This window comes from Pedobacter glucosidilyticus DSM 23534 (assembly GCF_000425145.1).
Classification (GTDB): domain Bacteria; phylum Bacteroidota; class Bacteroidia; order Sphingobacteriales; family Sphingobacteriaceae; genus Pseudopedobacter; species Pseudopedobacter glucosidilyticus.
Genome location: NZ_AULF01000003.1, coordinates 1 through 57,671, shown reverse-complemented (window position 1 = coordinate 57,671; position 57,671 = coordinate 1). Strand labels below are relative to the sequence as shown.

General features: G+C 35.0%; 57 protein-coding genes (1 of these 57 running past the window's edge). 27 read left to right on the top strand and 30 right to left on the bottom strand.

From position 1 onward, the window contains the following. The 7 genes from hisF to hisG all read right to left on the bottom strand — a co-directional run. Nucleotides 1–14, bottom strand: partial view of an imidazole glycerol phosphate synthase subunit HisF gene (hisF, locus tag H510_RS0100280; protein ID WP_026902470.1) — the start only. The gene continues 742 nt to the left of window position 1, outside the view; 14 of the gene's 756 nt are visible here — the first part of the coding sequence; its start codon is at nucleotides 12–14; the stop codon falls past the left edge of the window. A gap of 12 nt (nucleotides 15–26) precedes the next feature. Then, complete coding sequence (locus H510_RS0100275; RefSeq protein WP_026902469.1) at nucleotides 27–776, bottom strand: 1-(5-phosphoribosyl)-5-[(5-phosphoribosylamino)methylideneamino]imidazole-4-carboxamide isomerase; 750 nt, start codon at nucleotides 774–776, stop codon at nucleotides 27–29. 9 nt (nucleotides 777–785) lie between these two features. Beyond that, nucleotides 786–1,376, bottom strand: a complete 591-nt coding sequence (hisH, locus tag H510_RS0100270) for an imidazole glycerol phosphate synthase subunit HisH (protein WP_026902468.1) — start codon at nucleotides 1,374–1,376, stop codon at nucleotides 786–788. A 260-nt stretch (nucleotides 1,377–1,636) separates the two neighbouring features. Further along, nucleotides 1,637–2,773, bottom strand: coding sequence for a bifunctional histidinol-phosphatase/imidazoleglycerol-phosphate dehydratase HisB (gene hisB / locus H510_RS0100265; RefSeq protein ID WP_026902467.1), 1,137 nt, complete (start codon nucleotides 2,771–2,773; stop codon nucleotides 1,637–1,639). Continuing rightward, nucleotides 2,770–3,819, bottom strand: coding sequence for a histidinol-phosphate transaminase (gene hisC / locus H510_RS0100260; RefSeq protein WP_036691432.1), 1,050 nt, complete (start codon nucleotides 3,817–3,819; stop codon nucleotides 2,770–2,772). Before hisC ends, hisB begins: the two co-directional genes overlap by 4 nt. A 71-nt stretch (nucleotides 3,820–3,890) precedes the next feature. Next, nucleotides 3,891–5,195 (bottom strand): histidinol dehydrogenase, encoded by a 1,305-nt coding sequence (hisD, locus tag H510_RS0100255; protein WP_245584765.1) that lies wholly within the window; start codon nucleotides 5,193–5,195, stop codon nucleotides 3,891–3,893. Between the two features lie 78 nt (nucleotides 5,196–5,273). After that, nucleotides 5,274–6,125, bottom strand: coding sequence for an ATP phosphoribosyltransferase (hisG, locus tag H510_RS0100250; protein WP_026902464.1), 852 nt, complete (start codon nucleotides 6,123–6,125; stop codon nucleotides 5,274–5,276). A 331-nt stretch (nucleotides 6,126–6,456) separates the two neighbouring features. Here hisG and H510_RS0100245 point away from each other — a divergent pair, with 331 nt between their 5' ends. Next, complete coding sequence (locus H510_RS0100245; protein WP_245584764.1) at nucleotides 6,457–7,959, top strand: L,D-transpeptidase family protein; 1,503 nt, start codon at nucleotides 6,457–6,459, stop codon at nucleotides 7,957–7,959. Nucleotides 7,960–8,050: 91 nt separating this feature from the next. Here the strand turns inward: H510_RS0100245 and H510_RS0100240 are convergent, their stop codons facing one another. The 3 genes from H510_RS0100240 to queA form a co-directional block, all read right to left on the bottom strand. Then, the gene (locus tag H510_RS0100240; protein ID WP_026902462.1) at nucleotides 8,051–8,413 is read right to left on the bottom strand and encodes a hypothetical protein; all 363 of its coding nucleotides are present in this window, start codon (nucleotides 8,411–8,413) and stop codon (nucleotides 8,051–8,053) included. Beyond that, nucleotides 8,406–9,095, bottom strand: a complete 690-nt coding sequence (locus H510_RS0100235) for a 2-C-methyl-D-erythritol 4-phosphate cytidylyltransferase (protein WP_026902461.1) — start codon at nucleotides 9,093–9,095, stop codon at nucleotides 8,406–8,408. Before H510_RS0100235 ends, H510_RS0100240 begins: the two co-directional genes overlap by 8 nt. Nucleotides 9,096–9,181: 86 nt before the next feature. Continuing rightward, nucleotides 9,182–10,231, bottom strand: coding sequence for a tRNA preQ1(34) S-adenosylmethionine ribosyltransferase-isomerase QueA (gene queA / locus H510_RS0100230; protein ID WP_026902460.1), 1,050 nt, complete (start codon nucleotides 10,229–10,231; stop codon nucleotides 9,182–9,184). A gap of 137 nt (nucleotides 10,232–10,368) precedes the next feature. Here queA and H510_RS0100225 point away from each other — a divergent pair, with 137 nt between their 5' ends. The 3 genes from H510_RS0100225 (at nucleotide 10,369) to H510_RS20625 (ending at nucleotide 13,525) form a co-directional block, all read left to right on the top strand. Then, nucleotides 10,369–11,616, top strand: coding sequence for an ABC transporter permease (locus H510_RS0100225; protein WP_026902459.1), 1,248 nt, complete (start codon nucleotides 10,369–10,371; stop codon nucleotides 11,614–11,616). A 965-nt stretch (nucleotides 11,617–12,581) separates the two neighbouring features. After that, the gene (locus tag H510_RS0100220) at nucleotides 12,582–13,121 is read left to right on the top strand and encodes a hypothetical protein (RefSeq protein WP_026902458.1); all 540 of its coding nucleotides are present in this window, start codon (nucleotides 12,582–12,584) and stop codon (nucleotides 13,119–13,121) included. 77 nt (nucleotides 13,122–13,198) lie between these two features. Then, nucleotides 13,199–13,525, top strand: coding sequence for a DUF1016 N-terminal domain-containing protein (locus H510_RS20625; RefSeq protein ID WP_081659150.1), 327 nt, complete (start codon nucleotides 13,199–13,201; stop codon nucleotides 13,523–13,525). Between the two features lie 350 nt (nucleotides 13,526–13,875). On the opposite strand, the gene H510_RS0100215 is transcribed toward H510_RS20625, so the two are convergent. From H510_RS0100215 to H510_RS0100195, 5 genes are all read right to left on the bottom strand, one after another. Next, the gene (locus tag H510_RS0100215; RefSeq protein WP_026902457.1) at nucleotides 13,876–14,763 is read right to left on the bottom strand and encodes a 3-hydroxyacyl-CoA dehydrogenase family protein; all 888 of its coding nucleotides are present in this window, start codon (nucleotides 14,761–14,763) and stop codon (nucleotides 13,876–13,878) included. 13 nt (nucleotides 14,764–14,776) lie between these two features. Next, entirely contained in the window at nucleotides 14,777–15,385 is a 609-nt protein-coding gene (bioD, locus tag H510_RS0100210; protein ID WP_026902456.1) for a dethiobiotin synthase, read from the bottom strand. A 1-nt stretch (nucleotide 15,386) separates the two neighbouring features. Next, nucleotides 15,387–16,493: an aminotransferase class I/II-fold pyridoxal phosphate-dependent enzyme gene (locus H510_RS0100205; protein ID WP_026902455.1), complete on the bottom strand. Its 1,107-nt coding sequence runs from the start codon at nucleotides 16,491–16,493 to the stop codon at nucleotides 15,387–15,389. A gap of 505 nt (nucleotides 16,494–16,998) precedes the next feature. Next, nucleotides 16,999–17,820: a toll/interleukin-1 receptor domain-containing protein gene (locus H510_RS19395; RefSeq protein ID WP_051290979.1), complete on the bottom strand. Its 822-nt coding sequence runs from the start codon at nucleotides 17,818–17,820 to the stop codon at nucleotides 16,999–17,001. A gap of 147 nt (nucleotides 17,821–17,967) precedes the next feature. Then, nucleotides 17,968–18,750, bottom strand: a complete 783-nt coding sequence (locus H510_RS0100195) for an XRE family transcriptional regulator (RefSeq protein ID WP_026902454.1) — start codon at nucleotides 18,748–18,750, stop codon at nucleotides 17,968–17,970. Between the two features lie 111 nt (nucleotides 18,751–18,861). Here H510_RS0100195 and H510_RS0100190 point away from each other — a divergent pair, with 111 nt between their 5' ends. Next, nucleotides 18,862–19,203, top strand: a complete 342-nt coding sequence (locus H510_RS0100190; protein WP_026902453.1) for a GIY-YIG nuclease family protein — start codon at nucleotides 18,862–18,864, stop codon at nucleotides 19,201–19,203. A 1-nt stretch (nucleotide 19,204) separates the two neighbouring features. On the opposite strand, the gene msrB is transcribed toward H510_RS0100190, so the two are convergent. From msrB to H510_RS0100165, 5 genes are all read right to left on the bottom strand, one after another. Next, nucleotides 19,205–19,702 (bottom strand): peptide-methionine (R)-S-oxide reductase MsrB, encoded by a 498-nt coding sequence (gene msrB / locus H510_RS0100185; RefSeq protein ID WP_026902452.1) that lies wholly within the window; start codon nucleotides 19,700–19,702, stop codon nucleotides 19,205–19,207. Nucleotides 19,703–19,744: 42 nt separating this feature from the next. Beyond that, nucleotides 19,745–22,897 carry a peptidase MA family metallohydrolase gene (locus H510_RS0100180; RefSeq protein WP_051290978.1) on the bottom strand — a complete coding sequence of 1,051 codons (3,153 nt, stop codon included), beginning with the start codon at nucleotides 22,895–22,897 and terminating at the stop codon, nucleotides 19,745–19,747. A gap of 39 nt (nucleotides 22,898–22,936) precedes the next feature. Beyond that, on the bottom strand, nucleotides 22,937–25,393 hold the full coding sequence (locus H510_RS0100175; RefSeq protein WP_026902450.1) for a transglycosylase domain-containing protein: 2,457 nt from the start codon (nucleotides 25,391–25,393) through the stop codon (nucleotides 22,937–22,939). A 113-nt stretch (nucleotides 25,394–25,506) separates the two neighbouring features. Then, complete coding sequence (locus H510_RS0100170) at nucleotides 25,507–26,283, bottom strand: amidohydrolase (RefSeq protein WP_026902449.1); 777 nt, start codon at nucleotides 26,281–26,283, stop codon at nucleotides 25,507–25,509. Nucleotides 26,284–26,286: 3 nt separating this feature from the next. Then, nucleotides 26,287–27,432, bottom strand: a complete 1,146-nt coding sequence (locus tag H510_RS0100165; RefSeq protein WP_026902448.1) for a methionine aminotransferase — start codon at nucleotides 27,430–27,432, stop codon at nucleotides 26,287–26,289. 89 nt (nucleotides 27,433–27,521) lie between these two features. On the opposite strand from H510_RS0100165, the gene H510_RS0100160 reads away from it, so the two are divergent. Together H510_RS0100160 and H510_RS0100155 are read left to right on the top strand one after the other, a co-directional pair. Beyond that, the gene (locus tag H510_RS0100160; RefSeq protein ID WP_026902447.1) at nucleotides 27,522–28,301 is read left to right on the top strand and encodes a queuosine precursor transporter; all 780 of its coding nucleotides are present in this window, start codon (nucleotides 27,522–27,524) and stop codon (nucleotides 28,299–28,301) included. A gap of 18 nt (nucleotides 28,302–28,319) precedes the next feature. Then, nucleotides 28,320–29,003: a phosphatase PAP2 family protein gene (locus H510_RS0100155; protein WP_026902446.1), complete on the top strand. Its 684-nt coding sequence runs from the start codon at nucleotides 28,320–28,322 to the stop codon at nucleotides 29,001–29,003. A 94-nt stretch (nucleotides 29,004–29,097) separates the two neighbouring features. Here H510_RS0100155 and H510_RS0100150 read toward each other — a convergent pair whose 3' ends face one another. Genes H510_RS0100150 through H510_RS0100135 form a run of 4 tightly spaced genes read right to left on the bottom strand, consistent with a single transcriptional unit; the run spans nucleotide 29,098 to nucleotide 31,499 of the window. Next, nucleotides 29,098–29,721 carry an NADPH-dependent FMN reductase gene (locus H510_RS0100150; RefSeq protein ID WP_026902445.1) on the bottom strand — a complete coding sequence of 208 codons (624 nt, stop codon included), beginning with the start codon at nucleotides 29,719–29,721 and terminating at the stop codon, nucleotides 29,098–29,100. Between the two features lie 5 nt (nucleotides 29,722–29,726). Beyond that, nucleotides 29,727–30,218: a VOC family protein gene (locus H510_RS0100145; protein ID WP_026902444.1), complete on the bottom strand. Its 492-nt coding sequence runs from the start codon at nucleotides 30,216–30,218 to the stop codon at nucleotides 29,727–29,729. Beyond that, on the bottom strand, nucleotides 30,215–30,610 hold the full coding sequence (locus tag H510_RS0100140; protein WP_026902443.1) for an OsmC family protein: 396 nt from the start codon (nucleotides 30,608–30,610) through the stop codon (nucleotides 30,215–30,217). The genes H510_RS0100145 and H510_RS0100140 overlap by 4 nt, the downstream gene beginning before the upstream one ends. Nucleotides 30,611–30,614: 4 nt before the next feature. Continuing rightward, nucleotides 30,615–31,499 (bottom strand): pirin family protein, encoded by an 885-nt coding sequence (locus tag H510_RS0100135; protein WP_026902442.1) that lies wholly within the window; start codon nucleotides 31,497–31,499, stop codon nucleotides 30,615–30,617. A 681-nt stretch (nucleotides 31,500–32,180) separates the two neighbouring features. Here H510_RS0100135 and H510_RS0100130 point away from each other — a divergent pair. From H510_RS0100130 to H510_RS0100120, 4 genes are all read left to right on the top strand, one after another. Further along, nucleotides 32,181–33,206: a PDDEXK nuclease domain-containing protein gene (locus H510_RS0100130; protein ID WP_026902441.1), complete on the top strand. Its 1,026-nt coding sequence runs from the start codon at nucleotides 32,181–32,183 to the stop codon at nucleotides 33,204–33,206. A 16-nt stretch (nucleotides 33,207–33,222) separates the two neighbouring features. Further along, entirely contained in the window at nucleotides 33,223–33,354 is a 132-nt protein-coding gene (locus H510_RS20525) for a single stranded DNA-binding domain-containing protein (protein ID WP_281168234.1), read from the top strand. Between the two features lie 85 nt (nucleotides 33,355–33,439). Next, nucleotides 33,440–34,063 carry a hypothetical protein gene (locus tag H510_RS0100125; protein WP_026902440.1) on the top strand — a complete coding sequence of 208 codons (624 nt, stop codon included), beginning with the start codon at nucleotides 33,440–33,442 and terminating at the stop codon, nucleotides 34,061–34,063. A 22-nt stretch (nucleotides 34,064–34,085) separates the two neighbouring features. Continuing rightward, on the top strand, nucleotides 34,086–34,640 hold the full coding sequence (locus H510_RS0100120; RefSeq protein ID WP_245584763.1) for an SIMPL domain-containing protein: 555 nt from the start codon (nucleotides 34,086–34,088) through the stop codon (nucleotides 34,638–34,640). A 425-nt stretch (nucleotides 34,641–35,065) separates the two neighbouring features. Here H510_RS0100120 and H510_RS0100115 read toward each other — a convergent pair whose 3' ends face one another. Further along, nucleotides 35,066–35,968, bottom strand: coding sequence for a hypothetical protein (locus H510_RS0100115; protein ID WP_026902438.1), 903 nt, complete (start codon nucleotides 35,966–35,968; stop codon nucleotides 35,066–35,068). Nucleotides 35,969–36,314: 346 nt separating this feature from the next. Between H510_RS0100115 and H510_RS20035 the strand changes: the two genes are divergently transcribed. The 12 genes from H510_RS20035 (at nucleotide 36,315) to H510_RS0100050 (ending at nucleotide 46,558) form a co-directional block, all read left to right on the top strand. Beyond that, on the top strand, nucleotides 36,315–36,467 hold the full coding sequence (locus H510_RS20035; RefSeq protein WP_155977753.1) for a hypothetical protein: 153 nt from the start codon (nucleotides 36,315–36,317) through the stop codon (nucleotides 36,465–36,467). Nucleotides 36,468–36,595: 128 nt separating this feature from the next. After that, nucleotides 36,596–38,260: a tetratricopeptide repeat-containing sensor histidine kinase gene (locus H510_RS0100105; RefSeq protein WP_051290976.1), complete on the top strand. Its 1,665-nt coding sequence runs from the start codon at nucleotides 36,596–36,598 to the stop codon at nucleotides 38,258–38,260. Between the two features lie 9 nt (nucleotides 38,261–38,269). After that, on the top strand, nucleotides 38,270–38,935 hold the full coding sequence (locus tag H510_RS0100100; RefSeq protein ID WP_026902436.1) for a response regulator: 666 nt from the start codon (nucleotides 38,270–38,272) through the stop codon (nucleotides 38,933–38,935). Nucleotides 38,936–39,197: 262 nt separating this feature from the next. Then, complete coding sequence (locus H510_RS19775) at nucleotides 39,198–39,398, top strand: hypothetical protein (RefSeq protein WP_026902435.1); 201 nt, start codon at nucleotides 39,198–39,200, stop codon at nucleotides 39,396–39,398. 153 nt (nucleotides 39,399–39,551) lie between these two features. Next, on the top strand, nucleotides 39,552–40,709 hold the full coding sequence (locus H510_RS0100090) for a DUF4236 domain-containing protein (protein WP_026902434.1): 1,158 nt from the start codon (nucleotides 39,552–39,554) through the stop codon (nucleotides 40,707–40,709). A 729-nt stretch (nucleotides 40,710–41,438) separates the two neighbouring features. Further along, nucleotides 41,439–42,506, top strand: a complete 1,068-nt coding sequence (locus H510_RS0100085; protein WP_026902433.1) for a type I restriction endonuclease — start codon at nucleotides 41,439–41,441, stop codon at nucleotides 42,504–42,506. A 39-nt stretch (nucleotides 42,507–42,545) separates the two neighbouring features. Beyond that, nucleotides 42,546–42,935 carry an HNH endonuclease gene (locus H510_RS17930; protein ID WP_026902432.1) on the top strand — a complete coding sequence of 130 codons (390 nt, stop codon included), beginning with the start codon at nucleotides 42,546–42,548 and terminating at the stop codon, nucleotides 42,933–42,935. Nucleotides 42,936–42,946: 11 nt separating this feature from the next. Further along, nucleotides 42,947–43,519 carry a hypothetical protein gene (locus H510_RS0100075; protein ID WP_026902431.1) on the top strand — a complete coding sequence of 191 codons (573 nt, stop codon included), beginning with the start codon at nucleotides 42,947–42,949 and terminating at the stop codon, nucleotides 43,517–43,519. Nucleotides 43,520–43,528: 9 nt separating this feature from the next. Beyond that, nucleotides 43,529–44,533: a DUF4407 domain-containing protein gene (locus tag H510_RS0100070; protein ID WP_026902430.1), complete on the top strand. Its 1,005-nt coding sequence runs from the start codon at nucleotides 43,529–43,531 to the stop codon at nucleotides 44,531–44,533. 242 nt (nucleotides 44,534–44,775) lie between these two features. Beyond that, complete coding sequence (locus tag H510_RS0100060; protein WP_211226528.1) at nucleotides 44,776–45,012, top strand: hypothetical protein; 237 nt, start codon at nucleotides 44,776–44,778, stop codon at nucleotides 45,010–45,012. 122 nt (nucleotides 45,013–45,134) lie between these two features. Beyond that, complete coding sequence (locus H510_RS0100055; RefSeq protein WP_026902428.1) at nucleotides 45,135–45,455, top strand: type II toxin-antitoxin system RelE/ParE family toxin; 321 nt, start codon at nucleotides 45,135–45,137, stop codon at nucleotides 45,453–45,455. A gap of 14 nt (nucleotides 45,456–45,469) precedes the next feature. Continuing rightward, nucleotides 45,470–46,558: a HigA family addiction module antitoxin gene (locus H510_RS0100050; protein ID WP_026902427.1), complete on the top strand. Its 1,089-nt coding sequence runs from the start codon at nucleotides 45,470–45,472 to the stop codon at nucleotides 46,556–46,558. A 307-nt stretch (nucleotides 46,559–46,865) separates the two neighbouring features. Here H510_RS0100050 and H510_RS0100045 read toward each other — a convergent pair whose 3' ends face one another. The 3 genes from H510_RS0100045 to H510_RS0100035 all read right to left on the bottom strand — a co-directional run bounded on the left by H510_RS0100045 (nucleotide 46,866) and on the right by H510_RS0100035 (nucleotide 49,142). After that, nucleotides 46,866–47,699: a DUF3037 domain-containing protein gene (locus H510_RS0100045; protein WP_026902426.1), complete on the bottom strand. Its 834-nt coding sequence runs from the start codon at nucleotides 47,697–47,699 to the stop codon at nucleotides 46,866–46,868. Then, complete coding sequence (locus H510_RS0100040; protein WP_026902425.1) at nucleotides 47,696–48,514, bottom strand: HipA family kinase; 819 nt, start codon at nucleotides 48,512–48,514, stop codon at nucleotides 47,696–47,698. The genes H510_RS0100045 and H510_RS0100040 overlap by 4 nt, the downstream gene beginning before the upstream one ends. 283 nt (nucleotides 48,515–48,797) lie before the next feature. Then, complete coding sequence (locus tag H510_RS0100035) at nucleotides 48,798–49,142, bottom strand: hypothetical protein (RefSeq protein ID WP_026902424.1); 345 nt, start codon at nucleotides 49,140–49,142, stop codon at nucleotides 48,798–48,800. Nucleotides 49,143–49,748: 606 nt separating this feature from the next. On the opposite strand from H510_RS0100035, the gene H510_RS0100030 reads away from it, so the two are divergent. Genes H510_RS0100030 through H510_RS0100020 form a run of 3 tightly spaced genes read left to right on the top strand, consistent with a single transcriptional unit; the run spans nucleotide 49,749 to nucleotide 55,750 of the window. Then, nucleotides 49,749–51,122, top strand: coding sequence for a TlpA family protein disulfide reductase (locus H510_RS0100030; RefSeq protein WP_026902423.1), 1,374 nt, complete (start codon nucleotides 49,749–49,751; stop codon nucleotides 51,120–51,122). A 21-nt stretch (nucleotides 51,123–51,143) separates the two neighbouring features. Next, nucleotides 51,144–54,335: a SusC/RagA family TonB-linked outer membrane protein gene (locus H510_RS0100025; protein WP_026902422.1), complete on the top strand. Its 3,192-nt coding sequence runs from the start codon at nucleotides 51,144–51,146 to the stop codon at nucleotides 54,333–54,335. A 38-nt stretch (nucleotides 54,336–54,373) separates the two neighbouring features. Next, nucleotides 54,374–55,750 carry a RagB/SusD family nutrient uptake outer membrane protein gene (locus H510_RS0100020; protein ID WP_026902421.1) on the top strand — a complete coding sequence of 459 codons (1,377 nt, stop codon included), beginning with the start codon at nucleotides 54,374–54,376 and terminating at the stop codon, nucleotides 55,748–55,750. 410 nt (nucleotides 55,751–56,160) lie between these two features. Here the strand turns inward: H510_RS0100020 and H510_RS0100015 are convergent, their stop codons facing one another. Beyond that, nucleotides 56,161–56,487 carry a hypothetical protein gene (locus H510_RS0100015; RefSeq protein WP_026902420.1) on the bottom strand — a complete coding sequence of 109 codons (327 nt, stop codon included), beginning with the start codon at nucleotides 56,485–56,487 and terminating at the stop codon, nucleotides 56,161–56,163. A gap of 80 nt (nucleotides 56,488–56,567) precedes the next feature. Further along, nucleotides 56,568–57,038 (bottom strand): MauE/DoxX family redox-associated membrane protein, encoded by a 471-nt coding sequence (locus H510_RS0100010; RefSeq protein ID WP_155977751.1) that lies wholly within the window; start codon nucleotides 57,036–57,038, stop codon nucleotides 56,568–56,570. 411 nt (nucleotides 57,039–57,449) lie between these two features. On the opposite strand from H510_RS0100010, the gene H510_RS20335 reads away from it, so the two are divergent. Continuing rightward, a partial coding sequence (locus tag H510_RS20335) for a hypothetical protein (RefSeq protein WP_036691424.1) occupies nucleotides 57,450–57,671 on the top strand: 222 nt, incomplete at its 3' end.

Genomic DNA, 57,671 nt, shown 5'->3' with positions numbered 1-57,671 from the left:
CTTTTACTTAACACTATATTTTAGGCTTAAAGCGAAGTAAGCATTTGTAAATTCCAGTTTTTAATTTCTTCTATAGAAATTCTTCCTTCATAAATAGCTTTACCTACAACGCAAGACTCAATCTTAAATTCATTTAATTCTTCAATATCAGCCATAGAGCTAATACCGCCAGAAGCAATTAATTTAATGAAGGGAGAGTGGGCTAATAGTTTTTTGTATAAATCTACTCCGGCGCCACCTAGTTTTCCGTCTTTATTAATATCGGTACATAAAAATCTAAAGAAACCTAGTTGTAAGCATCTGTCCACATAATCCATTAGTTTAATAGGCGAGCTTTCCATCCAACCAGAGTATTTAATAACTTCATCCAATACATCTATAGCAACCACCACTTGATCAGAACATTTGGTTTTATTACAAACTTCTTTGCTTAATTCTTCTAAAAAAGTTGGGTTGGTAATGGCTTGTGTACCTACAATAACACGATGAATACCAGAGTCTATTAATTCTTTTACCTTATCGATACTTCTAACACCACCGCCGTATTGTACCTTCATATCGGTTTTTTTGATGATATCAAAGAGGTATTGCTGATTAGAGAAATCGCCTTTTGCACCATTTAAATCTATGATATGAACAAACTCGGTACCGTTAGATTGGTATGTTTCTATTTGTTCTTCTAAGGATACTTCATACTGAGTTACCTGGTTATAATCGCCTTCGCGAAGTCTAACTACTTTCTGATTTAAAACATCTACTGCAGGAATGATATACATCTCTTGAAATTATAAGTTAGCAAAATTTTTAAGCAGTTGTTCGCCAGCTTCTCCAGATTTTTCTGGATGAAACTGTACTGCATAAAAGTTATCTTTTTGAATACCCGCAGAAAATTTAATTCCGTAATTGCAGGTAGCAGCGGTAAATTTAGGATTAAATTCTATAAAATAAGAGTGAACAAAATAAAAGTAGGTTCCTGGGGCAATTTTAGAGAAAATAGGACTGTCATTTTCTGGATAAATTTGGTTCCAGCCCATGTGTGGGACTTTGTGCGATATTTCTTCCTTAAACCTGAGTGTTTTTAAAGGAATTATATCTAATAAATTAGAATCTCCTTCTTCGGAATAAGAGGTTATTAATTGCATCCCTACACAAATACCTAAAACTGGTTTTTTTAGGGCTTTTATTGCAGGAACCAAACCAGATTCGGTAAGTTTTTGCATAGCAGCACCGGCATGGCCAACTCCAGGAATGATAATTTTTTCGTATAAATCGAAATCACTTTCTTGGTTAATCATTCCGTATTGGATGTTTAACCTTTCTAAAGCAGAGGTTAGAGAAAATATGTTTCCGGCACCGTAATTAACTATTCCAATCATGGTTTGATTATTTGATGTTGAAGGATGAAGGAATAAGGAGAAAGGATTAAGGACTAAGGAACATGGAGAAAGGATTAAGGAACAAGGAGTAAGACTAATGCCTGTCCTCATTCTTTGCTCTTTATTCTTTAATTCAATTCTTTACTCTTTGTTCTTTGCTCTTTATTCTTTAATTCAATTCTTTACTCTTTGTTCTTTGCTCCTTATTCTTTAATCCAATTCTATACTCTTTATTCTTTACTCTTTATTCTTTAATCTAATTATAATAAGCCCTTTGTACTTGGCAAACGCATGTTATTTACATCTCTTTTAATGGCCATTTTAATAGCTTTTGCGAAGGCTTTAAAAATAGCTTCAATTTTATGATGCTCATTATCACCTTCGGCTTTGATATTTAAATTTGATTTTGAAGCATCAGAGAATGATTTAAAGAAGTGGAAGAACATTTCTGTAGGCATATCGCCAACTTTTTCTCTTTTAAAATCAGCATCCCAAACAATCCAGTTTCTACCACCAAAATCTATGGCTACTTGTGCTAAACAATCATCCATAGGTAAGCAAAAGCCATACCTTTCAATACCTTTTTTATCTGCCAAAGCTTCTAAAAAGGCTTCGCCTAGTGCAATTCCGGTATCTTCAATGGTGTGGTGCTCGTCAATATGTAAATCGCCTTTAGTAATCACAGTTAAATCAAAACCACCATGTCTACCAATTTGGTCAAGCATATGGTCGAAGAAATGTAATCCGGTTGAGATGTTGGTATCACCTTTACCATCCAAATTCAATTTAATTTGGATATCTGTTTCTTTGGTTTTTCTTACATGAGAAACTTCGCGTTTGCCAACTTTTAAGAACTCGTAAATCTTATTCCAGTCGCTGGTTTCTAAAGCAATAATTTCTTGAGCATTATCAATTTTATTTTGAGCTTCTGAGGCTCCTAAATCCGGATTATTATTTAACCAAATAGCTTTAGCCCCTAAGTTTTTAGCTAAAACAACATCGTTTAACCTATCGCCAATTACAAAAGATTCTTTTAGGTTGTATTCCTCTGCATTAAAATAATGCTGCAACAAAGCAGTACCCGGTTTACGAGTAGGAGCATTGTCTTTAGCAAAAGTTTTATCAATCACAACCTCAGAAAAAGAAATACCCTCGTTTTCTAAAGTTTTGATAATGAAATTGTGTACCGGCCAAAAATTTTCTTCAGGGTGTGATGCTGTGCCTAAACCATCTTGATTAGTAACCATCACCAAATCATAATCTAATTCTTTTACAATTTTAGCAAGGTTAGTGATAGCCCCAGGATAGAACACTAATTTTTCAAAAGAATCTATCTGTTCGTCGGCTGGCTCCAGAATTAAAGTTCCGTCGCGGTCTAAAAAAAGTATTTTTTTCATCCTTTATAGGATTTTAAAGTTTCTATTAATGTTTGATTTTCTTGTGGTGTACCAATGGTAATTCTTAAGCAACCCTCGCAAAGTTCAACTTTATTTCTATTTCTGATGATGATGCCATTTTCTACTAAAAAATTATAAATAGCATCAGCAGCAGTGGTTTTTACTAAAATGAAATTCGCATCAGACGGATAAATATCTAATACAAAGTCTAAATTTTTAAGATTGATAACCAATTGGTCTCTTTCTTTAAGCGTTTCTTTTATCCAATCGTTAACCTGATTGGTATTTTGTAAAGCTTCTAAAGCCAATTGTTGCGATGCTTCATTGATGTTGTAAGGAGGCTTAACTTTATTAAATACCTCAATAATTTCTTCGCTAGCAAAGGCCATCCCAACACGTAAAGCAGCTAATCCCCAAGCTTTAGATAAGGTTTGTAAAACTACCAGATTAGCATATTCTGTAAGTTCTTGAATAAAGGATTTTTGACGCGAGAAGTTGATATAGGCTTCATCTATCACCACAATGCCATTGAAATTGGCTAATAAGGTTTCAATATCTTCTCTGTGAATGCTGTTTCCTGTTGGGTTATTGGGCGAGCAAACGAAAATCAGTTTGGTATTTTTGTCAATAACCTCTGCTATTCCCTCTAGGTTAAGTTGATAATCTGCCGTAAGGTTAACTCTTTTAAGCTCCACATCGTTAATGTTGGCAGAAACTTCATACATCCCATAAGTAGGAGGAACGATAATCACATTATCTACACCTGGGTTGCAAAAGCTTCTAAATAGGATATCAATAGCTTCATCACTACCATTTCCTAAAAATATATTTTTAGGAGGAACACCTTTTATTTCGCTTAAACGAGTTTTTACAGCATAAGCCATAGGGTCTGGATAACGGTTATAGGGTGTTGCTAAAGGAGAGCCAAAAGCATTCTCATTAGCATCTAAGTAAACAGAAGCCTCGCCCTTAAACTCGTCTCTTGCAGAAGAATATGGTTTAAGGTTTTTGATATTGGTTCTGATGATATTGTTGATATCAAACATGATTTTAATTAATTTACAAGGAACGATTTATGATTTTAGATTAGCAATTCGTAAATCTAAAATTGTCATTCTTAAATATTTTCTAATCTCACAGTTACCGCATTTTTGTGCGCATGCAAGCCTTCAATTTCTGCTAAAATTTCTACTGTAGGGCCTAAGTTTTTTATGCCGCTTTCGCTGATGTGCTGAAACGTAATTTTCTTAACAAAAGAATCTAAAGAAACACCAGAATAAGAGCGAGCATAAGCGCTTGTAGGCAAAGTATGGTTGGTACCACTAGCATAATCGCCTGCACTTTCTGGAGTAAGATTACCCAAGAAAACAGAACCTGCATTCGTGATTTTATCGGTTATCAGTTGCCAGTTATCAGTTGCTAGTATCAAATGTTCTGGGGCGTATTCATTACTAAAATCCATTGCCTCTTCCAAATCATCAACCAAAACTGTATAAGAGTTTGTGAGTGCTTTAGCAGCAACTTCTTTTCTTGGTAAAACAGCTAATTGCTTATTAACTTCTTCTAAAGATTTTTCAATCAAGCTAGCCGATGTACTTACTAAAACCGCCTGACTATCTGGTCCGTGTTCTGCTTGCGCTAATAAATCAGCAGCTACAAAAACCGGATTTGCCGTTTCATCAGCAATTACCAATACTTCTGATGGTCCGGCAGGCATATCAATAGCGGTATTGGTAGTAGATTGTACAATGGTTTTAGCCATGGTTACAAACTGATTTCCTGGGCCAAAAATTTTATCCACTTTAGGGATGCTTGCTGTACCATAAGCCATAGCAGCAACAGCTTGTGCGCCACCAGCTAAATATATTTTTTCTATCCCGAGTAGTTGAGCTACAAAGGCTATATAACCATTAACAGAACCATTTTTTTGAGGCGGAGAGCATACTACAATTTCTTTACAGCCAGCAATTTTTGCAGGAACACCCAACATTAAAAAAGTACTTGGTAAAACGGCAGAACCGCCTGGTATGTATAATCCCACACGTTCTATAGCTCTAGATTCTCTCCAGCATTTTACACCAACACTAGTTTCTATAACTTGTTTGCTTGACGTTTGGCTTTCGTGAAATTTCTTGATATTTTGATAAGCGATAGTAATAGCATCTTTAACCTGTTGCGGAATTTCATTAGCCAGTTTTTTTAATGCCTCTTTACCGATGTATAGTTGCTTTAAATCTACCTGATCAAATTTTTGAGCAAAGTTTTTTAAAGCATCATCGCCATGAGTTTTTACTTCTTCAATAATGTTTAGTACACTTTCTCTAATCGCATTACCACTATCAGTATTACGTAAAATAAGTTGATTTACATCCGCTTTGCTTAAAGCTTTAAAATTGTATTGCCTCATTATCGTATCCTTCATTTCTTAATCAAATATTTATACTGCTAAGTCTAATATCTCGTATTTGTTATCTCAATACTCAATACTCAAATCGCACATCTAAAGTATTATCTTCTCAATAGGCATTACCACAATACCTTGTGCGCCAGCAGCTCTTAAAGAGTTTATTTTCTCCCAAAAATCCTGCTCAGGAATAACGGTGTGTATGGCTACCCAGCCTTCTTCGGCTAAAGATACCACAGAAGGACTTTTTACTCCTGGAAGTAACGAAATAACGGTTTCAAGGTTTTTCTTTTCTACATTTAAAACCACATATTTGGTTTCTTTTGCTCTTAAAACAGATTGTATTCTTTGTATAAGTTCTTGTATAAGCGGATTTTCTTCTTCGCCGTTTCTACCAATTAAAATGGCTTCTGAAGACATAACATCGGCAAAAGGTTTTAAACCATTACTTTTTAAAGTTCCGCCTGTAGAAACAATATCAAAAATAGCATCGCTAAGACCTAAACCTGGTGCAATTTCTACCGAACCAGAAATCATCTTAATATCAGCCTTGATGTTGTTATCGTTAAAGAATTTTTCTAAGATAACTGGGTAAGAAGTTGCAACAGCTTTATCGTTTAAATCTTGTATATTGCTTAGGGTACTATTAACCGGAACTGCCAGTTTTAATTTACATTTACCAAAGCCTAAACGCTGTAAATAAGCAACTTCTACTTTGGTTTCTGCAATAACGTTTTCGCCAACAATACCAATATCAGCAATGCCGTCTTGCACATATTCTGGAATATCATCGTCTCTTAAGAATAAAATTTCTAAAGGGAAATTTGAAACCGATGATATTAAAGAGCTTTTATAATTTTCGAAGCTTAAGCCGCAGTTTTTTAGTAATTCTACAGATTTTTCGTTAAGTCTGCCCGACTTTTGGATAGCAATTTTTAAAGTTTTCAAGATGATTATTTATTATTAAAAGACTAATTGATTATTTAAAATGAAAAGTTTTGACGTACAAAACATACTATAACGCACCACCAAGGTGGTGATGAATGTGATGATGTACAGTGATTAAAAACTTTTTCATTTTGTCTTTTTAATAATTTCTGTGTGAAGAGAAATATTAGAATGCTGCAAATATATAAAGCCTGACTTAAATTACAAGGTAAAATAGTATTTATTTTACTCTTTTAAAAGATAGATGGAAGGATGCATATCAGATGACACGCTTGTTTAATTATTAAGTGCATATTTATAAGTAAAATATAGAAGGGCATAACAATTGCCTATGCAGAAAGAAAAAGTTAATATGAAATTAAAATATACCATTACCTTATTTGTTGCCTGTTTATTTCTGTTTGTGTCTTGCAAAAAATACAAACACGAAGAATTTGGTAAAGACTTAGCTAAAGCTTTCAAAAGTAAAAAGTATAAAGATTTTGATACGACGGCCTATTATCAGGTTTTTAAAACGCAATTAGTTGTAGAAAAGAAACGTATCCACAACCCTAAGTGGATAAGTAAAATGTATGAAGAAGAAGAAAAAGGATTGACACTTATTGGAGATTTTTTAATTAATGGAGAGCTGGATACTTTATCTAGATATTTAAAATTGAGTATTTTTCATGGCTTAAAACCTGCTTATTTCCATGCCGATGAAATAAATGATTTATTGCATCAGGTGAAAACCACAAAATTTAAAAAAGTTGAAGATAGTTATCCATTATTAGCCAGTCTGGAAATTTTAAGTGCTGATGCTTTGATTAATTATTCAAATATCCTGAAATACGGGGCTGTAAATCCCAAAAATATTTTTGGGCGATATTATGTAAGCGTAAAAAGGCCAGATTTTATAGATTCTCATAAAACATTAGATCAATTACAACTAGCCAGCTTCTTAGAAGATATTCAGCCTAAAAATGGTTATTACCAAAGATTACAAAATCTATTAATTAATGAAACGCCAGAACAAGCTTTAAGTGCTAGCGATAAACAAAAGATTTATTTCTCTTTAGAACGTTTAAGGTGGCCAACGAAAGAGTATAGTGGAAAATATTTGTTGGTCAATATCCCAGAATTTAAGCTCAGGATGATAGAAAACAATACTACAGATTTAGAAATGAAAGTTTGTGTTGGCGCAACAGCTTATGCTCCTTTTTCTAAGGATGGTAAAAACCATGAAACACCTATCCTGAGCGGAAGCATTGATAGAATGCAGGTAAATCCAGTGTGGAATATCCCAAAAAGCATTGCCGGTAAAGAAATTATGGTGAAATTACAGAGCAATCCAAACTATCTGGAAGAAAATAATATGGTTGCTTATGATAAAGCAGGAGAAGTTGTAGATGCTACTAAAATAAATTGGAGCACAGCTTCTGTGGCTGACTATGCTTTTAAGCAAAATCCAGGTGCTGATAATTCCTTAGGGCAAATCAAATTCATTTTCCAGAATCCTTATGCTATTTATTTACATGATACGCCAGCAAAAGCCATGTTTCAAGAGAAAAACAGAGCGGTTAGCCATGGTTGCGTACGTGTAGAACAGCCCATGAAATTAGCAGCTTTTTTATTAAATGATGAAAAAGAAGCTCAACGTATAGAAAAGGAAACTCAAGCTACAACAAAAGGAGAGGAGATAGCTTCCAGATGGGTGAAAATTAAAGAGCCTGTAAAAGTATTTATTGCTTACTATACCGCCTGGACAAATGATAGCGGGACATTAATTACGGCAGATGATGTTTATGGTTACGATGCTAAACTAAAGCCTTATTTAACAAAGTATTTACCTTAATTTTTGGATAAGGTAAGGGAGGCGGCTATCGAAATATCATTTTCATCATGATGGAGGTGATGTGTAATGTTTTAATGAAACAAGATGAGGTTTATCTAACGCTAGTTAACCTATCTTTGATGAAAGCTAGTCCAAATCCAATTAAAACAGAAGTAATACATAAAGCAAGTTGTATAAAAATTTCTGCGATAAGATAAGGATGTGGTAAGCCTAAAATTAACTCGATAAAAGCACTCAAAACATAAAAAACAATATAAGATAAAGTAATTTTTAAATGCATAATGAGTTCTAAATGTTTGGTTTTGATATACAGATAAAAACTAGTCGCACAAAAAAACAAGGCTAGCAAATAAGGTTGAATAACTTTGTAAAAAGCTAAGGGTATAAAGCTTAAACTATGGTGTATAAATAAAGCTATGATAGCCGTAATGATATAAAACCTGAAATTATTCATGAATTGCTTGGTCTAGTAAGGCTGTTGCTAATGTAATATCTTCAGGAAAAGTGATTTTGAAATTATATTCATCGCCACCAGATAAATGAATGGCAAAGCCAGCTTTCTCAACAACAGAAGCATCATCAGTAAAAAAATGTTCAAAATCTTGCTTATAAGCTAGTTTAAGTTGTTGATATTGAAATGTTTGGGGAGTTTGAATCAAATAAACTTGATTTCTGGAAATGGCCTTATTCTTATTTTCTTCTTGTATCCTGATAGAATCTTTAGAAGAAATAGCCGCAATAGCATTGCCATCAGCAAATGCTTTTTCAAAGCAGTTATCAATAGTTTTAAGACTTACCAAAGGTCTTACAGCATCGTGTATGGCAATAACAGCATGTTCGTCTGTTACCAAGCTAAGCGCATTTTTTACTGAGTGAAATCTTTCTATACCGCCTGTAACTATCTGATGTGGAATAGTAAAACGGTACTCTTTTATTAAATTCTTCCAAGTTTCAAGTTCCTGTGCGGCTAATACCACGATAATTGTTGGTTGATATTTGCTTTGGTAAAATTTTTCTATACTCAGCATTAAAATTGGCTTACCTTTTAACAGTAAAAACTGCTTGGGCGTATCGCTTTTCATTCTTTTACCAGAACCACCAGCTACAATAATGGCATAAAACTGATTTTTACTCATCTTAAGAAGGCTTTTAAATAAAAAACGATGAATAAAGTGGCAAAAGCTTATTATTCATCGTTTAAAAGTCTATTTATGATAGCACTTTATATAATTAACATAGCATCTCCGTAACTATAAAATCTATATTTTTCTTTTACAGCAACTTCGTAAGCATTCATCACGTTTTCGTAACCACCAAAAGCAGAAATCATCATCAATAAAGTTGATTCTGGCGTATGGAAATTAGTAATCATGCAGTTAGCGATACTAAAATCATAAGGTGGGAAAATGAATTTTGATGTCCAATCGTTAATAGGTTTTAAAGTATGACTAGCAGAAACTGCTGATTCTATTGATCTCATCACTGTAGTACCAACAGCACAAACTTTTCTTTTCTCAGCAATACCTCTATTTACGATATCAGCATCCTTTTGGGTAATAATAATTTGCTCAGAATCCATTTTGTGTTTGGTTAAATCCTCAACCTCAACTTGTCTAAAAGTACCTAAACCAACGTGTAAAGTTACTTCAGCAAATTCAACACCTTTAAGTTCTAGTCTTTTTAATAGTTCTCTGCTAAAGTGTAAACCTGCGGTTGGTGCGGCAACAGCACCTTCATTTTTAGCGAAAATGGTTTGGTAACGCTCTTTATCTTCAGCAGTAGGCTTACGCTTGATGTATTTAGGAAGAGGTGTTTCACCTAAAATTTCAATATTCTGACGAAATTCTTCATCTGTTCCATCAAATAAAAAACGTATGGTTCTGCCTCTTGATGTGGTATTATCAACAACCTCGGCAACCAATAAATCATCATCGCCAAAATATAGTTTATTGCCTACCCTAATTTTTCTTGCAGGGTCTACTAAAACATCCCACAATCTTAGTTCTTTGTTTAACTCTCTTAATAAGAAAACTTCTATAGTAGCACCCGTTTTTTCTTTGTTACCGTATAAGCGGGCAGGAAAAACTTTAGTGTTGTTCAAAATCATCACATCTTTTTCCTCAAAATAACCCAATACGTCTTTAAAAAGCTTATGCTCTATTTGTCCTGTTTTTTTGTGAAGTACCATTAAACGAGACTCATCACGGGTTTCTGCTGGGTGATGAGCAATAAGAGATTCTGGTAAATGGAATTTAAATTGTGATAATTTCATATGTTTCGAAACAAATATTTGGAGCGCAAATTTAGGAAAAATAAATTCAATAAAATAATACGCTCTTTAACCGCTAATTTTAAAATTTAATACTAAAAAAACTGTAACTTTTTACTTGTTAAACTGTCTTATACGATATGTTGTTTTTAAAACTTTTTAAAGAAAGCTTTCTATTTGCTTATGATGCGTTAAGACAAAATCGTACACGTACCTTTTTATCTTTATTGGGTATTACCATTGGTATTTTTACCATCATCACTGTTTTTGCAGCGGTAGATACTTTTAGAGGTAATTTACAAGAAAGTGTTGATAAGCTAGGTAGCAAAACCGTATTTGTACAGAAATGGCCTTGGGGAGGTTTTGGTGATTACCCTTGGTGGAAATATATGCAAAGGCCAAATGCTAGTTTGAGAGACTATGAAGCTTTAAAAGAACGAGTAACATTAGCAGAAGGCATATCCTACCAGATAGGATTGTCTAACAGAACACTTAAATATAGAAGTAATAGTATTGAAGGTGTTGAAATTTCTGCTGCTTCTCATGAATATGATAAAACATGGAGTTTTGATTTATCAGAAGGCAGGTATTTTACCGAAGGAGAATCTAGCAGCGGCAATGCAGTTTGCTTAATTGGTGCCGATATTGCTGAAGGCTTATTCCCCAGCCAAAGCGCAACAGGAAAACAAATAAAGGTATTAGGTAGAAACGTACAAGTTATAGGTGTTTTCGCTAAAGAAGGAGAAGATATGTTGGGGGTAACCGCCGATAAACTATTGCTATTACCTTTAAATTTTGCCAGAAATGTTATAGATGTTGAAGGAGATAACTACGGGCCGCAAATAGCTGTTAGAGGTAAAGAAAATGTGGCGGTTGAGGATGTGGAAAGCGAGTTGCAGGGTATCATGCGCTCTATCAGAAGGTTAAGTCCTGTTCAGGATGATAATTTTGCTTTAAACAAAACCACCATATTGTCTGGTCAGCTAGACCAAATGTTTGCCATTGTAAATGTTGCCGGTTGGATTATTGGAGGCTTCTCTATTTTAGTAGGTGGATTTGGCATTGCAAACATCATGTTTGTTTCTGTAAAAGAACGAACCAATATCATTGGTATTCAGAAATCTTTAGGAGCTAAGAACTATTTTATTTTAATGCAGTTTTTGTTTGAAGCCATTGCATTATCATTAATTGGTGGTTTATTGGGTTTAGCTGTTGTTTATATATTAACCTTAATTGCTACCTATGGCTTTGATTTTGAGATTGTTTTGAATATAGGAAATATCATCAGAGGAATTTCAATCTCTATTATTATTGGTGTTGTTTCTGGTTTTTGGCCAGCTTTTTCGGCAGCCAGACTAGATCCTGTCGAGGCTATCAGATCTAAATAAAACATATAGTATTTTACGGAGGAAGCCTAAAGTTGCTAGCTATGGGCGAGTGTGTTGATTGATTGATTGATTTTTGAATGAGTGAATGCTTGAAGACAAGTTTCCTGTTTTTGAATTTTTCCTTTTGAATTTTGAATCAGTTATCAGTTGATAGTTTCGAGTTCTGGGTGGTGAGTTTTATTGATTGATTGAGTTTTGATTTGTCATGTCATTGCGATGAGGAACGAAGAAGCAATCTGTTTTTAATGATTGAGTATTGATTGAGGGATTGAGTGAATGATTGATTAAGCGATTTTAAATTTTAAATTTTCCCTTTTGAATTTTGAATTTTTCTTTTTGAATTATATATTTAACCACAGAGTTCGCAAAGAACACAAAGCTGGGCGGAGAACTTCATGATTGATTAACTAAGGAGTTAAACATCCAGCTAGGTTTACGATTTTTAGGAAACTCCGAGAATTCTGTGCCCTTTGTGGTGAAATACTCTTCTATATATTGGTAAGTTTCCGCTTTATTAGGGCTTTATATTTACAATTTTGACTTTCAATAAATATTTACTTACTTAGAATTAAATCTACTTCATGAAAAATACCCATGAGATTTGATGACAAATTATATTTAATAGAATTAGATAATAATATACCAAGGTGCTCATATACCACTGCTTTATGTTGTATTTGTGCAACTTTATGGGATATATATACTAGTTAGCGAGAAGTTTAACGTACCGCAAAAGCATAACTTAAACCGACAGTAACACATTGAACAAAATCTTGATCCGTAACATTAACAAGCGAAATGCCTTAATAGTAATTGGCATCAATTTTCTCTTACTCCTTATTTATTACATTGCTCATACTCATATACAACATTTAAGGTTCGCTACATTTTCGTTAACAATCTTAATTCTTCCATTTATACTAGGTGGTTCTCTTTATTTACTGAAAAAAATCTACTCTTGGAAATTGACTTTTTATAGTGCTTTAGTAATTACTTTGCCTCTAAGTTTGTTTATATTGTATGCTTATAAGTCATCAGATGTTACTGATTTATATTTTGACGAAAACAATATTCACCCTCAACAGTGGACAGCTGAAGAAAAAGTAAGAAAATTTATCCTTAACAACGCTGCCTTCCCGAATTCTTACCATTCAATTAAATTTGGGAATTTATCAAAAGACCAAATTTATAAAGCCGATAAGAGTTACGATTTAAACATTTTAAAGAATGAATTAGACAGAGATCCAAGGTCAACTTTAGATGAAATTTTAAATACTAATACAAAGCAAAAGTTAGACGATATAAGCTATTCTATAACACATACATATGAGTTGGCTGACAATAGTGGTGTAAAACATAGATGCCAGTCACATATTACATTTGACAGCGTCATGACAGTAGTTTTCTTAGTCAATAATGAAGATTTTTTAGTTAAGCTGTGGAATGAAAAAAATTATAAATCAACAAGTTGGGAGAAGCAATATGGAAAGCAAACCAGCCGCTAACAACGGGTTTAAAAAATTGCGGGTGACGTGGTTTTACTTCCTACATCTTAATTCATTAAGTTTGTACGGGCAGACCAATTTTTGCTTTCTATGCCTTTGCAACACAAATTTGCAAAAACGTTAGAATCGGTAAACACATCGTTGAATTTGAGCAAGGCGGTAAGGAAAAAGCAGCGTATGGAACTTTTCTATTTGAACAACTTTCCAAAGATTTAACTCGACTTTACGGAAAGGGATTTAGTAGAGCTAACTTATTGTATATGAGAAAGCTTTATTTAAACTTTCCAAAAAGTGAGACACTGTCTAACGTATTGAGTTGGAGCCACTATTTTGAGATTCTACGTTCCGACAACAAACTTGAAATCAGCTTCTACACTAAACAAGCCTCAATGGCGCAAGAATGAAGACCTAGGCAAGCGGGCAAAGGCTTTTTGTGCCGCCATATATAGTAGATACTTTAATATTTTGCATAGATTACCTATTATCTCATTTTGACCACTAACCTAAAAATCATATTTATGATACTATCAAATGATATTATCTCTTTTCTAAACCCTAGCACCAAACCTACGTACACAAACCGGGGCGAGGGCGGTACCCCGCAGGACATTTGAAGCTTCTGCGGAAAATGGACGAGGAGTAAAGCAAAGCACCGGACTAGCCCTTTAATAGCTGCAATAGCCCTGCTTTTCTAAATAAAAAACAGCTTTTATGATTTATTGATGTTGTTTTGGTGTAAGAAACGTTATAAGAACTACCTAAACTTCTCGGCCACTACTAAATCTTTAGTGCCATGTTGGTAATTATAAAAACCTTCGCCAGATTTAACACCTTTTTTACCAGAAGTTACCATGTTTACCAAAAGCGGACATGGTGCATATTTAGGATTTCCAAAGCCTTCGTGTAATACTTTAAGGATGGCCAAACAAACATCTAAACCAATAAAATCTGCCAGTTGAAGTGGTCCCATAGGATGAGCCATACCCAATTTCATAACAGTATCAATTTCTGTAACGCCTGCAACGCCTTCATACAAAGTATAAATAGCTTCATTAATCATAGGCATTAAAATCCTGTTGGCAACAAAACCGGGATAATCATTCACCTCGACAGGTATTTTATCTAGCTGCTGGGCAAGTGCCATAATTTTTGCAGTGGTATCGGCAGAGGTTGCATAGCCATTAATGACTTCTACCAGTTTCATTACCGGTACGGGATTCATGAAATGCATACCAATAACTTTGTCTTGCCTTTGCGTAACGGCTGCAATTTGGGTGATAGCTATGGAAGAAGTATTGCTGGCTAAAATGGCTTCTGGCTTGGCATATTTATCAAGCTCTTGAAATATTTTCTCTTTTAAAACAGCATTTTCTGTGGCCGCTTCTACTACCAAATCTACATCTTTTACAGCCTCGGCTAGGTTGGTATAGGTAGTAATATTTGCTAAAGTTTGCTGTTTATCTGCTTCTGTAATGAGGTTTTTAGCTATCTGCCTGTCTAAATTTTTAGCTATAGTAGCGAGGGCTTTTGTTAAAGCATCGGCTTGTACATCTACCAAAGCAACTTTAAACTGATGTTGTGCAAAGCTATGTGCTATGCCATTTCCCATGGTACCAGAACCAATAACTGCAATACTTTTCATGTGCAAAAAAGGTTTATAATGTGAGGTGTTTCCCTGCTTCTTTAACGCTGTTTTTATCTAAATTGTTTAGCACCGGGATAGTTCCTAAATGTTTAAGCTTGGTATATTGGGTAATATAAGCTTCAGAATCTGGATTATGGCCATTAAAAAGAATACCTTTTACAGGGATGTTTCTGCTTTTTAACAATTCGTAACTTAAGAGTGTATGGTTAATGCTGCCTAAATAATGTTGAGATACTAAAATTACTTCTGCTTTTAGCTGAGCTATTAAATCTACTATCAAAAACTGCTGATTTAACGGAACCATTAAGCCACCAGCGCCCTCAATAACTAAGGTGTTTGGCGTTTCTGGTACTTTAATAGTGTTGATATCTATTTCAATACCATCTAAACGGGCTGATAAATGCGGCGAAAGAGGCTGTGTAAGTTTGTAAACTTCTGGATGAAAATAAGTTTTATCGTTACTTACCAGTTGTTTAACGGTGATGGTATCAGAATTTTCTAAATCTCCTGATTGTATGGGTTTCCAATAATCGGCTTTTAAATGCTCTGTTACAATGGCTGATGTTACGGTTTTTCCTACGCCTGTGCCTATGCCTGTGATAAAAATGGGTTTCAACATATTATATTTTAGCTAAAGCTTCACTTAATTTTTCTATTTCTTCGTCTGTATTAAAGGTATGTAAACAAATTCTTAACCTTTCTTTTCCTACCGGAACAGTTGGACTTAAAATGGGTCTGATATCAAAGCCGCTTTCGTTTAAAGTTGCAGCTGCTTGTCGGCAAGCGGTATTCCCCTGGATAATTATTCCTTGGATAGCGCTATTACTCGGCATTAATGCAATACCCGCTTTGCTGGTTAATTGTTTGAAATAAGCTATTTTTTTCTGAATAAGAAGTGTATAATCGCTACTTTTTAATTGCTCATAAGCTGCTTTTATGGTGTATAAGCTGTGCGGAGGTAGGGCAGTGGTATAAATAAAAGAACGGGCGAAATTGATGAGGTAGCTTCTAAGTTCATCGTTACCTAATACAATAGCTCCGTGGCAGCCCAAAGCTTTACCAAAGGTAACTACGCGGGCAAATACTTGATTTTCTAAACCCAACTCGCACACCAAACCTTTGCCATGTTTGCCAAATATACCCGTAGCATGTGCTTCATCTACGATGAGGTAAGCACCATATTGTGCTGCAAGTGCGGCTATTTCTTTTAAAGGGGCATGGTCTCCGTCCATAGAAAAAATACTTTCTGTAACGATGAAAATATTCCCTTGGCTGTTTTTAATTTTTGATTCGAGATGCGCTAAATCATGATGTTTAAAGGTATAGCGTTGGGCATAGCTTAGTCTAGCACCATCAATAAGACTAGCGTGGATAAGTTCATCACAAATAATGGTATCGCCTTTTTGGGGCAGACTAGAAAGTAAACCTACATTGGCATCATAACCCGAGTTAAATATTAAGCCTGATGCAGCCTGATGAAAACGAGCGATTTCTTTTTCTAAGGTTTCTGTAAAACTTGAATTTCCGGTGATGAGTCTAGAACCACCAGCACCATTTCTTAATTTTTGTGAGTAGGCAATTTCATCAACCCATTCTTTTACAGATAAAGATTTAGCAAAACCCAGATAATCATTAGAAGAAAAGTCAATAAGATTGTTCTCGCTTTTTAAGGTTCTTAAAGCGTTAGCGGCAATTCTTTCCTGTAGTTTTTGATGGATGAAATTCAAGTTTTTTTATTCAAAAATAAAGAAAGATTTTGAAATGATTATTTTGTGTCGGACTGAGCGGAGTCGAAGCCTTTTTCAACTCGTATTGACTTTATTTATATTTAAAAATCAGGCATTCACGCACCAGCTTTCCGGCCTCTTGACCGGCCATGTCAAGTTACTTTTTTCCGCAAAAAGTAACCAAAAACTCTCCGCTGCGCCGCTTGCTTCTAAAAGGTTATGCTAAGGCTAGTCCTGTAGATGCCGCAACCGACAAGGCGGAATTGGGCGTAAACGGTTGTTTATGCTTAGGCTTGACTATCGAACTACCTAAACTCGTCATTTCATATTGATTTATATGAAATACTTGCTTGCGGCAGGTGATATTAAACGTTTTGAAAATTTGTGCAGAAATGGTATTGCTTACAGAGGCATTTTCATTCCGCACTAAATTAAATGAATAACTGATGATTAACGTGAACCACCGACAGCCATTTTTGTGCAAATTTGCTTTTATACAGCGTTTTTATTTTCCGAAAAATAACATATCAACGTCCATAGGATTTGAATAGAACCTTTCTCCAACTGTAGTATTTACAATTGCAGTTAAAGTCACTTTTTTTCCTTTCATTTTCTTCATATCTTCTAGAAAGGCTTCTTTTAGATTATACATTACCTGATATTGTTCGCCGTATTCCATTCTTTTTGGAAATTGAATTGGAGAAATAATATTTAATAATTGGAAAGTGTCAGCATCTCCGTGAATTGGTCGACTGATTTTGAAGTATGGCGAGTTAAAATATCTAAAGTCATTAACTGTATTTGTTACAGTCACACCAATCATAATTTCTCTATTTGAATAACCATTTATATTAAGATAAGAGGTCAAATAAATATTGCCTTTTGGCTCTTCTTTTTCAGGTATAGGAACATTTACTTCGCTTCCTAACTTCTTTAAAATTTTATTTGAAAGCTCTTCGGGAGAAGTCTCGCTAATGTTGAGATACCCAAGCGTTGAGCGAATTCCATCAAGTTCAGTCTTATCAAATCTAACGGGCAAAATATATTCTTCCTTGTTTTCAATAGCTCTTGCAATTGCTGTTCTTACTTCATAGTTTGTCCAAACTTTTTTTTCATAATTCTCAGAAATAAAAGGGACAAAGTATTTTGATTGTCGTCGATATACATAATCGAAGTGAATTCCTAAATCCTTTCCCCAAAGGTCAACTTCTTCAAATCTATCATAGAAAACCTTAATTCCGTTTTCTTTCAATATTTGGGCAACTTTCTCTACGTAATCTCTGTCTTCTCCAGCAAATGAAAGGGCAATGTCGTATTTGTATTCCATAATTAATATTTTAGTTTGTCTAGTTAAAATGTCTTACAACTATCCACCAAGAATGATAATTCCATTTTCACTTTAAATTCTTATTTAATAAAGTAATTATTTCAGTGTAATGATGATTTTTGAAACATTCTGCTAGCGATTCATTTATCAGTTCGGTTTGTTTTTTTGCATTTCTACCAAAGACTTCTGCATTTGGGCCATCATGCTGGTTAGAGTTTCCATGGTAGGCTCTGGCATTGGCTGTGGTAATTCTGTAGAAATAAATGCTTTTGCTTTCCAAATTTCTAAAATATCTTCGGCCTCTATGGTATAAGGTTCGTAAACAGGGTTGTCTGATGATAATTTTAAGCCTTTATCTGGTCTGAACTTGCTGCTTAACCTTTTATAAACCACGCCTTCGTTTTTGCTAATCACAATAGCCGTTTCACCAACTTTAATATCGTTACTCCAATTTTCTACATATTCTGCAATAATGATAGAACCAGAAGGTAGCGGTAGCATAGAGTCTCCTTTAATTTCAAAAGCTCTGTAAGTGCCTTGTTTAAAAATAGGTAAAGAGAAACGGGGTAGGGTGCTTACATATTCAGGGTCGCTATAACCATTAAGGTAACCTGCACTAGCCTTAACCTGTACCAATTCTATGTTTTCTTTATCATCTTGGTCTACCGTAATACTTAGTACACGAAGGTTAGAAGGGTCTCCTTTAGGTTTGGGTGCCCATTTATCATTTATTTTTTCATTGATGAAATCATCAATACTTAACTCAAAAAAGTCTGCGAATTTTTTTAGCAAATCATATTTTGGTTCTGCCCGGTCTTCTTCGTAGGCGCCAATTAAAGATCTTTTAATTTCCATAACATCAGCAAATTGCTGTTGTGTAAGGCCTTTTTTCTTTCTGAGGTATTTTAAATTATCAGATATTTTTCCCATTTCTAAAAATATTTGCAAATACTAAAATAATTAGTATTTTTATGCTCATAAAATTAGCAATAAAAAATTAATAGCCAAATAATAATGTTAAAGAATTTAAATGCAGCTCAAATGAAGAATATCGTTTTTATAGTTACAGACAGAAATAGAAATAATTTACATGTTGGTTTAAGTGCTGATTTAATAAAAACCATGAACTTCTACCGTAAAATGCCGAACCTATTTTTTGATGCAGGGCAACAGTTAACTCGCTTGGTTTATTTTGAGGAGTTGAGTTCTGAAGCTATGGCTCAAGAACGCTTTAAAATGATTAACCAATTTACCCGAATGCAAAAGGAGAAAATGATAAGAAGTGTTAATCCGGATTGGATTGACTTAACTACTGGCTTGGATTATGAGAAGATGTTAAAAACAGGCTTCCAAGTGAAACCTGTTTTTAGCTTTATGTCTTAAATTATTGTTTGATGAATTTAAGTGCTGCCGAGTTGATGCAGTATCTTAAACCTGTAGGAGCAGGGCCATCATCAAAAACATGACCTAGGTGCAAACCTGTTTTAGCTTCTATCACTTCATCTCTTACCATACCATGGCTATTATCTTTTACCCAGATAACGGCTTTCTCATTAATGGGTTTGGTAAAACTTGGCCATCCGGTACCAGAGTCGAACTTGTCTTCAGAGCTAAAAAGTGGTTCTCCTGTTGCGGCACTTACGTAAATACCTTTTTCATGATTATTGTAAAACTCATTTTTAAAAGGAGGCTCGGTTCCTTTATTCACCATTATCTCAAAAGCTACCGGAGATAATATTTTTTTCCACTCGCTTTCTGTTTTTTGTACTGGAAATACTAAAGCTTTTTGATCATCCTTTTTTGAGGATGTTTGATTACTTTGACCACAAGCAGCTAAACTTAACACTGCTAAGCTAAAAACGGTTGATATAAACTTTTTCATACTATCATATACGTTTATAAGGCCTATAGTAGTTTTTTTCAATTACCATCCTGGCGCAAAAGCCAAACCAAATACAGGCTTTTTAATATCTACTCGGTTAAACGGAACCGCTAAGTAGGGCTCCAAAACAAAATAACCAAATACATTTACCCTGGCAGATATACCTGCACTTAAGGCTGGTACTCTTACATTTGGTTCGTAAACAGGTGCTTCAGTTTCACTATCAGTACCTATTCTACGAGGTGCTTTCCTATCCCATGCAATTCTATCCCCTTCATTCCAAGAAACTCCAGCATCAAAAAATAAGTTTAAATCAGAAAATAAAAATTTAGAAGGGAATGCAGCTAATTTTTCTGGACCGGTAAAAGGTAACCTTATTTCAAAATTAGAGATTAACATCCTATTACCAATCAATTGGTTAATGTTAAAACCGTTTTGCTCTCCAGTTAAGTTTCTGTTATTGTAAAAACTATTGGCCTCATAACCTCTTATCAAAAATGGTAAACCAATAAATAATGGGAATAATTGGTTGTTTACATTACCTATACGGCCATATCCATAAATTCTGCCCGCAAAAGTTACTGGTTTTGCCCTTACATATTTTCTTAAATCAACAATTGGAGCAGTAAATTGGAAAGTACCAAAATTTTGCTCTACACCAATTCTGTATCTGTAACCACCTAAAGGAGCCGCTACACCAGAAAAAGAGTTATCACCCACTAAAGCTGTATTTAATTGGAAAACCGTAAAAGACCGTAAATTAAACCCTTGGTCTTGCAAAAATTCTTCTCTAGATACTTTTCTTCTATCCTGAAAAATTGGGAAACCTGTATTTGGTTCATAATAAGTACTGTATCTATCCACGCGGTAAGAGTAATAAGAAGCACCAGCACCAAACTCAAAACGGGTAGTTTTAGAAAAAGGATAAGAGGTAAAACCCTGTACAGATTCTTCAAATGTTCTGATGATATCTATATATTGTTCTACAGCAGGTGTAGTACCTCCTCCATCCACAGGTAAATCAGTTAATTTAATGCCAAACAAACCAGATTGAAAAGGGATATGTGATACCGAAGCCCCCCAATTCCATCTGCTTTCTTGGTTGATGTAAGCGAACTGAGCACCAAAATCGTAAATTTCTCCGTTAACTGCAGCCGCTGCAAAAATTTGATTTCTGCTCAAAATATCGCTAAAAATGGCTTGTACACCAGATTGCATCCCTGTACCAAACCTGCTGGTTGCCACACCAACACCATTACTGGCGATATAATCTAGTTGAAACTGAGATTTAAAAGGAATAGCTTTGACAGAGTCTACCGGTGTATCATCATAAGCTAAGAAATTATCTAAGTTTTTGTTGATGATATTTACCCCAACAGAACTTGGTGGAGGTAAAGTTGCTGCCGTAAAATCTACTGCATTGCTATTTACCAATGTGCCTTTAAATTCAGTTACGTTTGCATTGTAAAGTGTATAGCGCTGAGAGCGATAATAAGAATAGATAATATCGTTGTTTTTTGAAATACTTAATGCAGGCGAACTTTCTGTTATCCCACTAATTCCTGTAAAATAATCTGTTAATTGCTCTACAGATTCTTTGGAAATGTTGTAACGGTATAGGTTCCTAAAACCATCTCTGTTAGATAAAAAATAGATATTTCTATCATTAGCATCAAACACTGGATTTAAATTATTGGCTTTAGGAAATACATTAATATTGGTGATTTTCTTAGTGGCAACATCTAGTACAGCTAAACTCATGCTAATGAAAGCACTTAAGTCTTTACCTAAGTTTAACCTATCTGTAGAAAAAACAATTTTTTTACCATCTGAGGAATAACTGGGCTGGTAATCTGTAAACTTATCATTAGTGAGCTGTGTTAATTCTTTAGTTTCTAGGTTGTAAGAGAAGAGGTCGCTTTGCCCATCCTTAAGGCCAGAGAAGGCAATTTCTTTTCCCGTTGGAGACCAGTTTAAATTACCAAACTGCTCTACTTTTCCCATAGATTTTTGTAGAACTGTTTTCCCATCATCAATATCAATGATGATGAGTTTATTTCTGCCTTCTGAGAATGCACTAAAGGCAAATTGTTTACTATCCGGCGACCATGAACCTGCGGATTCTATATAGTTAAACTCATCAATATGGCTGTTTTTAATTTTAGAGGTTAACTTTCTGATGATTTTTCCTGTCTTGGCATCTGCAAGAAATAAATCAATAGAAAAGAGTTCTTTTTCTGAAAGGAAGACCACATATTTTCCATCAGGGCTGATAGCTGGCGATAAATTCATATCGCCACCATTTTCATTATCAATCAGTTTGGTACCTATGGGTTTTTGTGTGGTATCTTTTAAATAGGGGGTATAAGCGTTTTCTAAAGAGCTTTTCCATAAGCTGGAAAGTGTTTTTTCATCGTAACCAAAGGTCCTTCTGATTGCCATTTCATAACCAAACTTTGCTGTAGATTTAAAGAAAGGCATAATGATGGTATCTCCGTAAGTAGAGCCTATAAAAGCCCAAAAGGCTTGTCCATAGCGGTAAGGGAAATATTTACTGTTGGTTGTTAAATCTCTTAATGTTGGAATGTCTTTATTTAACACAGCATCACGCATCCACATGGCAGTGTTTGCATCAACTTTACCTAAAGAAAGGTACTCTGCCATACCTTCAACCATCCATAAAGGTAAATTCCCAATATTTTCTAGCTGGGTAGAATCTCCTTCTATTAAAGAATGGTATTGGAAAGCATGAACCAACTCATGCCCAAGAACGTGTCTGGTTTGGAAATTACTTTCCTGAATAGGCATGAAAACCCTGTTTTTTAAACCTTCGGTTACCCCACCTGTACCCACACCAATTTCAGAGTTGATGATGGTTGTTTGTTGAAATTCTGGTGAATTTCCGTAAAGGATAATGGGGTTAGGACGTTTAAAAGTATCTCTGAAAACTTGTTGGTGTAAAGCATACCAGGCTTCACTCTCTTTAGCGAAATTTTTAATTAAGCTATCATTTTCTGTATAGTAATAGAGATGGAAATGTGGAGTTTCATAAACCTTAAATTTAAGATTTTTATACCTTACTTTGTTTTGCCCGAAGTATTGTGCTTGCGCATTTCCTGCAAACAATAAGAATAAGAAGCTAAAATAAATGGTAGTGTAAATTTTAGCTTTATTAAATTTTACATTCTTTGTCATGGTATGGAGCTATAAATCTTAATCGTTTTTATGGATGATTTACTCTTTTTCTTCTTTTCTTTTTTCTCTCTGTAGCTTTCTCTCTTCTTTTTTACTTAAAGGAGCTTCTGTCTCTTGCTTCTGAGTTACTCCTTGTTTAACATCAGGAGTTTTATTCTGGTTTTTACTTTCATTTTTTATTTCCGTTTCAGCATTTTGTTCTTGGTTTTGTTGCGCCTCAGGATTTTCTATTTCCATCAACATCAATGAATCTACTGCTAAACTATCTGTACTACTGGTGTCTACCACAATTCTTGGACTTGGACATATATAAGTACGAGTTATTTCTACATCTGGTTTAGGGAAAGGGCCTAAGGTAATACCTGTCTTAGCATCACGGTAAACTTTTTCCATAAACTTAGCAAAAATAGGTAAGGCTGTTCTGGAGCCTTCGCCTGTTTGCGAATCTTTAAAATGTATACTTCTATCATCAGCACCTACCCAAACACCAGTTACCAAATCTTTGGTGATACCCATATACCATCCATCAACATAATCTGATGATGTACCTGTTTTACCGCCTATTTGGTTGTTTTTCTTCCATAAATCCCATTCCCATAAGGCTTGTGATGTACCTCCGGGTTCTTCCATACCGCCTCTAAACATGTAAAGCATTAACCAAGCTATTTCTTCGCTTAACACTTGTGTGTGTTTGGCTTTAAATTCTTCGATAATATTACCATCTAAATCGGTGATTTTCTCAACCAAAATAGGGTCTACCCTTTTTCCTTTATTTAAAAAAGTACCATAAGCCCTCACCATTTCATATACGCTAACATCATTAGAACCTAAGCTTACAGAGGGTACGGATTGTAGTTTACTTTCGATACCACATTCATGTGCTAATTCTACAACTTTATCCCAGCCTACTTGTTCTGTAATTTGTGCGGTGATAGAGTTTACTGATTTTCCCATAGCCCATCTTAAAGACATTTCTCTGTAAGAGAAATTATAATCAGCATTTTTAGGTTCCCAAACTTCAGTTTTAGAGCCTATTTTATATTCTATTTTAACAGGTTTATCGGTAAACTTATCGCAAGGGTTTAAGCCGCTTTCTAATGCTGCCAAATAGGCAAAAGGTTTAAAGGTAGAGCCTGCCTGACGTTTGGATTGTTTTACATGGTCGTACTTAAAATAGTTGTAATTATCACCACCTACCCAAACTTTAATTTTGCCAGAAAATGGATCTAAAGTCATCATACCTGTATTTAGCATTTTGGCGTAATAGGTTAAAGAGTCTATGGTAGAAAACTCAACCTCTTTATCGCCATCCCAGGTAAAGACAGTCATCTTTTTAGGTTTGTTTAAGTAGTAATCTATAGAGTCGCGATTATTTTTATGACGTTTTTTAAAGTCTGCATACCAAGGCAGTTTTTGTAGGTTATTTTCTATAAAATTAGGAATAACATTTCCTTCAGAGTCTCGCCAAGGTTCTTCATCTCCCCAAACATTGTTAAACCTTCTTTGCAGAATTTTCATGTGGTCTTGTACAGCTTCCTCAGCATATTTTTGCAACCTAGAATCTATAGTGGTATAAATTTTTAAGCCATCTTCATATAAATCATAGCCATTTTCATCACACCATTCTTGTAACCATTTAGCAACAGCCGTTCTCAAATAAGAGTCGCCATCATTTTTACCTGTATCTTTACCTAAATTAAGTTTTAAAGGCTTTTTTACAGTCTTTTGGTAAGTAGCATCATTTATAAAATTGTATTTAAGCATTTGTGCCAAAACCACGTTTCTTCTGTCTAAAGCTTTTTCAGGGTTTTTAATAGGGTTATAGGTTGATGTTGCTTTAAGCATCCCTACCAACAGGGCTGATTCTTCTAGCTTAACTTTATCAACAGCTTTATTAAAATAATGCTTTGCTGCGGTGTTAATCCCATAAGAATTATTACCAAAAGGTACGGTATTAAGGTACATAGTGATGATATCCTCCTTAGAATAATTGGCTTCTAACTTATAGGCAGTTAACCATTCTTTAAATTTAGAAACTAAGGTTCTTACTACCGGGATATGTTTGATAAAACCTTGAGATTTATTGTTACGGGTGCGATATAAGTTTTTTGCCAATTGCTGTGTGATTGTACTTCCGCCACGTTTATCTCCGGTAACGGTAGAAATGATGCCCGAGCCTATAGAAAGAAAATCAACTCCAGAATGTTTGTAAAATCTGGCATCTTCTGTCGCTATTAAAGCGTTTACAATGGTGCTATCTATCTGATTAAAGTTAACCGGTGTGCGGTTTTCTTTATAATATTTACCAATTAACTTACCGTCCGAATAATAAACTTCTGAGGATAGGCTTAACGAGGGGAAATTTATATCTTTTTTTGCAGGCGAGTATCCAAAAAGCCATAAAAAATTAAGTTCTACTGCACAAATAAAAATAATAAGTAAATAAATAATAATACTAAAGTATCTAAGAGGCTTATTGGGTATTTCTTTAAACATATATAAAGATGAAAAAAAGATGCTTTGATTTATAAATAGCTGCAAAAATAATTAGCCAGCAGATTAAAACGCTAAATTATGGCTAAAATTTTAGTTTGCTAACATTTTATGTGTTAAATCAAGTTAAAATCATCGGCATCTTTTAAGAAAGGCATTTCTGCTCTCACTCTTTCTACTTCGGCTTTATTCATGCTAAAGGTATAAAGGTCTTCTTCATCTCTTTTATAGTAGATAACATCGCCAGCCGGACTTAAACAGGTGGTATCTCCGCTATAGTAAATTTGTTTACCATCATAACCAACCCGGTTTAAAGCGATGATAAACGCCTGGTTTTCTATGGCTCTGGCAGGAATTAACATGCGCCAGTGTTGTGCCCTTCGCTCGGGCCAGTTGGCTACTACCAAAAGCAAATCATATTGCTCTTGATGATTTCTTAGCCATACAGGGAAACGTAGATCGTAACAAATGGCTAACCTTATTTTCCAACCTTTAAGTTCTACAACTACCTGCTTATGGCCGGCTGTATAGGTTTTGTCTTCCTCTGCCAAACCAAAAAGGTGCTTTTTATCATAAGTTTCGTAGCTGCCGTCGGGGCGCATCCAAACCATACGATTATAAAAATTACTATTTTCTTCTATAATTAAACTTCCGGTAATAACGGCGTTAAATTTTTTGGCCGTATCTCGCATCCAGCTTACAGTTTTACCATCCATTTTTTCTGCATTTTCAACAGCATTCATGGTAAAACCGGTATTAAACATTTCTGGTAATACAATTAAATCCGTACGCTCTCTAATGTCAGATAGCTTTAAGCTTATGTTTTGGAGGTTTTTTGCAGCATTTTCCCAAAATAAATAGGCTTGTAAGAGCGTAACTTTTAATTGTTCCATCGTTTAAATTTTTATAAGGTTATGAACGGCTTTTTCTAAAGTTTCTTGCTTTTTCGCAAAACATAACCTCAGGGTTTTGTAATCCGTAGATTTTGAATAAAACGGAGAAGCTGGTATAGTAGCTACTTGATATTCTTTTAATAGTTTCATAGCCATGTCTGTATCTTTGTCAAAAGATATCTTCTCGTAGCTAACCATTTGGAAATAAGAACCTTCACAAGGTAGCAAAGTTAATTTTGTTTCTGATAGTAATTTTCTAAAATAGTCTCTTTTTTCTTGGTAAAACTGGGTTAAACCTAAATAAACGTCTGGTTTTTGCATATAGGTATGGATAGCATGCTGCATAGGTGTATTTACAGAAAATACTTGGAACTGATGCACTTTTCTAAATTCTTTCATCAAGGCTTCCGGGGCGCAGCAATAGCCAATTTTCCAACCTGTGGTATGAAAAAGTTTTCCAAAACTAGCTGTAATAAAGGTTCTTTCTTTCAGTTCTGGATAAGCTGCCAAGCTTAAATGCTTTTTTCCATTATAAATTAAGTGCTCATAAACCTCATCACTTACAATCATAATATCTGTATTTCTGGTGATATTGATGAGTTCTTTGATGTCATTATCCTGAAGTATTCTGCCTGTAGGATTATGCGGCGAGTTGATGATAATCATTTTTGTATTGGCAGAAACCAACTTCTTTACAGTGCTCCAATCAATCTCATAAGTGGGCGGAACCATTTCATAAGCCTTAACCAAACCTCCTAATAGCCTCACAACAGGCGCATAAGCATCATAAGCTGGCTCAAAAATAATGACTTCATCATTTGGCCTTAAAATAGCGGTAATGGCTGTGAAAATAGCTTGTGTGCCTCCGGCGGTAATGGTTATTTCTGTCTCTGGATGATAGTAAGATTGGTGAGCATTTTCAATTTTATGACTTAGCGTTTCTCTCAAAGCTAACAAACCAGGCATAGGAGCATACTGGTTATTACCTTTTTTCATTTCTTTAAAAACCAGCTCTTTGAGCTTTTCATCACAATCAAAATCCGGAAAACCTTGAGATAAGTTAATGGCTTGATGCTCTTTAGCCAGAGCACTCATCACAGAAAAAATAGTTGTAGTAACGTTGGGTAACTTTGAAATAATATTAATCACGAGCTTTAAATTAGAACATCACAAAATAATATTATTTTTAAACTAACAGAAACCTAATCTTTTTGTTATAGAAGAATTATTTTTAATACATGGACAATACCATCAGTTACCAATCTAAGGCAAATAAACTATTCCTCATTTTGGGAGGCTTCTTTATTGCCAATGCTATTCTGGCCGAATTTATAGGTGTAAAAATATTCTCTGTAGAAGAATCTATAGGCTTAAAAAAGTTCGATATTGACCTTTTTGGGGTAGAGGGCTTGTCTTTTAACATGTCGGCCGGAGTGCTCAATTGGCCTTTTGTATTTATCATGACAGATATCATTAATGAATATTATGGTGTTAAAGGCGTTAAATTTCTATCTTATTTAGGAGCTGCTTTAATAGCCTTTGCCTTCTTAATGGTAGGTTTTGCTATGTCTTTAAATCCGGCCGATTTCTGGTTATTACAAAATATTAACGGCGAAGCTTTAAACATGAACAATGCTTTTTCTGCTATTTTTGGTCAGGGTATGTGGATTATTGTGGGCTCAATAACTGCATTTTTAATAGGACAGGTAGCAGATGTAACCATTTTTCATAAAATAAAGAAACTTACTGGCGAGCGTAATTTATGGTTAAGAGCCACCGGTTCTACCTTAGTTTCGCAACTGATAGATAGCTTTGTGGTTATTTTTATTGCCTTTTACCTCAACCCACAATACAGTTGGAGCTGGCAAATGGTAGCCGCAATAGGTTTGGTAAATTACACCTACAAATTTATAGTTGCCCTCTTGTTAACCCCTATCTTATATGTTTTACATAGTGTTATAGATAAGTATTTGGGGAAAGATTTGGCGCAGCAATTGATAGCCAAAGCAGCCCAATAGCTTTCTTTATATTTTAAGATGATTAAACATACTTACCAAAAGTTGCTTAAATCCTTTCTGCTGCTTTTCTCAGAAACAGCAATGCTGTTTTTATTGTTGTTTACGGCACTCATCATTTTTTTATTTACCGCTAAAATGATATTTATTGATGAGCGCCTCGAATTAGATTTCTACATTTTTAAGCTATTATCTACTTACGTAAACACCACAAATACAGCAATCATGCTTTTTTTTACGCAATTGGGCAGCTCGGTAGTCATCACTACAGGTAATGTATTGCTAACTTCTTATTTCCTCTTTTTAAAAAAACGACACTGGTTTGCTTTAAAAGTACCCGCAGTATCTTTAAGTAGTTTGGCTTTAATACTCAGTTTAAAAAGCCTCTTCAACAGGCCAAGACCGCTATCGCCTTTGCTTTATCAGGAGCTAGGCTTAAGTTTTCCTAGCGGACATGCTTTAAGTGCTGTAACATTTTATGGTTTAATAGTTTATATAATCTCCATCAGCAGCCTCACCAAACAAACAAAATTCATCATCAACAGCCTTTTGGTTGTCATCATCTTTATGGTTGGCTTAAGCAGAATATACCTGAGGGTACATTATACCAGCGATGTAATTGCCGGTTTTTGTGCCGGCGTATTATGGCTGTGGTTAGCTATTAAAATATTAAATGGTGTAGAAAATTTCAAATCGGCTGGTTAATATGGTTAGTGATGAAATCATCTAAAAAGCCACTACCGGTATTATTGTTTCTGCTTTATTGCCATTATTTAACACTTTCTCAGGTTTCATCCAGCTATTCTCCTAAAAACTTAAGCTTCATAGCGGGATAATTTTTTGAAGCTTCTACAGTATTCATAAAGTTAATCAGATGATCTTCAAGCTTTTTTGTTAAATTTTCATCAGTAATTTTTCCTTCTGGTGAAAATGCTTCGTGTGCTTTTGATAATGAAAACATAGCTGGAAAAATATGTACCCCCAGTTTTTCTAAAGGAATTCTTAACGACCAAAGTCCATGATTTCCTCCTGCCATACCGGGCGAAGCAGACATCAGCAAACCATGCTGTTGCTGAAAGGGTTGGGGTCTAAACCGTGAAACCCAATCTATAGAATTTTTTAGTAAGCCTGGTATAGAACCATTATATTCTGGCGAAGAAATGATAAAAGCATCATTTGCTAAAATACGTTTTCTAAATGCTTGTGCTCCAGCAGGATGGAAATCATTCACTTCTAAATCTTGATTAAAAGATGGGCAATCAAACTCACTCATGTTGGCATAGTCAACTATCCCACCATTTTTTGTGATGACCTCTGCAGCTAATTTAATCAATTGCGTATTCAATGAATCAGCTCTTAGTGATGCCGAAAAAACAAGAAAGCGTAGGGGTTCTTGCTGATTGTTTTTTTGTTGCTCTTTCATTTATTTTAATCCATTGCTTTCAATAAATCTTGTAAATCAAGAAATTTGGTAAACATATCTAAAGAACCATCATTTTTCTTTGGCCACATTTCCTCAGGTTTATCCCAATACAATTCAACACCATTTCCATCTGGGTCGTCAAGATAAATAGCTTCAGATACACCATGGTCGCTGGCACCAGTTAAAGGATAATAAGCTTTACGCAACCTGTCGTAAATGATTGCAAGATCTTTTCTGGTAGGATACAAAATAGCCGTATGGTATAAGCCTACTCCTTCTTTAGCCGCAGGCGGAAAACCTTTACTTTGCCAGGTATTTAAACCAATATGATGATGATAACCACCTGCCGAAATAAATGCAGCCTGGTTGCCATACATCATCGTAACTTCAAAGCCTAGTAAATCTCGATAAAACTCGAGCGATCGATCTAAGTCTGCTACCTTAAGGTGCACATGCCCAATACGTGTTTGCTTTGGTATTTTATAAGTGTTTGTCATACTAATTGCGAATTAATTTCAATAGGATTACTCATCATTTTATGGATAGGGCAGGCATTAGCAACAGCAAGTAACCTACTTTTTTGCGTTTCATCAAGCTTCCCAATAAACGTTAAATCTCTATTTATCAATGTTTTATTTTCTGATGGAACAAAGGTTAAAGTTATACTAACTTTTGCTTCCTCCAAATCCCAACCTTTACGGTCTGCATACATTTTCACAGTAGCACTGGTACAAGCCGCTAAAGCAGAGGCCAAAAGTTCTTTTGGCGAAAAGCCTAGATTCTTTCCACCCATTTCTATCGGCTCGTTTGCAATAACTATATGCCCTGATGGTGATTGAATTTCCACCCTATAATTTTCGGTTTTGATGCTGGATATTATTTGAGTCATCTGATTATTTTTTATGTAAAGATGGGTAAGGAATAAATGCTGCTTCATCTCCTTTTATTTTAGGAAATGTTTGTGTTTTCCATTTATGCTTGGCTTCCTCAATAAGTTCTTTACTTGTCGATACAAAATTCCAATCAATAAAACGCTCTTCCGGAAAAGCCTCACCACCAAAAATGTATATCGTACTATTAGGCATCATGGTAAAGGCGCATAAAGTGCTGTCTTTGGCAACCAGCATTTGTTTTGATTCAAACACATTTTCATCATGCACTATGCTACCCTCAAGAATATATAAACCGGATTCGCCATATAAATGTTGCCCAATATTTACCACTTGTTTGGTGCTACTTTTTATTTCAAGCATAAAGAGCTTACTATATACTGGTACAGATGATTTCCTTCCAAAAGCTTCGCCTGCAATAAGTTTAAATTGAAGATCACCTTCTTCCCATGTTGGAATTTGCTCTTGATTGATGTGAAAAAACTCTGGTTCCATTTGCTCTAGCGCTTTGGGTAATGCCACCCAAATTTGTAAGCCATGCATCATTTTGTCAGAATGCCTCAGATAATCAGGTGTACGTTCAGAATGTACAATTCCTTTTCCAGCCGTCATCCAATTTACGGCACCAGGTTTTATTTCTACTTCGTTGCCTAATGTATCCCGATGCATTATGCTGCCCTCAAACAAAAAAGTAAGAGTAGAAAGCCCAATATGAGGATGCGGCAATACATCAAAATTGTCTCGTTCGCTTAACTTTACAGGGCCCATGTGGTCAATATAAATAAACGGACCTACCATCCGTTTTTGTCTAAATGGTAACAAACGCCCAACCATAAACTTACCAATATTAGCCGCTCTTTCTTCTATAATCAGATTGATATTTGACATGATACTTTCAATTAAAAATTAATTTTTCCTATTTAATTTTACTCTCGTCCGTTTTTTTAAAGAATCTCCATGTTTTTAATTTCATACATCAAATAATTTAATGAAAATTTTCTTAATCTTAAAAACAGATACTTATGATGATAAAAATACATAAATAAGCGTAGAGTAAATCACTAAAAAAGGCGGGTTTAAATTGGTAAAATTTTACGGCCCTAAACCTTGTGTATAGGATACTTGTGCCTAGCTTGTCTAGTTCTCATCATCCCAACTTATCCGCTATCTAGCATAAGAAGCCTTTGCCCGCTCTGACGCTCGCTGATGCCATTATGGACAGACTTGCAGCTTCTGCACACAGAATAGCCCTTACGGACAAATCTTTGAGAAAGAAAAAAAATCATTAAGTTTGAAAAATATCACTCTGCTTAGTGGGGATATGCGCCGGTATGACTGGCATACTTTCGTCGGAATATCTAAAATAAATACCAATTTTACGAACAACTTTCTACTTCACAATCATAACATTTCCTTTTTAAGAAAATTATTTCTATAATTACCATACATTTTAAACTGTATGGAACACATCTACCACCTCCTGCTCATAACATTATGCGCTGCTTTTTTTATGAAAGCAAACATTAATAGAAGAATTCTACAATACTTAATCGCATAATCCTGTTACAAATGCTGATTAACGAAACCATCATTACAGACATTAAAATCATTATAGCCCAGTCAAAAGACAAGGCTATAAAAGCTGTTGATTACCAAAGAACTTTAATGTATTGGCATATAGGGGAACGTATATTTGAAGAAGAACAAAAAGGAAAAGACCGGGCAGATTATGGGAGATATCTTACAGCATATATCGCCAAAGAGTTAGAACCAGAATTTGGTAGTGGATTTTCAAAAAGACAAATCGAATTAATTAGGCAGTTTTATCGTACTTTTCCAATTGCGAATACACTGTATTCGCAATTGAGTTGGAGCCAATATAAATTGTTGATTCGTTTAAATGCAAATGACCAAAGAGAATTCTATATCGCCGAAACCATAAAGAACAATTGGACTGTAAGACAATTAGAAAGGCAAATTCACACCAGCTTATACGAACGCCTTTTGATGAGTAATGATAAAGAAAGTGTACTCGCAGTAGCCAAAAAAGAAAAATTACCTTCCGATGCTAAAGAAATCATCAAAGATCCCATGTTTCTAGAATTTCTTGGACTTAAAAAAGAATCAGCTTATTACGAGCGTGATTTAGAATCAGCAATCATCACACATCTCCAAGAATTTCTATTAGAGCTAGGGAATGGTTTTTCATTTGTTGCAAGGCAAAAAAGAATACATATAGAAGGTGATGAGTTTTTTGTAGACCTAGTATTTTATAATCGCATTTTGCAGTGCTTTGTTATTATTGAAATAAAAACGCATAAGCTTACCCATCAAGATATTGGACAACTACAGATGTATGTCAATTATTACGACAGAACAGAAAAGTTACCACATGAAAACTCAACCATTGGCATTTTACTCTGTGCTGATAAAAATGATGCAGTAGTAAAATTTACACTCCCAGAAAATCAGAAGCAAATTATTGCCAGCCAGTATGAGTTATACCTGCCGAGTGAACAGCAGTTAATGGCAGAACTTAATAAAGAATTAGAAAACTTTGAAGAAAGAGATAAGCCTAAAAAAGAGATACAATAGCATAATTTAAAAGCCTATGAGTTTAAATAAATTCCCTAAAGTACCAGCCACCTTATACAACCATAAACGTATGTGTGTAACTGGGAAACTTACGGAGTATAAAGGGAAATTGCAATTGGTTATTAATGGGGTGGGGCAGGTTAATTAAGTAATAAATGAATTTATAGGGTGGTTATGCGTTATAGGATAGCGGACATTTACTAGTTAGCTGTAACGTTACCAAAAAAACGACTATGAAAATAGGTACTTTATTATTAATAATGACATTAATTATTGGCTGTAGACATGAGAAGAAACATACTAAAAATAATTTGATTGTTAAATCTCAAGATTCAATAATGGCTAAGGATGAAATACTTGATTCCCTGACAAATCCTTATAGTTATTATTATTTATCAAATCAGCCTATAGAATATAGTGCTAAGCTAATTCTAACTGACAGTATTTATCCTTCAGACAATAAAATCACATTCGATTCAATGGATAGTCTAAGTTCTGAAAATGAAAAAACCAGAAATTTTTTCTTTAAAGTATTTATTAAAATTCTAGACAAAGCTGATGGGTCTTTATCTGAAGCCGTAGGAAGTTATGTATTACAGTATATTAAAAGGTATCCAAAAGAATTTCTTACAAGAACAGATAAAATTGATAAAAGATATTTTAATAAATTTGCTCATTTTGCAGGCTATGAGCTAGGTTTTTCAGAAGATTATGGTAAAGATTGGTTAGACTCTTTAACACAGCAATGTTTAAATTGTGATTCAAACGAATTTAAAAAACTTAATAATTTTAAACAAGTTGCTCAGGAAACTATAAATGAAGTTAAAGGGACAAGTCGACACTCTAATAATTCCTGATCGGATTTATATAACCATAGTATTGAACGAGGCAGATAACAAGAATAAAAAATCAACTGAAGAGCTTGAAAAAATTCTAGAGAGGACTTTAAAAGAATTAAATATTAACACTGAAAAGGATTTATCATTACTTGATTATAACAGTGATTTTAAAAATTATTTCCTTAAATCACAAGATATTCTAAAAGTTAAAAATTACTCTTTGCTTGTCCGCGATGCCGTGACAGCTGGCAAAGTTTTCAAATCCTTAGAAGATGTAGGAATTTCAAATGTAAACATTGAAAAAACAGAATATTCTAAATCAGAAAGTTTATTACTTGAACTGAAATATTTAACAATTAAAAAAGCCAAGATTAATGCCTTGAAAATGTTGGAGCCTTTAAATCAGAAATTGGGTAAAGCTATTTTTATAACAGACAATAATTCAATTTCAAATACTCTTCAAGGAAAGGTTAGTGGAATACAAATTAGAGGGGCTTCAAGTCTTTATGGATCAAAAGCATCCGAGCCTATTTTAGTAGAATTTCAAAAAATTAAGTTTCAATCTCAAGTAAATGTGAAATTCATAATTGAATAGAAATACATCACATAACAATAGTAACTATCGCACCCAAATACTCTTAAAAAGTATTTCATTAAATAAAGTTATTTAAAGCCAATATAAGCGATACTAATTTTCAACTGTTATTCTGCTTGTCAAAAAAAAGAGTCTTTAAAGGCTCTTTTGAGTTCAGATGAAAAGTGCTAGAAAGAATTTCCTATTTATAGGTAACTGTTTAACATTTTGAGGATATCCTCGAAATGGTCATAGAAGAAATCGCTTAATTTTCATGTTGTAGCAAGATACAATGGCTAATTGCTATATCATCAATAATTATCACAATTTGTAATAAGCTCCAAATGTCCTGTGGGGTATCGCTGCCGCCCCGGTTTAGCTGGGGTGGGGCTGGTTACCCTAAACCCAAAACTTATTAATCTAAAATAATTGATAAGATATTTTTATCATTTAGAAGGAGTAGAGGGAGCTTTTACTTTAATATATTTACTAAAAATATATTCACTAATAGGTTTTAATGCCTTTTCTGGATACTCTGGATGCATCCCTCCGGTAGTGAAAAATTCTACTTCCTTATCTATTTTAGAATACCACATCTTACGGATACAGTTTTCAGTAAGGGTATCCGGTTTGGTTATTTTTTTGAAATGCTTCAACTTAAAGGTATCTAAAGCTATAACTTGAATATTAGGTAGTTTCTGGTCGCAAGAAATAGACTTGTAATTTACGCCATCCCAATACATACAATCCTTCTCTTTAAAAAAATCTAAGCTTTTAAATGAGAACAATAGGATGAATATGGATATGGCAGAAATAGCTAGTTTTTTCCATGATTTATGCCAAAATAGGGCATACATAGGTTTTTTAGTAACTGTTATACGATTTAATTTCTTATCAACCTCTTTTGAGGATTCCTTTTCTAATTCGGATGAAATGCCAGCCGCTACCGGTTTCTCAACTTCTTTATGACCTACAAAATCTTCTTCTTTTTTTAAAGTATCTAACTTAAAAATATAAGGACGCGGAGAAAAATCTATCAACCATGCCAATAGTTCGATGTTTTTCTCATCTGTATTTTCAGTTTTTTTATTTAAATGGTTAATCAGGGGTCTAAACCTATCTACATCCATGCTACGGATATATCTTATATAACCTTCTACATCTACACAATCCCCAAAGAAATCTCTTAAAACCTTTTCATCACCTTTTTTAAATCTTTTCGCAATAACAGCAAGACATTCATCTTTTAATCTAGCCGGAGTAGGATTTTGCAAATTCAGCGGCAATGCCATAGCATCACGCTTTTCTTCATAAAGTTTAATAACCTGCTTCTTGTATTCTGAAAACATTTTAATAAGAATCTTGGATAAAATTACGGTGGAATTTACGGAATCTTTTACGGTTTTCCGGAATTGCTACGTAACAACTGGAATTACCGGAATCATTTGATAACAAGCTGTTTAGGCTGCCGCATCTTTGTTTCGAAAGCAATGGTTATTTCTTTTATTAGAAAAGCCACCTTTCAAAGAGAGGAAATAGCGGTAGTAAGTTATTGACTTGGGAAGCAAGCACATGCTCCCGCTATTGAATCTCAAAACTTCCCAAAAATTTAAGAGGCGCCTCTTAAAAAATGCTGTAATCCACCAATACGGTTTGGTGGCTTAGCACAGGTATTCACATTAAATTTTTAAGAAAATGATTCAATTTTTAATTGCTATCCTATTAGGACTGGTAGCTCCTGCTGATAACACAGCAAACAATACTTCAGACAACGAAGTTATCATCACAACAACAAATACTTCAGGCGGTGAGAATGGACAATTACCAACGCCAAGACCAAAAGGTTAAATAAGTATAAGGAGGTTTAAGCTAAACTTAGGCCTCCTTATTTATATATTATTTCTCTAAATCTAATTTACTAATCATCGCAGATAGAAATTATTTCTTTTATTTCTAAATTAGAATAAAAATTAGACTTGAAAATTTTCTACTTATTACTTATTGCTTTCTTTGTTTTTGAAGGATGCCATACTCCTGAGCAAAAAAATAAGAAAGATTCAGCCGGATTTCAGCTTTTAGATACCGCCTTCAACTTTTTAGATGCAAATCAATCTAACCTCGCTTTCTCTTATTTTAACAAAGCCAAAGAGCAATTCTTACAAACCAAAGATAGTTTAGAAGTTGGCTCTTGCTTCATCAATATGGGGATGATTGCTACCGAGCAAGGAGATAACTTTGGAGCCAGAGAACTAGCCTTAAATGCTATTCCTTACCTTGATTTTAAAAATGAAGAACATCATCCTTACATCAGATCTAACTTTAATAATCTAGGTATCACTTCCTTTAACCTCAAAGAGTATGATAAGGCCATAGCATTTTATCAGGAAACTTTAAGCTTTACAGCCGATAGCGATGCTGTAAGAGTGGTGAAAAACAACATCGCCAATGTATATAGAAAGCAAAAGAAATATGCAGAAGCTTTAGTGCTTTATCAAGAGATTTTAAAGAAAGAAACCAGACCTTTAAACTTAGCAAGGGTTATTTCAAATTCCGCATTCACCAAATGGGAACAAAATCCTACTTATTTTGCTTTGCCAGAACTTCATCAAGCTTTAAGTATAAGAAAGAAGGAAAAAAATATCAGTGGGCAAAACGCTAGCTATATACAACTTACGCAATATCATATACAGAAACAAGTTGATTCGGCACTATACTATGCCAAGTTAAGTTATCAAACAGCCCATGAGATAAATAGTGCGGATGACCGTTTGCTTGCCATTCAGAATTTAATCAAGTTAAGCCCTCCACAAGAAGCCAAAACTTATTTCAATCTCTACCAAAACTTAAATGATAGTTTACAAACAGCCAGAAGCGCAGCAAAAAATCAGTTTGCACTTATCCGTTACGAAACGGAGAAACATAAGGCAGACAATCTTATCCTGCAAAAAGAAAAAACAAAACGTAATAGCTGGATTGCGCTTTTAATTTTCTTGATGATTACTGGAAGCGCCATTACCCTCATCTGGCAGAAAAAGAGGAAAGAACGTTTAGAACTGGAAGCAAAAAATGCGATACGTGAAAACCAATTCAAAACATCTAAAAAGGTGCATGACGTGGTAGCTAATGGTTTGTACCGCTTAATGTCTGAGATAGAAAATGGTGTACAAACAGAACAAGATAAAATTCTAGATCAAATGGAAATACTTTATGAGCAGTCTAGAGATATTTCTTATGATGATTCTGCTGATAGCACCCAAAGCTTTGAAATCGCTATTGCTACACTTCTTAATTCTTTTGCCTCTACTCAAACCAAAGTAATTATCATAGGAAATACACCAGAATTCTGGAATAGGGTTAAAGCTTCAGATAAATACGAGCTGAAACAGATACTTCAAGAGTTGATGGTCAATATGAAAAAGCATAGCCATGCCAATCAAGTAGCATTAAGGTTCGAGCAAACTGAAGAAAATATATTGAAAATTCATTATACAGATAATGGTATTGGTATAACCGAAGGAAAAATTTTTGGAAATGGGCTACACAATACGGGAAACCGTATACACCAAATAGGTGGTAATATTACTTTTGCAACAGGTGTAGAAGGAGGCTTAAAAATTCTTATCCTTTTCCCTGCTACTTAAAAGAAAAATATGTTTCATAAAGTACTCATAGCCGAAGACCACGAAAGTTCCAATGTTTCTGTAAGGAAAACCCTTGAAGATGCAGGGGTGGGTATATGCGACTATACCTATTATTGTGATGATGCATTTCAAAGAGCTCGGAAAGCCTTATTAGCAAATGAACCTTACGAATTATTAATTACCGATTTATCGTTCGAAGAAGATTATCGAGAGCAAAAGCTTAAGAATGGGGCCGATTTAATTACTGAAATCCGTAAAATTCAACCTCATATCAAAGTTCTGGTGTTTTCTGCAGAAAGTAAGGTTTCTATCATCGATCAGCTTTTTCGTGATTTAGCTATTGATGCCTATGTACGTAAAGCCCGCCGAGATGTAGAAGAGCTGAAAAAAGCACTAGAAGCCCTAAGCAAAGGAAATAAGTATATGCCTTTTGCCTTAAAGCAAGCAGTTAAAACTCAAAACACCTACGAATTTAGCGAGTACGATATCATCCTACTCACCCAGCTATCTCAAGGCATGCTCCAAAAAGATATTCCTTATTACCTTGAAAAAAACGGATATAAACCATCAGGCTTAAGCAGTGTAGAAAAACGTTTAAATCTTATGAGAGAAGCTCTTGGCTGTTCTAAAAATGAACAATTGATTGCCTTTTGTAAAGATTTAGGGATCATATAACTCCGTTTTTTGATAAAATTTTATCTCCAATCATTTCGTGTCAGACTGAGCGGAGTCGAAGTCTTTTCTGCATCATATATCAGATGATATTTCCACTATTTTCAGTGTGACAAGAAAGATTATTGTGATTACTTTTCCTTTCTACTTCTCCTAAAAATAATTTCTTCTTTACGGTTTCCCGTAAAAACAGCAGGACTAGCAATACTACTTTTGATATGATTATAAAAAAAATCAAATCATTAAATCCATTAAGTTTTATAAGATGAGTCTTTATTACGTTAACCACCAAGCCCAACCCAACGGAGATCATGAAGTACACAAAGAAGATTGTATATACTTGCCTTATGTTAAGAAATTTTTAGGATCATTTAGTAACTGTGCCGATGCTGTAAAAGAAGCAAAAAAGACTTATACACAATCTAATGGCTGCCGTATATGTTCTAAAGCTTGTCATACAACCTAAATGATAACTTGCTATTACACTTCACTTAAATATATTTAATAAAATTATTTATATATAAACATCAAACTATAGCATATAAAGAGGGATTTTAAACGGATACAGTGCATTAGAATTCCGAATTAAGAAATAAGTGTTACCTATAATAAGTAATTTATGGCATGGAGTTTTAGAAAAAGAATAAAAGTAATACCTGGTATATACCTTAACATTGGTAAGAATGGTATAAGTACTACTATTGGTGTAAAAGGCGCAAGTATTAATATTGGAAAACAAGGAACTTACCTCAATACTGGTATTCCTGGGACTGGTTTGTACAATAGACAAAAGCTGTCATTAGAAAATTCCAAACAACCTGAGGAATTAGAAGAGAAATTACCTTCATCTCATGTTGTTGAATCTAAGGAATCTAAGATAAAGTTTAGAGATCAGAACGATAATATTTTCAGTCTGGATGCAGAGGAAATTACCTCACAAGATATGCAAGGTATTAAGGATACAATATTATCTGCTCATACCCAACGTCAAGAATTATGGAATGATTTAAAGACAGTCCAGTTAGAACTTCAAAAAAACGAATCTAAACTTTTCTGGAGTTACTGTTTGCTTTACGGTTTCTTGTTAAGAGAGAAAACAAAGACCTTGAAACAAGATATTATCTCACAAAAACAGGCTATAGAACAAATTAAACAACAAGCAGAAAGTACAGCAGTTCAGCTAGATTTTGAATTTGACGAGGAGATGCAGATTCAATATTCTAGACTATACGATTCGTTTAATAAATTATCTAACTGTAAAAATATTTGGGATATCACTTCTGAATATGCTAATGACCAGTTTGCTACACGTTCAGCTGCTTCAGCTAGCGTGATGAGAAAATCAGTGTCTTTTAAAACGGGACATCTTCCAGAAATTAAATCTCAAACACCTGCAATGATTTGGGATAATGCTAATGGTGCTGATTTATATTTTTATCCTAATTTTATGATAGTATGGAATAATCGTGAACATTTTGCCATTGTTTCTTATAATGAGCTACAAATAAATTTTATAGCTACCAGATTTATTGAAACAGAAAAAGTGCCTTCTGATACAAGAATTATAGACCAAACTTGGTTTAAAGTAAATAAAAATGGTACTCCGGATAAAAGATTTAAAGCTAATTACCAAATACCTATTGTACGTTATGGCGATATAGAGTTACGTACAGAAACAGGGCTCAATGAACGTTATTTGTTTAGTAATTATGAACATACTGAAGAATTTAATTTAGCATTTCTTGAATATCAGATAGAACTTATTAAATTAGAGTAGGTTGCAAAAGCATCATTATAAATATTAACTAGAAAATCATTTATGTATATGATGAAATAAATCTTCCTATGTTATATCATAATTCAATACTTCTAGTTCTCAAAAGATACTTTGCTATTCTCTTAATTCTTCTATGTATCATAGTTCCAGATGAAGCATTATCAGGCAAATGTACAGGCTCAGCACATTGTAGTGCCTGTACTTCTTGCAATTACTGTAAACATTGTAAGGTATCTGGTGGCTCTTGTGGTGTTTGTAATCCCTCTATAAGTAAGAATTTAAATACTACTGAAAAATACTCTTTTTCAATCGGCATTCAACTTACCTATGGTATGGTGTAGCTTCTTTAGCGATTCTTTTTTTACTCTATAAATGGAGAAAGAATAATAAGCAATAAGTTAATCTTAATTACACCTACCATTTAATCTAATCATAGTTTTTTTGAAGTCAGTTTACGGTTTCCCGTAAAAAATCATTCTTTAAACTCCTTAATTTTGTTTAAAAGATTAGCTTTTATGATAAAATAGGTAAATCATACTAAGTTAAAAATAATGTAATTTCCTTTTTAAGAAAATAATTTTTATTATTACCATACATTTTATACTATGAAATATTTGTACATTATCATTACTCCAAGCCTAATAACCGTTTTCGCAATGTTACTATCCTCAATTTTCTGCCTATCTATCAGAAATTCAATATCAATTTAGAAATAGTAAAAGAAATAACATGGACTTTAAAGATGAAGTAAAACAATTTGGGCTACGTACCGAAAAAATGATACCCCAAATTCAAACCGAGGAAGCAACCAAAAACGCACTCATCATGCCTTTTATAAAACTATTAGGCTACGATGTTTTCGACCCTTTTGAAGTTAATCCAGAATTTATTGCAGACATAGGCATAAAAAAAGGTGAAAAGGTAGATTATGCTATCATGAAAGATGGTGAACCTATTATCATCATAGAATGTAAGCATCATTTAGAAAAATTAGACCCACATAACTCTCAGTTATTTAGGTATTTCCATGTTTGTAAAGCTAAATTTAGCTTGTTAACCAATGGGCTACACTATCGCTTTTATACTGATTTAGTAGATGCTAATAAAATGGATGATAAACCATTTTTTGAATTTAATATAGCAGATATTAAAGATGCTCAAATAGAAGAATTAAAGAAATTCCATAAATCATATTTTGATGTAGAAAATATATCCAATACTGCTTCTGATTTGAAATTCACAAATGAATTAAAAGCATTAATTACTTCTGAACTTAAAGAGCCAAGCCCTGTTTTTGTAAAACATTTTGCCAGCCAGGTTTATCAAGGAAAGCTTACAGAAAAAATACTTGCTCAATTTACAGAATTGGTAAAACGCTCATCGCATCAAGTACTTAATGATGCTATTACTAACCGACTTAAAACAGCCTTAGGAAAAGAAGAAGCCAATAGCAACCAAATAGAAACGCAGGTAACAAACGAGCCTGTAATGGCAGCTAATGACCCAACAGTAGTAACTACAGAAGAAGAATTGGAAGGTTATCATATCGTAAGGGCTATACTACGCCAAAAGGTAGATGCTAAACGTATTGTTGCCCGTGATGTACAATCTTATTTCGGGATTCTATTGGATGACAATAACAGAAAACCTATCTGTAGATTATATTTCAATAGCTTAAGCAAAAAAACTATTGGAATATTTGGAGAAGGTAGAATAGAAACGAAATATGATTTAGAGAGCCTAGATGACATTTATAATTACGCTAAAGAGTTAGAAATGGCTGTTTCTAATTATTAAATCATAGATTTTGCCATTAGGGCATTTTAATCTTTTATCATGAACGATCCAACCCAAAGCAAATACAGGCATATAAGCTTTAAAGGTGAAACTGCCTACAGACGTTTTATAAAAGCTGAAGACGAATTAAAATCAAATCATTTTGAGCCGTATCAGGAGAACATACCTGCTCATGGAACTTACGGAGCTTTATTGTTTAGACCAGAATGGAAAGCTATAAGGGAAGAGATATTAGCTAGAGATAAAACCTGTGTCATTTGTTATAATAAAAGCGATTTACAAGTACATCATAGACAATATCATTTCATAGTAAGAGAAAATAAGTTTAAGCTCCCTTGGGAATACCCTAAATATCTTCTAATTACCTTATGCGAAAGCTGTCATAGGAGAGGGCATAACAAATTTAAAGTACCTACAATCAATATTTAATAATTTAAAAAATGGGCCTATTTAGTTTTTTTAATAGAAAAGAAGGAGCAGCAGGAAGTAAGGCATTAATACCTGAAACGCCACCTTTACCTGAGATACCAGAAAATATCTTTGTTGAAACAGAAAAACCTCAAGCTAATTATTCAGAACAAACGGTAACAGCAAGTTCAGTGGAAAACGGTATTACTTTATTATTTCAGTTTTTAGAAAGAAATCATGAATCTAAAGGTTATGATGATGCGTTGATAAATCCTGATACTATGCATTTACAGCAAAATATAGAAGCGTTAAAAAATGATCTTGAAAGAACCATCAAGAAAATAAAAACTTTCTATGAGGATTTTATTAGGGAAATCAACTTTCATATAGAGAGTAGAAGTAGAAGTGGGATGGTAGATACTGTAGAAGAACTCACAGTAAAAAAAGATACAGCATTAAGCCATATACAACAAATTCTAGAAATAGAAGAAGATGCCAAAAATGATAAAGGTTTAGGGCAAGGTGTCATTATTAGCTATACCAGAGGTTTTAGAAATGGTTTAGCAGCAATATCGCACCATTCCATTATGAAAAGAAACTTTTAAACATAAGATATGAAAGATTGGTGGTTAAAATTCGGTTGTTTCATGACAGGCTACAACTATGCTATTGTTAGAAACTCTAGCGAGGTCTCTGCAAAAGCTGTAAAAAGGTATACATCTGCTATTGTCATTATTTGTATGCTATGGTCTTTTATAGGTTATACTTTTACCAACAGGTACTTACATGGTGAGATTTTAGGTTCTTTATTTGGGGCAATTGTTTTCGTTACCATTATTGTTCAAATAGAAAGACAAATTATTTTATCTATAAATCCAACTAAAGCACTCTATTTTTTTCGTGGGATAATTGCTTTGATGATGGCTACCATAGGAGCTATCATCATCGATCAAATAATTTTTAAAGAAGACATAGATTTAGAGAAAATAACATTTATTGAGGCTCGAGTAGAAAAAGCTCTAGGTCCTAAAACAAGGGAATTAAATAAACAGATCAACGATTTAGATGCTTTAATAATTAAAAAGGAGAATGAAAAAGCAATCTTAATTAGTGATGTTGCTAAAAATCCTACAACCAAAGTTTATTCTACACAATCTAGTATCAGGACTGAGAGAAATACAACTACAGATGCAACAACTAATAGTCCAGTTACAACAGAAAGGTCAGTGCCTGTAACGGTAACAACTAGTCAAAATGTTGCAAACCCAAAAATTTCACAGATAGCACCACTAGACCAAACTATCAAAGATTTGAGAAGTCAAAAATCCATTAAAGAGACTACTTTACTAAATATAAGACCTCGGTTAGAAAAGGAAATAAGTTCTAAAGTAGGCTTTTTAGATGAACTAAAAGTAATGCATAGCTTAATTAGTAATTCGGGTGTTGCATTAGTAGTGTGGCTTATTTGGTTTTTCTTTTTACTAGGTTTAGAAATGCTTGTGCTTATTAGTAAGTCAAATGAAAAAGAAAATGATTATGAAAGAACCATCAAACATCAAATGGAATTACAAAATAGGAAGTTAGAGTTGTTTGCAAAAATGGCAGAGGGGAAAAACTGATATTATATCACAATAAATTATAACCTACCAAAATGATTTAAAAAGTGCTTGTTTAATGCTAAATATTGATTTTAATGAAGCAGATAGAATTTTATTTATGGCAGATAGAAGAGTAAATGAAAAAATACCTTTAAAAAATTATTAATGAGTTCATCAGCTTGGGTATATAGGTACAGAACACTCATAAACCCTTTCATTTCCATTAAAAATATCCTTCTAATTACAATAAATTAAATCAGCCTATGATATTCTTTATGATAGCCTTCTTTGCTTTAAGCAGTGGTTTTTTAAAGCTACAAGCACAAGAAAAGCTAATGGTTACTCACATAACTGGAGCTGTATCATACCTTAACAAGATTTCTTTTATGACCAATTCAAAAACTATAAATAGTTTAGCAATTTATCCTCAATATAAGTTAGTGCAGGTTAAGGATAGCGCATATCATGAATTTATAGAGCAGATATACGCTACAGGATAGATGATATTTATTAATTACCTGCAATTACTTTCTTAAAAAAAACAAACTAAAATAATTCACTTTTTTAGTGAATTTTATCTATTTGTTTATACCTTTGCAATATGAAATCAGATTGATAGCCTATGAAAATAATCTTTACACAAGAGTATTTAAAACAATTATATGAAGATGGAAAATCCTCAAGTAAAAAGCATAGGTTTCAAAAAGATATTATTAAAAGATATAAAGCGACAATTGATAAGCTAAGAGTTGCAAATAAAATAGAAGATTTGTATCCATTAAAAAGTTTGAATTATGAAAAATTAAGTGGAGATAAAAAAGGTTTGGAATCCGTTCGTGTTAATGATAAATATAGAATAGAATTTATTTCATCTATAGAAGGAGAAGAACCTAATACTATTACAATTTGTGAAATCGTAGAATTAAGTAATCATTATTCTTAAAAACATCAAACATTATGGCAACAAACACAATCATACCATTTGAAGCAACACATCCAGGAACACTAATTAAAGATGAATTAGAGGTTAGAGATGATATTACCCAAAAAGATTTAGCTATTTTATTGGGTGTTAAACCCTCGTTTCTCAATGAAATAATTAAAGGAAAAAGGCCAATTACAGCAGACATAGCAATTTTACTTGAAAAAGCACTAAATATCTCAGCAGATTATTGGATGAAATTTCAATCCCAATATGAAATTGATTTAGCTAAAATAAAAGAGAAGAACATAAAAAAAATTAAGTTAATTGAAATATGGAATATCATTACACAATATATTCCTGTAAAGTATTTTAATAAAAAAGGTTATTTAACTGAAGACATTGCATCAAACATAACTATAATACAACAAATATATTCTGTGCAATCAATTGACGGTCTTGTAGATAAATTTTCAGAAAAGAAATTCGCTTTTTTTAAAAAAAGTGAAAAGCTTCAAATTAATGAAAAGAATATGATTGCTTGGACATCACTTGTCGAATTTGAAGCAGATAAAAAAGAAACAAATACTTTTCATTTTGAAAATTTGCCTCAATTAAATAGGGAATTACAAGAGATATTTTTCAACAACAACAATGTTTTAGACTTAGTTGATAAAAAGTTATCTCAATACGGTATTAAATTTCTATTAGTTGATAAACTAGAGAAAACTCCAATCGATGGATATTCTTTTTGGTCTAAAAATAATCCAGTAATTGCGTTAACGTTGAGACATAATAGAATTGATAATTTAGCATTTACTATTTTACACGAATTAGGTCATATAGCTTTGCATCTTAAAGTAAATAAAGATATAAGATTTATAGACTTAAGTAAAATAGAAGAAAATGAGATTGAAAATGAAGCTAATTTATATGCCCAGGAAAGCTTAATCCCATCTAACTATTGGAATGATCTGCTTGAAAATTATTTACCATTAAGCGATACAGCGATATGCGATTTTGCGAAAAAATATAGAATTCATCCAGCTATTATTCTAGGAAGAGCTTGTTTTGAAATGGATTACTACGGTATAAAAACCAGTATTGATAAAAAACTTTATTAGCAACAGCAGCTAATAGCCGTAACTGTTGCACAACTCTCCAAATAGCTCTTAAGTAAGGATTTTATTTAACAAATTTGAGTTATTTAAAACAGATATAAGCCAAGCTAATTATAGGATTGTATATTTTGCTGAATCAAAAGAGAGGGCTTAAAAAGGCATCGTTTTTTACTCCACTTCCAAATCTTCATAGGCCGTCCTTCGTTCGGTTAGTACGAATGGAACGTACATACTGCACTGGAAACAATTGAGAATTATCTACTACAAGAACTAGAGTTCTGATTGGATCAGAACTCTCTAGTTAATGATTTTATAAAACGTCAGATTTCTCCATTGCCTTTCTGACATCTCCCGCAAATTCTTCGGCCTCATTTTCAGAGATGATTTTAACAGAAAGAAACTTGCTATCTAAAGACAATGTTTCTTTAATAAAGGAACATAATTTCTTTTTGTCAGATTTAGGAGAAGTAGTCAGAAAATATAGATTCATTTTTTCATCTGCTGTTTCTAATTCCCGAATAATGCCAGACCATTTATAAACTTTACCTTTTATAGAGTCTTCTTTTTGCAAATCAAATGATAGCGTTTGATAACAATTCCAAACACCATTTTTCCATGATTTGTCAAATTTAATAGTATCATTATTAGTATTAACGGTGTGATCCTTAAGTTTCGATGTAATACCATATTTATCGAAATATTCTTTATATACTTTTCTCCAAGCATAAGCATCCGAACGTTTCTCTCCTCCGGGTTCTACTATGTATTTTTCTACCAGACGTTTATATAAGTCCTCCAACGCGGCTTCTGCGTTTATATCTAGGCCTGATTTTACATCTGACAAGATCAATGCGCTGTCATCTTTAAGAAGAATGTTACCAGTAATTGTATTTAAAGAAGAATCTGAGGAAATGTCGTTTTTAGTGGTATATGCCGTTATTTCTGTTTGAAAATGTTTCAAGGCTGACAGCAAAAAATAACCATTAATTTCCCCAAAGAAATTAGATATACGACTAAATTTTGATAATACTTTGCTCTTAAGGAATTTGCTTTCTGCTTCAAAAAGCACAATCCCAACATTCACAAATTCACCTGTCACCTGATCATGAATATATCTCAATATTTGATAATTATATTTAATCATAATAGGATACGTTTTATTTCACTTTCAAAAATATCAGATTTGTCAATTAACTTTTGCAAATATTCTTTTATATCTTTCACCTGGTCTGTTAACCATTCAGCTGGTGCAATATTTTGGTACTTTACCCAGAAGTCGTCATTAATAGCAGATAACTTATTTATGAAATTATCCATTTTTAAATCTCTGCCTTTTAATCTGACAAAACAAAAATTGTTTTTAATCCATTCCATGTCACTATCTCTGATTATCCAAGGTTTAGGATTTCTCAAAAACGGAAGCTCCAAAGTAAATCCAAATGCCAATTCATGATCAAATATAAGTATATCGTCTCCATTACTCATAAAGTTTGGTTTATCCAACCTCCTGTCTGCATTGCCAATGAATATATCAAAAGCTAAAAGTTCTACTAATTTAGCATTAAGTTTATCGTCAATATGCTGACCTACCATTATTTGCTGGTAACCTTCTTCATATTTATTACCAAAATTAAAGCCAATACTATTTACTGCTGTCTGGTAATTGTCACTTCCACGTAACAGTTCCGTGAAATCTGATGAAATATTTATTAGCGCAGGCTCTGGAACATTAAATTCTAACTCTGCTGCAATATATGCTGCAAGCAATTCCCTGCAACTTGCTTCTGCAGACATTCTTTGCCCCTTGATATATTTAACAACATAGTCAGACTTGGTTCCTGTCTGTTCACATACTCCTCTAACTAACTGCGGTGCAGTAGTTCCAGTATCAAATATTTTACCGGGCTCTAAAGCATGTACTACTGGGAGAAAATAATCTGGATGAGAAAGTTTAATCAATTAATATTATCTAATTTAAAAATGTAGTAAATATAAAATATTTTATAGTATAATTAATACACTATCAAGAAGTTTTTAATTGGTGTAAATAATATAGGAACCAAAATAATCGGAGAATATTTATTGGTCTGCAAAGTAATAGCCCCAGTTTAATTAAGCTTTTTATTTCTATCAAAGTTTATAATAGAATTTTAAATTACCCCCATTATCACCGACAACACAATTATCATAGACGCTATTTACCTTTCAATCCCAATTTCTCCTCCAGTAGTTCGTGATATTTTTAAGAAAGCAATTGGTACTTCTCATTCAACTGATGGTATTTATTCAACCACCGTTCTTTTTCAGTCTCCAACTCTTCATAAATCAACTTTTTAACCCCGTAGGCAACATGTCTATCCTTAAAAATATAATCCATCATATCTGGAAATTCATCAGAAAAATCATGACCTAAAACTTGACCATATCTCGCTAATTTATCGTAGGGTAAATCAACTTTTTTAATGTGTAAGTAAAAAGTCGGGTACTTATAACCTGCTTTTTCAGCAATTTCTTTAATAGATAGACTGCTAGTTTTAGCTACTTTATGAAGTACTTCTCTAGATATATGAAATTTCTTCTTACCCAATATTATAATATAAAATAATACAATATAATGTATAAAAAAAATCTAGTATATGTAAAATAAAAATTGTTTATATATATAAATTTATATATTATTGTATATTAATTTATATAAACAAGGATTATTATTGATGAAAACATCAAAAAAATAATCTACAAGATTAATAAGTTTGTTAATTTAGCGAATACTTAAAATATTAAAAGCATTCGCACTTAGAGTCTTGTTCTGGAAAATCTGCTAAAATTCTAGGGAAACGAGACGATAAGTGAAAATGCTCATGCTAAAGGCGTGGGCTCACTTATTCGTTTCCAAAGGTATAGCAGAACCTCCAGAACAGTAAGTTGAGTTCCACGCCTTTAGTGTTTCCTAACTTATCAAAAGGCTCCTCAATATATTTACCATGGAGCACCAAAAACAAATTTACGCCCTCATCATTTGCGCACCGGAATAGTGTTTAAGACACCAACCGGTCTGGCCCATTGCATCCCAAGAAATAAGTTAAAAAGCTGTTAATAGCCCGGCCGGTTTTTTCTATCTGAGAAGAGTGCTAAATGATAACATTTCGACTCCGCTCAATGTGACAAATTCTTAAACCCAAACACAAAAAAAATGAACGATAAACATCGTATAGGATACCTAATGCCTTTTTTTAGGAGAGGCAAGACCATCAAACTACTTGTATTACTGCTAGTTGTGGTAGTATCCAGCAAAAAAGCCAAAGCCCAGCAGGCTTTAGAAATTGGAGACAGCATTCCCCAAGCCTTATGGGATTTAAAGCTGCAAACAGTAAACCATCCAGAAGGTAAAAATAGCATCACTTTAAATGAGCATAAAGGCAAACTCATCATCTTAGATTTTTGGGCCACTTGGTGTGGGCCTTGCGTAAGTTCTCTGGCCAAACTGAATGCTTTACAGGAGGAATTTCCAGTAGACCTTGCAGTAATACCCATTACCTATCAGGATGCTAAAACAGCAGAAGATTTTTTAAAAAGCAAGGGCAATCGGCTACTTTCTGTGGTGGGCGAAAGCAGATTGAAAAGCTGGTTCCCTTATCGGAGCCTACCACACCAAGTATGGATAAAAGATGGCAAAGTGCTGGCTATACCGGCCACAGCATATACCAATGCAGAAAACATCAGCAAAGTACTAGAGAAGCAGAGCCTCCAAATGGTCATGAAAAAAAACAATACTCTAGATAAAGCCCAAGCACTTTTTCTAAACGGTAATGGTGGTCAGGCAAGAGATATTCATTTCTATAGCGTACTCTCTAACAGCATTAAAGTCAATACCAGTAGTGCAGGAAGTGGAGCCAGAGGTAGTGGTAATCAATTACTTTTTGTAAATATGAATGTGGAGGGGCTCTATACCTCAGCCTTTGCCATGCAGTTACAAGGAGATTACAGACGCATCCTTTGGGAAACAGCAGATAGCCTTAGAACCCTACTTACAGGTAAAGGTATCCCCAAGCCAGTTGGAGACTATGAGCTGGATAAGGCTTTCTACCACTGGCTAGATAGCCATGTTTATTGCTATAACCTGTATGCCACGTTTCCCATCAGCAGAGCAGCAGCCCTCAGCATCATGCAGGAAGATCTCAACCGCTTTGCTAAAGCTCGTTATGGTATCACCGCACAGGTAATGCCCCGGTCGGTAGCTTGCTTGGTACTCAAAAGCATAGGCCCTAACCATAAACTCAACACCAGTAAGCAGCCGCAGCAAATCCGCCTTGATGATCCCCAGCGCTACCTGGCCATCAATGCACCAGCCGCCAGTGTACTCAGCAGCATGCTACTAAAAGTAAACCCAGCCAAACTACTGCTAGATGAAACAGGCTTTCAACACCGTATAGACCTAGAGTTACCCAAAAGCATAGATGGTAACCTTAGCAAAGCAAATGAAGCCTTGGCACCTTATGGCCTACAATTGCAGGAAGAAGAAAAACTGCTGGATATGCTGGTGATAGCTTCTGTTAAACAACCCTAAAACCCTAAACCACATACAACAATGAAGAAATACTTAATGCTCTCTCTTTTTATCAGCCTCTTACAAACAGCATTTGGCCAGTACGTCATTAAAGGCAGCCTCTACAGCGCAGATGACGGACTAGCCATTGCAGGGGCAACACTAACAACCAAACAAAGCCAAACCAGAGGCTTTAGCGATGGCAACGGACAGTTTAACATCATCATCAACCGCCAAACAGACACCCTGCTCATCAATATGCTGGGCTATAGTCCCAAACAAATACCGCTACAATTACCCCTACAAACAGCACTCAACATCAAGCTAGATAGTCAAACAGCAAGTCTAAAGGAAGTTGTAATAAGTACAGGTTACGAGCAGATTCCCAAAGAGCGTGTTACAGGCTCTTTTACCCAAATAGACCAGGCTTTACTAAACAGAAGCGTTAGTACAGATATCATCAGCCGTCTGGAAGGGGTTACCAGTGGTTTACAGTTCGAGCGCAGGGGTACCCTTGGCGAGGGTAACCAGCCTGCCAGCCTCAGGGTTAGAGGGCTCAGCACTATCTTATCAGATAACAGCCCGCTCATTGTCCTCAATAACTTCCCTTTTGAGGGCGACATCAACGATATCAACCCCAATGATGTAGAAAATATCACCATCTTAAAAGATGCTGCCGCCGCATCTATCTGGGGAGCCAGAGCGGGCAATGGCGTTATCGTCATCACCACCAAAAGTGGCAAATATAACCAGCAAGCCAAACTAAACTTCAACAGCAATGTCAACATCATCCAACGCCCCAACCTGTCCTATAACCCCAACTTTATCCCTGCCACCGCATGGATGGAAGTAGAAAACTATCTCTTCCAGCAAGGCTATTATGACGAGGAAGCGATCAGCCCTTTACCACCCTATGTAGAACTATTGATTCGCCAGCGAGACAATACCATCAGTGCTTCAGATTTCAATAGTCAGCAAGCCAGTTTACAACAACAGGATATCCGCAGAGAAGCCTCCCGCTTACTTTATCAAGAAGCCATCAACCAGCAATATGCCCTCAACATGAGTGGGGGTAGTGCCGCACACCATTACTACCTTTCTGCCGGATACGACCAAAACCGGGGAAACAGTATAGGTGATGCCCAAAGTAGAATCAGCCTAACGGCCAATAACCAGATCAAACTATCCTCCAAACTGGATTTCAGTAGCGGCATTTACTATACCCAAAACAACAACCAAGAAAACGGCCTCACACTGGAAGCCATTAAGCCACCCACTTTAGGCCTGATTCCTTATACCCAACTGGCAGATGATGCCGGGAATCCGCTCGCTGTACTCAGAGATTATCGACTTACTTATACCGCTCAAGCCCCAGCAAATGGGCTGCTCAATTGGGACTATCGTCCTTTGGATGAGCAACGTTTGGCAGATAGAAACACCAAAGCCGCTAGGTTACGTGTAGATGCCGGCTTACGCTATAAAATAGTTAAAAACCTAAGTGCCGATGCCAAATACCAATACCAGCAACAAAACCAACAACGGAGCCAGCGTTATGATAAAGACAGCTACTTTACCCGCAACCTAGTAAACCGCTTTACCCAAAGCAATAACAGCAGGGTTATCCCTTATGGAGACATCTTACAAGAGGGCGATGCAAAAGAAGAAACCCATTACGGGCGCTTCCAGCTCAATTACCAGAATAGCCCAACCACCAACCACCAACTGGCAGCACTTGCAGGAGCAGAGATAAGACAAGAGCGCTACAGCAATGGTCCGGGCTATCAGGTCTATGATTATAATGGGGAAGTATTAACCAGCAACATATTATTTGATTATACCCGCTTTTACCCTACACGCCCACAGGGAAGTGCCCGGATACCAGCAAACCCCTTTAGCTTTGGCCAGATAACAGAACGCAACCTCTCTTATTTTGCCAATGCAGCTTACACCTATAAACAACGTTATGTGCTTTCTGCCAGCAGCAGGTGGGATGCCTCCAACCTATTTGGTGTAAAAACCAATCAGAAAGGTGTACCCCTATGGTCTGTAGGTGGAGCATGGCAGCTAAGCAAAGAAAACTGGTGGCAAAGTACGCTATTCCCCGAGCTACGCTTAAGAGCGACCTATGGCTATAACGGCAATGTCAACAGGCAAGTAAGTGTTTTTCCTACTTTCCAATCAGCCAGCAGTAACATTACAGGACTAGCAACAGGAATCATTACCAATCCCGGTAATCCCAGCTTAAGATGGGAGCGGGTACAAATCATCAACCTAGGGGCAGATATAGCAACCAAGAATAACCGGATAGCAGGAAGCGTGGAGTACTTTTACAAAAATGCTAGTGATTTGATAGGCGAGATATTTGCAGACCCAACCACAGGCTTAAGCAATATCCGTAACCGGGTTAACTATGCAGGGATGAAAACCCGAGGACTAGACATAGATGTAAGTAGTAAAAACCTCATCGGTACTTTCAACTGGCAAAGCCATTACCTCATTAGCCATGTACGTAACCGGGTAAGCAACTATGCGGTAGATAACAATCAGCAAGTAAATGCAGCCTACCTTTCTCCTGTACCGCTACCAGAGGTGGGCACCTCATTAGATGCCATCTATGCCTTACCTTGGCAGGGGCTATCTTCTATCAACGGGCAGCAACAGGTATTGCTCAACGGTGCCATAAGTCAAGACTATACCGCCTACCTCAACAGCTTAAGCAGAGCAGATTTGGTTTTGGCAGGAGTAACAGTACCCACCTGGTATGGAGCCTACAGAAATACTTTTACTTACAAAAACCTCTCACTAAGTGCCAACATCAGCTGGAAGGCAGGCTATGTATTCAGAAGAAGCTCTATCAACTATAACCAGCTTTATAATCAGGGCCTAGGCCACATAGACTACCTGAACCGCTGGCAAAACCCTGGCGATGAGGCTAGGACACAGGTACCAGCCCGTCCCAATGATGTAAACAACAATAGGGATGTGGTATATACTTATTCCAGTCAACTGGTAGAAGACGGAGCGCATATACGTTTACAAGACCTACAGTTAAGCTATACCCTCAAACAAAGCAATATGCGGAAGCTACCATTTAACAGCCTAAGGCTTTCGCTCTATGCTGCAAACCTAGGGATCTTATGGAGAGCCAATGAAGTAGGGCTCGATCCTGATTATGCCAATGCGGCCTATCCGGCAGCCCGTAGTTTGGCTATAGGCTTAAATGCCAACTTTTAAAAACACGGATTTAAAAACAAGATTAAAGTACAAAAGATATGAGACGCTTCAATACCTATTTAACAATACTCTTAGCTCTGCTATTAAGCAGTTGCGGCCAAGAATTTCTGGATATCAAAAGAGATAAAAGACAGGTGATACCCCAAACCATCACCCAATTACAGGCACTTTTAGATAATAGCAATGAGATGAACTTGACAGGCTCTGCTGTGCTAAATGTTGTGGGCGGGGAGGAGTATACAGTTACTTCCAGTGTCTGGAACTTATTGCCGGCAGCAGTAGAACGTAATGCCTACATTTGGGCAGCAGATGTTTATGAAGGAAGTGAAGGAGAAGATTGGAACAATGCTTACAGAAAAGTGCTGTATGCCAATACAGCTTTAGATGGAATTGAAAAAATAAGTCCTGCGGCCAATGAGCAGCAAGCATGGAACAATGTAAAAGGCAGCGCATTGTTTATAAGGTCATTTGCTTTTTATCAGCTATTGCAAACCTATGCTAAGGCTTATAACAAACAAACAGCATCAACAGATCTTGGTATCCCCCTGCGTCTGGAAGCAGATATCACCATACCAGTAAGAAGAGCTTCCATAGAAGCCTGTTATCAGCAAGTGATCGGTGATTTACAGCAGGCAGCATCCTTACTACCACAACAAGCAGCCAATAAATTGCGCCCTTCAAAGTCTGCGGCACATGCTTTATTAGCAAAGATTTATCTTTCGCAGCAAGAGTATCTTCCAGCCAAGACCTATGCAGATTCCTGCATACAATCAGGAGCCGGTCTGTTAGATTACAACACACTCAACACCTCACTACGTTATGTATTTTCAAATCTCAGATTTGGCGAAGGAAACCCAGAGGTATTATATTACCAAACCATACCCGGTAGAACCATTGTAAATGCTACCCGATTTATACTTAACCCACAACTGTATCAGCTATATGATGATGCAGATATTAGGAAGGCAGCTTTTTTCTTTCTATCTGCTGGTGCCTACAGTTTTAAAGGTTCTTATTCTGGTGCCTATGCATTCTTCTGCGGACTAGCTTTAGATGAAATCATGCTGATTAGGGCAGAATGTAATGCAAGATTAAATGAACTACAAGCTGCACTAACCGATCTAAATGAGTTGCGCAAAAAGCGTTATAGAACACTTAATTACAGTAATTACAATACAACAAGCCAGTTACAACTGTTAATAAAGATTCAAGAAGAACGCAGAAAACAACTGCTGTGTAGAGGCATACGCTGGGAAGATTTAAGAAGATATAATAAAGAAACTCAATTTAGCACCATACTAGAAAGAAACATCAATGGACAAGCCTATCAACTAGCACCAGAATCGCCAAGATATGTATGGCCCATACCAGATGAAGTGATTACAGCTAGTGGCATAGCACAAAATCCAAGATAAGTTCAAGAGTACAAAAAAAACAAGCTACACAAACACCAACGCTCCTCACAAAAAGCCGAAGCTTAAAACCTTCGGCTTTTGTCTTTGTCATCGAGAACGTAATGAAGCAATCTCATCATACAGGTTAAAAAAGAAAAGCTTCATTCTTCGCTTGACCAACCAGAGCAGTTAAACACTAAAAAAAGGTCTGAAATTTTCAGGTAACCACCCAGCTCGGTGTCCTCTGCGCCCTCAGCGGTTAAAACATAGCGAACGCAGTAAAGCTATCTCTCTACACAGGTTAAAAAAGCGAAGCTCCATTCTTCGCCTTAATGCATACAAACGCAAAAAAAAGCAGCGCCCTCAAAGAGAAACGCTGCTAAAGGAATGGATACCTTGCAAAACCATCTGAAATATGGCTTTACAAATACTTACTCTGGTCTAAATGTTCTATCACTTGCAGCCAGATTGGTATCATTCTCTACTTGTTGAACGCTATTTCCTACAGGATTGTAGCTTTCATCATAAGAAATTTCTACTGCGCATCTGATTTGTTCTGGTTCACTTTCACATTGCCCACCAACAGTAGGGTCAGAAATTGCAGCCCCTACTACATCCAGTTGTTGGTTAGCACCATTGGCAGAAATTAAGTGCCATTGAGTAATCACAGCAGTTTTAGTAGCCGCTTTAAAAGACATAGTACCCAATGCTATAGCAACTGCAGCCACAGCAAAGAAATTGAAACGAAATTTTTTCATAAGAATAAAATTTAAATGAATAAAAAAATAATATTTATCACGCCTTTTGGCCGGCCCGCCCGCTACAGTAAACCACCGGTCTACTGCTTTGATGTAGGTTCCAGATAAACACCCAATCCAGCTATACCACTAGCACTTAGGTTAAAGAAAAAATGTTGTGTCCAGCTTAAACCAGAAATAGGAGAGGCGCAGGTACAAGGTATACTTCCAAAAAAGCCAAGCAATACCATACCTATATAACAGGTGTAAGAAACTAAAAGAAAGCATGACAGCCATAAGCCAAAAACCCTACTCTGCCCCCAAATCAGTAAAAGAGCCGCAACAGGCTCTAAGCCCGAAACCAATAAGGCAATCATATCATTTAACCAGCCTGCAAATGGTAAAGCTTGCATGTTGGCATTAAAAATATCAAAATCGCTATAGCGGTTAATCACAACAACCACCCATAAAGCCAATAAAAGCAGGCAAATGACACCTATTAAGAAATGTTTCCCCTTTGTAAATAAACTATCCTGTGTAGCATTTTTCAGATTTGGAAAAAGATATTTCATAAGCTTAGTTCTTTGTTTGATAGACAACAGAACTAAGTTAAACACCCTAAAATCAAAACAACTTCACCCAAATCAATAACTAACTTCACCTAAATCAATAATTTACCCAAGTGGCTTTTACTTGTTAACTAAGCTTTTGATGTTCTTTCTACTTTTGCAAGTTCTTAAATAGCCAACATTTAGGCATACTTTATACTCTGTACTTTCTACTTCTAAAAAGCAACACCCATTCAACCCTCTACAGCCAAAACCGAAGCTCATAGGCAACAGTCAGTTCATTAGTGTTAGACTTAAATATTCAGTATTTTTGCATCTGTCTACTTTCTACTCAATACTCTCTACTTTCTACTCTGTACTTTCTACTCCTAGAAAGGAACAACCATTCATAAAAAACAGACTATCCCGAAGCACATGAGCAATCCCCGAGAGCCGGAAAAAATTCAAAAACAGCAGCAGAAACAAAAAAGCCAGTACCACCAAGCCTATAGCGCATGCGGTTTTGCGTCCGAGTTTGCAGAAGTTATCGAAAACCACTTCCTAGCAAAAATAAGCGCTCATTGTTTTGGAATTGTGGGTAAGCCTTGTGCGGCAAAGGCTCCTGCGGGATTGTTCAGGACTTTTGGTTCCTTTTGG

Excerpts from the sequence above, each read along its gene's own strand:
- H510_RS0100275 (WP_026902469.1), bottom strand. The coding sequence starts at position 776 with ATGTATATCATTCCTGCAGTAGATGTTTTAAATCAGAAAGTAGTTAGA.
- hisH (WP_026902468.1), bottom strand. The coding sequence starts at position 1,376 with ATGATTGGAATAGTTAATTACGGTGCCGGAAACATATTTTCTCTAACC.
- hisB (WP_026902467.1), bottom strand. The coding sequence starts at position 2,773 with ATGAAAAAAATACTTTTTTTAGACCGCGACGGAACTTTAATTCTGGAG.
- hisC (WP_036691432.1), bottom strand. The coding sequence starts at position 3,819 with ATGTTTGATATCAACAATATCATCAGAACCAATATCAAAAACCTTAAA.
- hisD (WP_245584765.1), bottom strand. The coding sequence starts at position 5,195 with ATGAAGGATACGATAATGAGGCAATACAATTTTAAAGCTTTAAGCAAA.
- H510_RS0100245 (WP_245584764.1), top strand. The coding sequence starts at position 6,457 with ATGCAGAAAGAAAAAGTTAATATGAAATTAAAATATACCATTACCTTA.
- H510_RS0100240 (WP_026902462.1), bottom strand. The coding sequence starts at position 8,413 with ATGAATAATTTCAGGTTTTATATCATTACGGCTATCATAGCTTTATTT.
- H510_RS0100235 (WP_026902461.1), bottom strand. The coding sequence starts at position 9,095 with ATGAGTAAAAATCAGTTTTATGCCATTATTGTAGCTGGTGGTTCTGGT.
- queA (WP_026902460.1), bottom strand. The coding sequence starts at position 10,231 with ATGAAATTATCACAATTTAAATTCCATTTACCAGAATCTCTTATTGCT.
- H510_RS0100225 (WP_026902459.1), top strand. The coding sequence starts at position 10,369 with ATGTTGTTTTTAAAACTTTTTAAAGAAAGCTTTCTATTTGCTTATGAT.
- H510_RS0100215 (WP_026902457.1), bottom strand. The coding sequence starts at position 14,763 with ATGAAAAGTATTGCAGTTATTGGTTCTGGTACCATGGGAAATGGCATA.
- bioD (WP_026902456.1), bottom strand. The coding sequence starts at position 15,385 with ATGTTGAAACCCATTTTTATCACAGGCATAGGCACAGGCGTAGGAAAA.
- H510_RS19395 (WP_051290979.1), bottom strand. The coding sequence starts at position 17,820 with ATGGAATACAAATACGACATTGCCCTTTCATTTGCTGGAGAAGACAGA.
- H510_RS0100195 (WP_026902454.1), bottom strand. The coding sequence starts at position 18,750 with ATGGGAAAAATATCTGATAATTTAAAATACCTCAGAAAGAAAAAAGGC.
- H510_RS0100190 (WP_026902453.1), top strand. The coding sequence starts at position 18,862 with ATGAAGAATATCGTTTTTATAGTTACAGACAGAAATAGAAATAATTTA.
- msrB (WP_026902452.1), bottom strand. The coding sequence starts at position 19,702 with ATGAAAAAGTTTATATCAACCGTTTTTAGCTTAGCAGTGTTAAGTTTA.
- H510_RS0100180 (WP_051290978.1), bottom strand. The coding sequence starts at position 22,897 with ATGACAAAGAATGTAAAATTTAATAAAGCTAAAATTTACACTACCATT.
- H510_RS0100175 (WP_026902450.1), bottom strand. The coding sequence starts at position 25,393 with ATGTTTAAAGAAATACCCAATAAGCCTCTTAGATACTTTAGTATTATT.
- H510_RS0100170 (WP_026902449.1), bottom strand. The coding sequence starts at position 26,283 with ATGGAACAATTAAAAGTTACGCTCTTACAAGCCTATTTATTTTGGGAA.
- H510_RS0100160 (WP_026902447.1), top strand. The coding sequence starts at position 27,522 with ATGGACAATACCATCAGTTACCAATCTAAGGCAAATAAACTATTCCTC.
- H510_RS0100155 (WP_026902446.1), top strand. The coding sequence starts at position 28,320 with ATGATTAAACATACTTACCAAAAGTTGCTTAAATCCTTTCTGCTGCTT.
- H510_RS0100150 (WP_026902445.1), bottom strand. The coding sequence starts at position 29,721 with ATGAAAGAGCAACAAAAAAACAATCAGCAAGAACCCCTACGCTTTCTT.
- H510_RS0100145 (WP_026902444.1), bottom strand. The coding sequence starts at position 30,218 with ATGACAAACACTTATAAAATACCAAAGCAAACACGTATTGGGCATGTG.
- H510_RS0100140 (WP_026902443.1), bottom strand. The coding sequence starts at position 30,610 with ATGACTCAAATAATATCCAGCATCAAAACCGAAAATTATAGGGTGGAA.
- H510_RS0100135 (WP_026902442.1), bottom strand. The coding sequence starts at position 31,499 with ATGTCAAATATCAATCTGATTATAGAAGAAAGAGCGGCTAATATTGGT.
- H510_RS0100130 (WP_026902441.1), top strand. The coding sequence starts at position 32,181 with ATGCTGATTAACGAAACCATCATTACAGACATTAAAATCATTATAGCC.
- H510_RS20525 (WP_281168234.1), top strand. The coding sequence starts at position 33,223 with ATGAGTTTAAATAAATTCCCTAAAGTACCAGCCACCTTATACAACCAT.
- H510_RS0100125 (WP_026902440.1), top strand. The coding sequence starts at position 33,440 with ATGAAAATAGGTACTTTATTATTAATAATGACATTAATTATTGGCTGT.
- H510_RS0100115 (WP_026902438.1), bottom strand. The coding sequence starts at position 35,968 with ATGTTTTCAGAATACAAGAAGCAGGTTATTAAACTTTATGAAGAAAAG.
- H510_RS20035 (WP_155977753.1), top strand. The coding sequence starts at position 36,315 with ATGATTCAATTTTTAATTGCTATCCTATTAGGACTGGTAGCTCCTGCT.
- H510_RS0100100 (WP_026902436.1), top strand. The coding sequence starts at position 38,270 with ATGTTTCATAAAGTACTCATAGCCGAAGACCACGAAAGTTCCAATGTT.
- H510_RS19775 (WP_026902435.1), top strand. The coding sequence starts at position 39,198 with ATGAGTCTTTATTACGTTAACCACCAAGCCCAACCCAACGGAGATCAT.
- H510_RS0100090 (WP_026902434.1), top strand. The coding sequence starts at position 39,552 with ATGGCATGGAGTTTTAGAAAAAGAATAAAAGTAATACCTGGTATATAC.
- H510_RS0100085 (WP_026902433.1), top strand. The coding sequence starts at position 41,439 with ATGGACTTTAAAGATGAAGTAAAACAATTTGGGCTACGTACCGAAAAA.
- H510_RS17930 (WP_026902432.1), top strand. The coding sequence starts at position 42,546 with ATGAACGATCCAACCCAAAGCAAATACAGGCATATAAGCTTTAAAGGT.
- H510_RS0100075 (WP_026902431.1), top strand. The coding sequence starts at position 42,947 with ATGGGCCTATTTAGTTTTTTTAATAGAAAAGAAGGAGCAGCAGGAAGT.
- H510_RS0100070 (WP_026902430.1), top strand. The coding sequence starts at position 43,529 with ATGAAAGATTGGTGGTTAAAATTCGGTTGTTTCATGACAGGCTACAAC.
- H510_RS0100060 (WP_211226528.1), top strand. The coding sequence starts at position 44,776 with ATGATATTCTTTATGATAGCCTTCTTTGCTTTAAGCAGTGGTTTTTTA.
- H510_RS0100055 (WP_026902428.1), top strand. The coding sequence starts at position 45,135 with ATGAAAATAATCTTTACACAAGAGTATTTAAAACAATTATATGAAGAT.
- H510_RS0100050 (WP_026902427.1), top strand. The coding sequence starts at position 45,470 with ATGGCAACAAACACAATCATACCATTTGAAGCAACACATCCAGGAACA.
- H510_RS0100045 (WP_026902426.1), bottom strand. The coding sequence starts at position 47,699 with ATGATTAAATATAATTATCAAATATTGAGATATATTCATGATCAGGTG.
- H510_RS0100030 (WP_026902423.1), top strand. The coding sequence starts at position 49,749 with ATGAACGATAAACATCGTATAGGATACCTAATGCCTTTTTTTAGGAGA.
- H510_RS0100025 (WP_026902422.1), top strand. The coding sequence starts at position 51,144 with ATGAAGAAATACTTAATGCTCTCTCTTTTTATCAGCCTCTTACAAACA.
- H510_RS0100020 (WP_026902421.1), top strand. The coding sequence starts at position 54,374 with ATGAGACGCTTCAATACCTATTTAACAATACTCTTAGCTCTGCTATTA.
- H510_RS0100015 (WP_026902420.1), bottom strand. The coding sequence starts at position 56,487 with ATGAAAAAATTTCGTTTCAATTTCTTTGCTGTGGCTGCAGTTGCTATA.
- H510_RS0100010 (WP_155977751.1), bottom strand. The coding sequence starts at position 57,038 with ATGAAATATCTTTTTCCAAATCTGAAAAATGCTACACAGGATAGTTTA.